We start from the raw sequence: 55,538 nt of genomic DNA on the forward strand, positions 1-55,538 counted from the left end.
TCCATCAGGTTTGGTGGCGATAGCGAAGAGGTCACACCCGTTCCCATACCGAACACGGAAGTTAAGCTCTTCAGCGCCGATGGTAGTTGGGGGTTTCCCCCTGTGAGAGTAGGACGCCGCCAAGCTTCTATAAGGATCAGTTCCAGTCGGAACTGGTCTTTTTTGTTTTTTAAGAAAAGGAACAAACACTCGATCTGACATGGATACATATACTAAACTACCATCTAAAACATTCTTAATTTTGTATACAATTGAAAGCGCTAGGGCATACTGAAGCTATAAGTGGAGGTGTCACAATGAGCAAAAAAGAGCGAGAAGCGATTTGTTTGATTTGTGAAGAGAAAAAAACAAAGGGAATTTATTTATATCATCAGTTTTTGTGCCGAGAATGTGAGAGAAAGTTAATTTCTACATCGACCTCGGATCCTAGCTATGCCGATTATGTTAGAAAGCTAAAAAATCTTCATACGCCGCCTTTGTATTCATAGACCATTAGATGGTCTTTTTTTATGAGGTATGAAGGATTGGGCCTGTTTTTTGGAACTTAGTTTGGACATCATCCGTAATTAATAATAAGATAAACAGAGAGCCTGATTATTCATAGGAGTCGATGAACATGAAATCAATCTTTTATACATTTATATGGGCCATCCTCTCTACTTTTTTTTCGCTTATGATTTTAACCGTCAGTATTGGGGTTTTCCATTATCATGTTGGATTATCGATACTGTATGCGATGATGGGGTGGGGCGTGATGTTTGCAGGGAGCAGATGGGTTGCTTTCCAGTTGTTTTTAAAGAAACACGGACTTTCTCGTAGTGATTATGTATATATCAAACAGCATTTAAAAGAAGCAGGACAAAAGCTCGTACGTTTAAAGAAGGCTTTATTTGCTGTGAAGAACGTACAGACGATCAAACATAATTATGAAATTCTCCGACTTGCACGACGAATCTATACGATTACAAAAAAAGAGCCGACCCGATTTTATGATGCACAGCGTTTTTATTTTGAAAGCTTGGATTCTGTCGTTGAACTAACTGAAAAATATGCACTATTGTATAATCAGCCTGATCGCAGTCATGAGCTGGAAATGACACTAAGCCAAACTCGAGTGACGCTGACAGAGCTGCAAAAGCAATTGACGAATGATTTGCAGCAAGTATTAGGAAGAGACATAGAAGCCCTTCATATTGAGCTTGAAGTGGCAGATAAAATGATAAAGAAATAATGAAAGGAGTCAAACGTAATGAAACCAGAAGATCACATCCCAACATCACCTGCTTCCACTACAGATCTTCAGTTTCAGGTGTTTGATACCTTATCTGATGAGGAGAAACAAGAAGCCTTGCAGCGTGCTGAGCAGATCCCTGACAATCCGCAAAAGCTGCTTTTCTATGGTACACGTGTTCAGGAACGATTATTGGAACAATCACAACAAATGATGAAATATGTTGAGAAAAAAGATATCGATCAAATAGGAGACGTGCTTGAGGCCTTTTTGCACCAGCTGCATGTAGTAGAACCGGACGACTTATTGCCAAAGAAGCAGGGCTTTTTTTCGACGTTATTTCGGCGGGAGAAGCGTTCTACTCAGGAAATCATCTCGCGTTTTCAACATGCAAAATCACAGATCGAGAGATTATCAGCAAGGCTTCGTTACGCAAAAGGCGGATTAATTTCGGATCATATGTTATTAGAGCGTTTATTTGAAGAAAATCAAACTTTTTTCCAAGAGATGACACTGCAGGTTGCAGCAGTTGAAGCGAAAATGACAACTTTAGAGAAGCAGATCATATCAGAACCGGAGCAGGTTGGTAATCGGACTATAGAGGAGCAATTGATGAGTCAGGAAGTCAATGCAGAAGAATATATGGAGAGGTTGAAAGAACGGAAATATGATTTGCTGCTAAGCCGGCAAATTGCGTTGCAATGTAATGCCCAAATTCGAATTATCCAGCATACGAATCATACATTGGCCAATCACATTCAATCAACAGTTTCTGCATCTATTCCTCTATGGATCAACCAAATGTCGATTGCATTAACGCATATTCAACAGCGTGCCAATTCAGCTCTTGAGAATCGAATCCAAAAAACATATGAAAAGGTATCAAAGCAGCAGGGGGAGCTTCTTGAAGAGGCAGCTTTTGCACCTATAGATACGTTGAAAAAGGTTCAACGCCAATTAGCTGAAACCTTACAGGAAACGTTACAGGTGAAGGAGCATGGAAGCCAAGAGCGAGCCCAATTGAAAAACAGCATGTATGAGGCAGAACAGCAGCTGGCGAATCACCAGCCAATAAAGGAATGAGAATCCATCTTTCGGTTCCCTTGTATGAACGTTATAATAGACATAAGATATCGTTAAAGTGAAAAGGGTCGATTTGTTTGAAAACACCTTTATATACAGCATTAGCACAACATGCGGAAAAGAAACCTTATTCTTTCCACGTTCCAGGACATCACAATGGAGATGTCTTTTTTGATGAGGCACGGACTTATTATGACTCAATTCTTCAGCTGGATGTAACAGAGCTTGAAGGGTTAGATGATCTCCATCATCCAACTGGTGTGATTCAAGAGGCTGAACATTTATTGGCAAAGCTATATGGATCAGATCAAAGCTTTTTCCTTGTGAATGGGACAACTGTCGGAAATTTAGCGATGGTGATGGCAGCCTGTCGTGCGGGAGATGAGATTTTCGTCCAGCGAAATTGTCATAAGTCTGTTTATCATGGGATTGAGCTTGCAGGAGCCACGCCTATTATGGTAGAAGCTGAGGTAGATCCACACCTGCATGTTCCAACACATGTGACGAATGAAACAGTCAAAAAAGCCATATCCAAACATCCTAATTGCCGAGCGATCGTTTTGACTTATCCGAACTACTACGGACATGCAGCTGATTTATCAAAGCTGATTGACATGTGTCACGAAGAAGGGATGATCGTTTTAGTTGATGAGGCACATGGTGCACATTTTGTATTAGGCGGCGCTTTTCCTCCATCTGCTCTTTCCTATGGAGCTGACGTGGTGGTACAATCAGCACATAAAACCCTTCCGGCCATGACGATGGGATCCTACCTTCATCTTCAGGGGGGGCGAATGGATGCAAAACGTTTGAAAACATTCCTCACGATGCTTCAAAGCAGTTCTCCATCCTATCCAATTATGGCCTCATTAGATGTGGCAAGAGCTTATGTCGAGGAGATCAAGAAAAAAGAGATCTTGGATGGAATGATGAAAGAGCTGGCAGAGCTGAAAAATGAGTTCAATCGTATACCTCAGCTTGAAGTGGTAGAGTCTGAATTGCTTTCTAACGATCCATTAAAATGTGTGATTCGATCAACAAAAGGGCTGACTGGTTATGAACTAAAACGAGTACTTGAATCAGTGGAGGTTCACCCAGAGCTTGCGGACGAACATCAGGTTTTACTTGTCTTTGGTTTAGAACAGAAGAAGGATATACCTTTTAAACGGATAGAGCAGGCCCTTAATCAAAGCAATTCATTGCTCAAAGGAAAAGATCATTTGCAAAGAGAGGCGCTGGCTGATGACAACGAGGAGCATAGACAGGATATAGAAGCCGTCTCATTTGAACATGCAGCAGGACGGGTTAGTGCAGAATCGGTTATTCCATATCCACCGGGTATTCCTTTGATCGTTAAGGGAGAGCGTATTGAAATCGATCAAATTGCGGCTTTAAGCCGTTTGCTTGGACATCAGGTTCATGTTCAAGCCAGTCAGGTGATTCATCAGAGAAAATTATATGTTTATATAGAAGAGGAGACACTATGAGCGGTATGTTTATTACGTTTGAAGGGCCAGAGGGTGCTGGAAAAACGACAGTGATTCGAAAAGTGTATGAAGAAATGGAACGCCAAGGATATGCAGTGATGGCGACACGTGAGCCTGGCGGCATTGACATTGCAGAGCAGATTCGTGAAGTCATTTTAAATGAAAAAAACACAAAAATGGATGCGAAAACAGAAGCTTTGCTGTATGCAGCCGCAAGAAGGCAGCATTTGGCTGAGAAGGTAGAACCGGCATTACAGCGCGGGCAGACGGTTTTATGTGATCGTTTTGTCGATAGCTCCCTTGCTTATCAAGGCTATGCGAGAGGGCTTGGGATTGAAGAAGTAAAGTCAATTAACGACTTTGCTATCAATGGCACGATGCCGCAAATGACCATTTATTTTTCTATTACACCTGAGGAAGGGCTAAAGCGAATTGATGCCAACCAGGGAAGAGAAAAGAATCGATTAGACATGGAGACGCTGAATTTCCACCAGCTTGTCAGAGAAGGCTATGAACTGCTTATTGCACAATCGCCAGAACGATTCCGTGTAGTGGATGCGTCTCAGCCGATGCAGGCTGTCTATGAAGAAGTCCTTCAATTGATTCAGGACACATTAAAGCAAAATCAAATATGACCTAATTCCCAATCGTTGTTATAATATAGAGGAAGACATCGGCATGTCATCTGTGCCTAAAATAAAGGAGGCCAATCAAATGAAATTAATTGTTGCCGTTGTACAGGACCAAGATAGCAGCAAGTTGTTGAAAATATTGACTGAACATCATTTCGGCGTGACAAAATTAGCTTCAACTGGTGGGTTTTTAAAGTCTGGGAATACGACTTTTATTATTGGTTGTGATGATGTCCGGGTGGATAAAGCATTACAGCTTATAAAAGAAAATTGCCGTAAACGTGATCAAATGATCGCGCCTGTCTCCCCAATGGGTGGAAATGCAGATTCATACGTACCATACCCTGTTGAGGTTGAAGTTGGCGGAGCTACTGTCTTTATTCTGCCAGTTGAACAATTTCATCAATTTTAAGGATGGGTTGCTGTGAAAATTAATCAAGATATGCGGCTGCGTTTAGAAAAGCGTGAACTTCAAGCGATGAAAGGAAGCCAGACATCTGCCTCCTTTAAGGCTTCGATGGAGACGCAAAGCGGCAAACTGCGCTTAGAACAGCTGACGGTCATGCTGAGTGATATCGAAGTGTTCGGAAAAAAGCTTGCAAAGTCACGAAACCTAAAGGATTTGGCTAGGTTTAAAGGTCTGGTGAAGCGCTTTGTGAAAGAGACAGTCGATAATGGATTAAATATAGAAACATCAAGGAGCTTTGACATTTATGGAAACACACGTACACTTGCTTTGGTCAAAGCCTTAGATGAAAAGCTGATTGAATTAACCGAGGAAATGATGGATCAAGAGAAACCATCTATTGATTTGCTTGAACGTATTGGAGAAATAAAAGGTTTATTGATTAACCTTTACACATAGAGAGTGATAACATGGCAATTAGCTGGGATGACATGAATGATTTGCAGCCGCGCGTCATGCGGCTGATTTTTAATAGTATTGATAAAGACCGACTTGCGCACGCCTACTTATTTGAAGGAAAAAAAGGAACCGGAAAACTGGATGCAGCGATGCTTTTGGCTAAGAGCTTTTTTTGTTTGGAATCAGGAGTGAAACCATGTGAATCCTGTCAAAACTGCAAAAGGATTGCATCAGGAAACCATCCCGATTTACATCTTGTGCAGCCCGATGGCCAATCAATTAAGAAGGCGCAAGTGCAGGCACTGCAAGAGGAATTTACAAAAGCAGGTGTAGAATCTCACCGGAAAATGTATATTATTCTTCATGCGGACAAAATGACGGTCAATGCCGCGAACAGTTTATTGAAGTTCCTAGAGGAGCCTAATCGGGAAACGATGGCGGTTTTAATCACTGAGCAATCTCATAAAATGCTGGATACGATTATTTCAAGATGTCAGATGCTCAGCTTTCAGCCGCTGCAGCCACAATCCTTGGAGCAGCAGCTTTTACAAGAAGGCGTATCTCAGCATCTCGCAAGGCTTTTGTCGAATTTAACCAATAATTTAGCAGAAGCACTCGAATTAAGTCGAAATGATCAGTTTGCAGAGTCTAGAGCGAAAGTGATAAAATTGTATGAAGTCTTACACCAGCGAAAAGAACATGCATTTTTTTATATACAGGATCAATGGATGCCTTTTTTCAAAGAAAAAGACCTTCAAGAAACAGGTCTGGATATGCTTTTATTTATATATCGTGATGTATTGTCGATTCAAATAGGAAATGAAGATAAAGTCATTTATCAAGACTTATTCCAGACAATGAAGCAGCATGCGCTGCATTCCACACAGCAGATGGTGACCAGCCAGATCCTTGCTGTATTAGAAGCGAAAAAGAGACTTCAATCCAACGTGAATGCCCAAGGGCTGATGGAGCAATTGGTGTTGATGTTGCAGGAGGGATAAGCTTGTACAACGTAATTGGTGTTCGCTTTAAAAAAGCGGGCAAAATCTATTATTTCGATCCTAATGGATTTCATATAGAAAATGATAGTTGTGTCATTGTAGAAACGGTCAGAGGGGTTGAGTACGGACAAGTGGTCATCGCCAACAAAAAAGTAGATGAACACGATGTGGTTCTCCCTCTGCGTAAAGTCATTCGTGTAGCAGACGAACGAGACCGGCTCATCGTTGAGGAAAACAAAGAAGCAGCGATGACAGCCTTTGATACATGTCTTCAGAAGGTAAGTGAACATGGGCTAGAAATGAAATTGGTTGATGTTGAATTTACATTTGACCGAAACAAGGTCATCTTCTACTTCACAGCAGATGGCAGAGTTGATTTCCGTGAGCTAGTGAAGGATCTTGCATCAATCTTCAAAACGAGAATTGAACTTCGCCAGATTGGCGTAAGAGACGAGGCAAAAATGCTTGGCGGTATTGGTCCTTGCGGTCGAATGCTTTGCTGTTCGACATTCTTAGGAGACTTTGAACCAGTGTCTATTAAGATGGCAAAGGATCAAAACCTGTCGTTAAATCCGACAAAAATTTCAGGACTATGCGGCCGTTTGATGTGCTGCTTGAAATATGAGAATGATGAGTATGAAACAGCGAAGGAACAATTACCGGATATCGGTGAAACGATTCAGACGTCTAATGGCTCTGCAAAGGTAGTAGGGCTCAATATTTTAGAACGAATTTTGCAAGTTGAATTAACCGGGCAAGAAAAAGTGATAGAATATACATGGGAAGAATTATTACAAGAAGGCGTTGTATCTGCACAAACAACTGAGTAACGAGGTGTGCCACCTTGGATAAAAAGGAACTATTTGATACGGTGATTAATTTAGAAGAACAAATCGGTTCTCTTTATCGCCAGTTAGGTGATTTGAAAAATCATATCGGTGAAGTGATTGAAGAAAATCATCAGCTGCAGATGGAGAATCAGCACTTGCGTGAACGTCTGGATCAGTCCGATCGAGACAAATCGTCTGAGGCAGAGAATGATTCTGCCCAGAAGCCAAGTCATTCTGATATAGGAGAAGGTCATGATAACCTGGCCCGGTTATATCAGGAGGGCTTCCATATTTGTAATGTACATTATGGGAGCATTCGTAAAGAGGGAGACTGTTTGTTCTGTCTGTCATTTTTAAATAAAAAATGAGAAAAGGCTTCCGCTGAATCGGGAGCCTTTTTCACAGGAAAAGAAAGGATACATCATGGTTTCGTTAAGAGAAGATGAACGTTTAGATTACCTGCTCGCCGAAGATATGAAGATTATTCAAAGTAAAACGGTGTTTGCCTTTTCATTGGACGCGGTGTTATTAGCTAAATTTGCGTATGTGCCAATCCAAAAAGGAGAGATCATTGATCTTTGTACCGGAAATGGCATCGTGCCATTACTGCTTTCAACTCGATCTAAGGCCTCGATTACGGGGGTTGAAATTCAAGAACGGCTGTTTGATATGGCAAAAAGAAGTGTGGAGTATAATCAACTTGCGCACCAGATTGAATTGATTCATGGTGATTTGAATGATATGCCGGAACGCTACGGCAACCATAAAGTTGATGTGATTACATGTAACCCGCCATATTTTAAGACACCCTCTAAGGATGAAATCAATGAAAATGAATATTTGGCGATTGCACGGCATGAAATTCATTGTACATTAGAAGATGTTATTCGTGTTTCTTCCACGCTGCTAAAGCAAGGGGGGAAACTGGCGATGGTTCATCGACCAGGAAGGCTGCTTGAGATTGTGGAATTAATGAAAAAATACCGAATTGAGCCGAAACGAATTCAATTTGTTTATCCCAAACAAGGGAAAGAAGCCAATACCATCTTGGTAGAGGGCATAAAAGATGGAAAACCAGATCTGAAAATTCTCCCGCCTCTTTTTGTTTATGGGGAAGATCAGGAGTATACAGATGAAATCAGGACGATACTGTATGGAGAAGCATAATCATTACTTCTATGTATTAAAATGTGCAGATGGCAGCCTGTATGCGGGTTATACAAATGATTTACAAAAGAGATTGATGACCCACAATAGTGGAAAGGGAGCAAAGTATACAAGAGCGAGACGGCCGGTTGAGCTTTTTTATCATGAATGTTTTGCAACCAAAAGAGAAGCCATGCAGCAAGAATATCGTTTCAAAACGTGGACGCGGAAAAAGAAAGACATTTATATAGAAGAAATGCGAATGGAAAAGGAGGCGGCACATGAAAAAGACACAGAAAAGCTTTGATGGTCAATCTGGCATGGGTATTCTTTATCTTGTCCCAACCCCGATCGGAAATCTAGAAGATATGACGTTCCGAGCGATACAAACATTAAAAGATGTAGACTATATTGCCGCAGAAGATACAAGGCAAACGAAAAAGCTTTGTCATGTATACGAAATTGATACACCCTTAACCAGCTATCATGAGCATAACAAAGACAGCAGCGGCCACAAGTTAATCGAATGGCTAAAAGAAGGGAAAAGTATCGCACTCGTGAGTGATGCCGGTTTACCGACGATTTCAGATCCAGGGGCTGAAGTGGTTCGAGATTTTACTAGCATCGGAGGCTATGTCATTCCGTTACCTGGCGCAAATGCTGCACTAACGGCACTCATTGCATCAGGAATCGGACCTCAGCCATTTTTCTTTTATGGTTTTCTCGACCGTCAAAAAAAAGAAAAGAAAAAGCAGCTTGAAGCCTTGAAAAAACGTCAAGAAACGATCATTTTCTATGAAGCGCCCCATCGGTTAAAAGAAACGCTGACTTTAATGAAGGAAGTGTGGGGGAATCGGAACATCGCGATTACGAGAGAACTGACGAAAAAATTCGAAGAGTTTATTCGTGGGGATTTAGAATCTGTGCTGACATGGGCTGCGGAGAATCAAATTCGAGGTGAGTTCTGTCTTGTGGTACAAGGAAATGATCAAGCTGAAGAAGAGCTGAATGAAGAAGCTTGGTGGACGTCCTTATCTGAAAAAGAACATGTGATCCATTACATAGAGGAAGGATTAACGTCGAAGGAAGCCATTAAACGTACAGCTGTCGAACGTGGTGTGCCAAAGCGCACGATATACGATGCCTATCATATTGAACAATAAAGAAAGGTTCTTGCAAACGGTGCAAGAACCTTTTTATATGAACCTTATTTTTGTGATTGAAGTTGGTTTTGGATTTCGTTAATGATTTGCTCTGCACCTTCACGGCTAAGAACTAATTTACCATTAGCAAGCTTAAGGTTATCGTCTGATACTTCACCTGTTACTTGGCAAGTCATGTTTGGTTTATATTTTTTTAAGATAATTTTTTCATCATCAACATAAATTTCCAAAGCGTCTTTTTCAGCGATTCCTAGCGTACGGCGAAGTTCGATTGGAATCACCACGCGTCCTAATTCGTCAACTTTACGTACAATACCTGTAGATTTCATCTTCATTCTCCTCCCAAAAAGTTCTTATTCTTAAAATAATATTATCTTCGTCATTATTCGACAAATTCCTTACATTCCTAGCATAACAAGGTTTCCATAAATCGTCAATCATTTTGTTTACTATTGTTTGTAAAATATGACTCTTAAAGTCAAAAGACCTTGAAACTACTGGTGTATAAGGATTTTGTAGGCTTTTCCTATGAAAATATAAGAAATGCCGAGATCAGATTAACAAGACTTTTGCCCTAATTTAGCCAATTGTAAATCTGGAAATAGATTTCATACGACAATATTCGACAAAATGTCGACGGGTTTGTCGTTTTTTTCGAAAAACTCATCTTTTTCGATCATTTCATCTTGTTCTATGTATATATGCTTGATCTTAAAGGCTAAGATGGTATCATAGAGAAAGCACAAGTGCAAAATTGAATGAATTGATCTGACACATTTTCATGTAATGATGATAACCGCTCTCGTCCATTGGGCGGGAGTTTTTGACATTTACACACACGCAGGAGGTTCCGACATGCCGGAAAAGAAAAAAACGTTTTATCTGACAACACCTATTTACTATCCGAGCGGAAAATTACATATTGGACATGCTTATACGACAGTAGCAGGAGATGCTATGGCTCGTTATAAACGTCTACAAGGCTATGATGTGATGTATTTAACAGGTACAGATGAGCACGGACAAAAAATACAGCAAAAAGCTGAAGAACAAAATATCACACCGATCGAGTATTTAGATCCAGTCGTTGAAGACATTAAATCATTATGGAAGAAACTCGACATTTCGAATGATGACTTCATCCGTACAACAGAAAAAAGACATACGAAAATCATTGAGCAGGTCTTCCAAAAGTTGCTTGATCAAGGCGATATTTATTTAGATCAATATGAGGGCTGGTACAGTATTCCTGATGAGACATTCTATACGGAAACACAGCTTGTTGATGTTGAGCGTAATGAGAAAGGGGAAGTCATTGGCGGGAAAAGCCCTGACAGCGGCCACCCTGTTGAATTAATTAAAGAGGAATCATATTTCTTCCGTATGAGTAAGTATGCGGACCGTTTGCTCGATTATTACGAAAAAAATCCATCGTTTATTCAGCCTGAATCAAGAAAGAATGAAATGATTAATAACTTCATTAAACCAGGTTTAGAGGATTTAGCAGTATCAAGAACAACCTTTGATTGGGGAATTAAAGTTCCTAACAATCCAAAGCACGTCATTTATGTATGGATTGATGCGTTATTTAACTATTTAACTGCGATTGGCTATGGAACAGATCAAGATGAAAAATATAAAAAATATTGGCCTGCCAACGTACATCTCGTAGGAAAAGAAATTGTACGCTTCCATACGATTTATTGGCCGATTATGTTAATGGCATTAGATCTGCCTCTGCCGAAACAAATTTTCGCACACGGCTGGCTGCTCATGAAAGATGGCAAAATGTCTAAATCAAAAGGGAATGTGGTAGATCCGGTCACATTAATTGATCGCTATGGCCTCGATGCCCTTCGTTATTATCTGCTTCGCGAAGTACCATTTGGTGCAGATGGTGTGTTTACACCAGAAGGATTCGTGGAACGTGTAAACTATGACCTTGCCAATGATTTAGGTAACTTGCTTAATCGTACAGTTGCGATGGTTCAAAAATATTTTGACGGCACATTAAGCAGCTATAAGGGTCCTGTTAATGAGTTTGATGAAGAGCTGAAAGCAGTCGCTGAGCAGACAGTCAAAGCCTATGAAGAAGCGATGGAAAATCTTGAATTCTCTGTGGCTCTTTCAAATGTTTGGACATTAATCAGCAGAACCAATAAATATATTGATCAAACAGCTCCATGGGTGCTGGCAAAGGATGAAACAAAACGAAAAGAACTGCATTCTGTTATGTATCATTTAGCAGAATCACTTCGAATCACAGCAGTACTCTTAACGCCATTCCTAACGAAAACACCTGAGAAAATCTTCTTCCAGCTTGGAATTGAAGAAGAGAAGCTCAAAAGCTGGGATAGTATCCTATCATTTGGTGCGATTCAACAAGCGACGGTACAAAAAGGAGAGCCTTTGTTCCCGCGTTTAGAGGTTGAAGAAGAAGTAGCCTACATTAAAGAAAAAATGCAGGGAAGTGCACCTAAGGTAGAAGAAGAGAAAGTGGAAATCGAAGAAACGGAATTACCTGAGCTGGGAGCAGAAATTGCATTTGATGATTTCTCAAAAGTTGATCTTCGAGTTGCACAGGTATTGGAAGCAGCCCCAGTGAAAAAAGCGGATCGTCTTTTAAAGCTTCAGCTTGATTTTGGATTTGAAAAAAGACAAATAGTCTCTGGGATTGCCAAGCACTATCAACCAGAAGAATTAGTAGGGAAAAAGCTCGTTTGCGTAGCGAATCTTACCCCAGTTAAACTCAGAGGGGAAATTTCCCAGGGAATGATTTTAACTGGAGAAACAGGCGGGAAATTGCAGGTTCTTGAAGTAGATCAATCTCTAGCAAATGGAACAAAAATTTTATAACTCAACAAAGGTGTTCCACGTGTAACATTTCGTCGAACACCTTTTGTTTTTTAGCAGAATTGTCGAAAGGAGCAAACAACTATGTTATTTGATACACATGCCCACTTGAATGCAGAACAATACAATGAAGACTTAGAACAGGTGATCGAAAGAGCGAAAAGCGAAAAAGTTGAGAAAATCGTGGTGGTAGGGTTTGACCGCCCAACAATTACGAGAGCGATGGAATTAATTGAAGAGTATGATTTCATATATGCAGCTATCGGCTGGCATCCAGTCGATGCTATTGATATGACAGATGAGGATTTGGCTTGGATCAAAGATTTATCTCAACACGAAAAAGTGGTTGCGATTGGAGAAATGGGTCTGGATTACTATTGGGACAAGTCGCCAAAAGATGTGCAAAAGGAAGTCTTTAGACGCCAAATTGCTCTTGCGAAGGAAGTGAAGCTTCCAATCGTTATTCATAATCGTGACGCAACGGAAGATGTCGTGACGATTTTAAAGGAAGAGGGAGCAGCTGAAGTTGGAGGTATTATGCACTGCTTTACTGGCAGTCTGGAAACTGCAAAAGCGTGTATGGAGATGAACTTTTATATTTCATTCGGTGGACCCGTGACATTTAAAAATGCCAAAAAGCCAAAGGAAGTTGTAAAGGAGATACCAAGTGACAAGCTTTTGATTGAAACAGACTGCCCATACTTAACGCCAGTGCCATTTAGAGGGAAACGTAATGAGCCAAGTTATGTCAAATATATCGCAGAACAGATTGCGGAGCTGAGAGAAATTAGCTTTGAAGAGCTTGCTGAATTGACAACAAAAAATGCAAAAAAAGTTTTCCGTATAAACTGACAGTATATGATGTCAATCCTTGTTTAAGCTTGTCCAATTGTGAAACATAACGAAAAAGTTCTACACGTTTGCGCCTCCTCATAGGATAAGTTGTCGATAAGTCTTTCTTCCCTTCCTTCCATAAATCTCCCATAATAGGTTTACAATCGAGCATTTTTGTACAGTGGGTGGAAGGGTTGACAGGTTTTGAGATACTCTATATAATCTCTCCGAGGAGAAGGAGGCGTTTTTCATCGTACAAAAAATGAAAAATCTGTTTTCTGTGAAGCTAGGAAAAGGCAAGGTTTTATTACTAGTTGTTTGCTTGCTTTTAGCTGGAACTGGAACGGCTTACGGTGCGCATGAGCTCACTAAGCAGTCTATTACCATTTCAATCAATGGTAAAGAGAAGACAATTCGTACACATGAAGAGACAGTAGCTCAGCTGCTTTCAGACCTTGGCATAAGGACCAAGGCGGAGGATCATATCTCTCCAAGTCTAAATACAAAGATTCAAGACAACATGAACATTGTGTATGATGCGGCTATACCGGTTCATCTGACCCTAGATGGGAAAGAGAAAACGATATGGACAACAGATCAGACGGTTGGAGCATTATTGAAGAATGAGAAGATAGATATTGGGAAGCACGATCAAGTAACTCCAGGAAAGAATGACAAGTTAAAAAAGGATATGAATCTTGTGGTTCAGCAGGCCTTCCAGGTCAGCTTAAATGATGGAGGAAAAGATAAAAAAGTGTGGACCACTTCGACTACGGTCGCTGACTTTTTAAAGCAACAAGAGCTGAAGCTCAAGAAGCACGATAAGATCAAGCCTGCGTTACATAGTAACCTTTCTAAAAAGAGCGCAGATATAAAGATCACTCGGGTGGAAAAAGTCACCGATGTAGTGGAAGAGAAAATTGCTTTTGATACCAAACATAAAAAGGATCATTCTCTTGAAAAAGGGAAAGAGAAGGTACTTAAAAAAGGTGAAGAAGGTAAATTGAAGAAGCACTATGCCATTGTGAAAGAAAACGGCAAAGTGGTGTCTAAAGAATTGATTAAAGAAGTGACCGAAAAAGATAGTAAGGACCGATTAGTGGCTATTGGTACACAAGTGGCCAAAAAGGAGCCTACAGCGTCCCCTGCGGTTTCACGAAGCAATGAATCGTCAGGAAAAGAATTTTATGTGGCGTCAACAGCCTATACAGCAAGCTGTGCTGGATGTACGGGCAGAACGTCTACAGGCTTTAATTTAAAAGCAAATCCGGGTGCAAAGGTCATAGCAGTTGATCCGAGTGTCATTCCGCTGGGCTCAAAAGTGTATGTGGAAGGCTATGGATATGCCGTTGCATCAGACACTGGATCTGCTATAAAAGGGAATAAAATTGATGTGTTCGTCCCAAGTAAGTCGGCAGCTTATCAATGGGGAAATAAACGAGTGAAGATTAGAGTACTCAAATAAACACATCAAATCATTTATATGAACAGAGGGCTTTGCGCACCCTCTGTTTTTTTGGTTATAATAGAAGCACTGTTTTCTAATTAATTAGACGCAAAAGCAGCATGAAAGGTTTCGTTTTTTTAACCAAAAAATGTAGATTGTTTTTGCAAGCGGAGGAATACATGAAAATCAAAGAAATCATTGTGGTGGAGGGTCGTGATGACACTGCCAGAGTGAAGATGGCGGTTGATGCAGATACGATCGAAACAAACGGATCCGCCATTGGCGATACAGTCATTCAACAAGTGCGTCTTGCGCAGGAGACGAGAGGGGTCATTATTTTAACAGATCCTGATTTTCCTGGTGAGAAGATCCGTAAAACCATCGCAGAGGCAGTTCCTGGCTGTAAGCACGCTTTTTTGCCAAAACATCTTGCGAAGGCGAAGCGGGATAAAGGAATTGGTGTCGAGCATGCTTCCTTGGACAGTATTCGGGAATGTCTTGCCCATGTCCATGAAGAAATGGAAGAATCGGAAAGTGACATTACATTAGACGACTTATTTGACGCAGGCCTTATCGGTGGCGAAGCATCGAAACGCCGCCGCGAACGACTAGGAGTGCTTTTAAATATAGGATATACCAATGCGAAGCAGCTGCAAAAGCGCCTTCACATGTTCCAAATAACCAAACATGATTTTATTGCGGCCTTAAAGACCGTCATGCAGGAGGAAGCCGATGAATAAAGATATTGCGACACCCGTCAGAACGAAGGAAATACTGAAGAAGTACGGTTTCTCTTTTAAAAAGAGCTTAGGGCAGAACTTCTTAATTGATACAAATATTTTAGATCGCATTGTCGATCATGCGGAGGTTACAGATGAGACCGGCGTCATTGAAATTGGACCTGGTATCGGCGCATTGACAGAGCAGCTCGCTAAACGTGCAAAGAAAGTCACCGCTTTTGAAATCGATCAGCGTTTATTGCCTATTTTAAACGATACACTTTCTCCATATGATAATGTCACGATCATTCATCAAGATGTATTAAAGGCGGATGTGAGAAAGGTCATCGAGGAAAATTTTGCTGACTGTAAGGAAGTGATGGTCGTAGCCAACCTTCCATATTACGTGACAACACCGATTATTATGAAATTGCTTGAAGAAAACCTTCCATTGAAAGGGATTGTGGTCATGCTGCAAAAAGAAGTAGCAGATCGTATGGCAGCTGCCCCATCATCAAAGGAATATAATTCACTGTCTATCGCAGTTCAATTTTATACGGAAGCAAAAACGGTGATGGTTGTGCCTAAAACGGTTTTTGTTCCTCAGCCAAATGTCGATTCGGCTGTGATTAAGCTGACTGTTCGTGAAACGCCTGCTGTCTCAGTAGAAAATGATGCGTTTTTCTTTCAATTGATCCGAGCGAGCTTTGGCCAACGACGGAAAACATTGATGAATAATTTGATGAACAATCTACCTGATGGAAAAAAACATAAAGCCATCATCGAAGAAGCACTTCAAACAGCAGATATTGATGGAAAGCGACGCGGAGAATCATTATCCATTGAGGAATTTGCCCGTTTGTCGAATGTTTTACAAAAAGCCCTATCGTAAGGGCTTTTTTCTTTTGTTTTTCACCACTTCAACTGTTCGGGCATAGGCTAGAAAGAACAGCACATATGAAAGACGATACCAACAGGATATGAGCCTGATTGTGGAGTGAACAGCATGCAATTTCAAATAGGAGATATGGTGACGAGGGCATCCTATCAAATGGATATTATGTTTCGAATCATTCGAATTGATGAGACAGATCAGCACGAAGCCACTGCCATATTGCATGGGAATGAAGTGAGGCTGATTGCTGATGCTAAGATGTCAGATCTCGTCTTAATTCAAAAAGAGGAGCAGCTGACAAGGGAGAAGGACGACGAACGGAAAATTAACGAATCGCTCGACTTACTAAGACAGGATTATCAGCTGCTGCGTGAAAAACAAGAGTATTATACTTCTGGACAATATCAGCATCAGGAGCAGTATTTTCACATGCCTGGAAAGGTCCTTCATTTAGATGGAGATGCTTCATACTTAAAGAAATGCTTAGATGTATATGAACGAATTGGTGTGCCTGTATATGGAGTGCATTGTCATGAGAAGAAAATGCCAAGCGTGATCGATTCGTTACTTGATCAATATCGGCCTGATATTTTGGTCATTACAGGGCATGATGCGTATTCCAAGCAAAAGGGCGGCGTAAATGATATCGGTGCCTATCGCCATTCTCGTCATTTCGTTGAGACGGTTCAAAAAGCAAGAAAGAAAATTCCTCATTTAGATCAGCTTGTGATCTTTGCAGGCGCCTGTCAATCTCATTTCGAATCATTGATCCAAGCAGGTGCCAATTTTGCAAGCTCACCTTCACGTGTGAACATCCATGCGCTCGATCCCGTCTATATCGTTGCGAAGATCAGCTTCACTCCATTTGTAGATCGAATCAATGTGTGGGATGTGCTTCGTAATACATTAACAAGAGAAAAAGGTCTAGGAGGCATCGAGACGAAGGGTGTTTTAAGGGTAGGTATGCCATATAAAAAAGACCATGAATCGACATAACCCGACTGATTTCAGTCTGGTTTTTTTTATGTGTAAAAAGAAATTTCAAACGGATACATAATTCACCGGAATTTGAGAAAAATAGGGAGGAGAAAAGGTAGAAGTTTGTCAAAATTATTTTGTTGACAATGGCTCGTGTTGGTTGATATAATTTATTTTTATTTGACAAAAATGGGCCGTTGTTGTATAATTATCTCAGTGAGGTGGATGCAATGGCGAAGACTTTGTCCGACATCAAAAGATCGCTTGATGGTAACTTAGGTAAACGTTTGACGTTAAAGGCTAACGGAGGCCGCCGTAAAACAATTGAGCGTTCGGGCATTTTAGCTGAAACGTACCCTTCTGTATTTGTGATTCAATTAGATCAAGATGAGAATTCGTTTGAAAGAGTTTCTTACAGTTATGCAGATATACTGACTGAGACGGTCGAATTAACGTTCGATGATGCCGCTAGCTCAGTCGCCTATTAATGGGCAGTGAACTTCTTGTTTACTGCTTTTTGTTTTGCCTTTTTTTCTGAATGGGAGTCTGTCCATTTTTTGAAAGGGGTAAAAGAAAGGATTCGATATAAAATAAGAAAGCCACAAAAGCAGTGGCACTGATTCGAATTCTCGACTAAAGGGGCTGTTTCGTTTGGGTAGACGCCGAGGCATTATGTCAGATGAGTTCAAATACGAGCTGGCGAAGGATCTTGGATTTTATGATACCGTCAAAAATGGAGGCTGGGGAGAAATTCGTGCGCGTGACGCAGGTAATATGGTCAAACGTGCCATCGAATTAGCTCAGCAGCACATGGCTCAGGATGAGAATCAACGATAGAAAAATGGTCAGGGATACCTCAGGTGTCTCTGGCTTTTTTTGTTGAAAAAGTCAGTGTGCTGGGCGTAAAAGCCAATATTCATCAGATCCATCAAATGTGATACAATATTGATACTTATGTTTAGATGGAGAAGTAGGTGAAATGTTTGCGTATTTTAGAAAAAGCACCGGCAAAAATTAATCTCTCACTTGATGTCCATGGAAAAAGACCGGATGGATATCACGAAGTAGAGATGGTGATGACAACAATAGACCTTGCAGATCGACTTGAGCTGACTGAGCTGGACAAAGACGAAATCCGTGTATCATCTCATAATCGATTTGTGCCAGATGATCAGCGTAACTTGGCTTATCAGGCGGCTAAATTACTCAAAACAAGGTTCGGTATTCAAAAAGGGGTATCGATTGTCATCACAAAAGCAATACCTGTTGCAGCAGGTTTAGCTGGAGGCAGCAGTGATGCTGCAGCAGCGCTTCGCGGTTTAAACCGTTTGTGGAAGTTAAATCTCACGTTAGATGAACTGGCTGAGCTTGGAGCGGAGATCGGCTCAGATGTGTCTTTTTGTGTACACGGAGGCACAGCACTAGCGACAGGACGTGGAGAAAAACTGAAGCATATCGCGACACCGCCGCATTGCTGGGTGATTTTAGCGAAGCCGGTGATTGGGGTATCTACAGCTGAAGTTTATAGACAATATGACGCAAGCAAAGTAGAACACCCAAATGTACAGCGTATGATTGAAGCCATAGAAGCGAAAGATTATAAAGAGATGTGCGGCTCACTCGGTAACGTTCTGGAGTCTGTGACATTAAAGATGTATCCGGAAGTAGATATGATCAAAAGACAGATGAAGCGTTTCGGTGCTGATGCTGTATTAATGAGTGGAAGCGGCCCAACGGTATTTGGCTTGATTCAATATGAATCGAAGGTACAAAGAATATATAACGGACTGAGAGGATTTTGTGATCAAGTATACGCTGTCCGCATGATCGGCGAACAAAATGCCCTTGATTAAATCCGTATATTAAGTTATATTATTCATAAATTATTCGGGTTCTGGGGGTAAGTTCATGAAGTTTCGTCGAAGCGGCAGATTGGTGGACTTAACAAATTATTTGTTAGCCCACCCGCACGTACTAGTACCGTTAACTTTTTTTGCAGAACGTTATCAATCTGCAAAGTCCTCCATTAGTGAAGACTTAACGATTATCAAACAGACCTTCGAACAGCAAGGAATAGGCACATTGCTTACTGTACCTGGCGCTGCTGGCGGAGTGAAATATATTCCAAAAATTCACCTAAAAGAAGCAGATGACGTAGTAAACGATATCGGAGAGGCATTATCAACTCCTGAACGTGTACTTCCTGGCGGTTATTTATATTTAACCGATGTTTTAGGCAATCCATCGATACTTTCGAAAATCGGTAAGCTGTTTGCGACCATCTTTGCGGACCGTGCGATTGATGTCGTCATGACCGTTGCGACAAAAGGGATTCCGATTGCCTATTCTGTTGCGGGTTATTTAAATGTGCCTGTTGTGATCGTTAGAAAAGATAATAAGGTAACCGAAGGATCAACTGTCAGTATTAATTATGCGTCAGGTTCTTCTAACCGAATTCAAACCATGTCCCTTGCAAAGCGCAGCTTAGATAAAGGCTCCAATGTGTTGATCATTGATGACTTTATGAAAGCGGGCGGAACCATTAACGGCATGATGAATTTGCTTGAGGAATTTAATGCAAATGTTGCAGGGATCGGTGTTCTTTTAGAAGATGAAGGCGTAGATGAACGTCTTGTCGATGAATATGTCTCGTTGTTAAAGCTTTCTACCATTGATATGAAGCAAAAAATCATTGAGATCAATGAAGGCAATTTCCACGAGTTTTTTCATTCGAAAGCGTAAGCTTTGATTAAACATGTATTTGAATGGGAGAGATTGATATGACAAAAGTTGTTCAAACCAAACATGCACCAGCAGCCATTGGACCTTACTCTCAAGGAATTATTGTCAATAACATGTTTTACAGCTCAGGGCAAATTCCATTAACCCCAGCTGGAGATTTTGTCAATGGAGATATTAAAGAACAAACACATCAAGTATTCCGTAATCTTGAGGCTGTACTTGAAGCAGCAGGTGCTTCCTTTGAAACAGTCGTGAAAGCAACTGTTTTCATCAAAGATATGGAACAATTCGCTGAAGTGAATGAAGTGTACGGTGAGTATTTCCATACACATAAGCCAGCTCGTTCATGCGTGGAAGTGGCAAGACTTCCAAAGGATGCGCTTGTAGAAATAGAAGTAGTTGCATTAGTTAAATAAACAGGCACTCTCAATGAAAGCCGTTTGGTTTCATCATATGCAGGGAAAGACATCATCATGATGTCTTTTTTTATGCTGAGAATGTAAGCGTCGTCACGAATATGACAAATAATGTATAAATATCCCGATATTTCAAAAAAAGTTTAAAAAAAGAGCAGGAGAATCACCACGATCGTTGAATACCTAAGTAATGCTTTTATATTGGGAAAAGGTGGTGAACTACTGTGGAAGTTACTGACGTAAGATTACGCCGCGTGAATACCGATGGTCGCATGAGGGCGATTGCATCCATCACGCTGGACCACGAATTTGTTGTTCATGATATTCGTGTGATTGATGGAAACAATGGGTTGTTTGTTGCAATGCCTAGCAAACGCACGCCTGATGGAGAGTTTCGCGATATTGCACATCCAATTAATTCAAGCACTCGGGGTAAAATCCAAGATGCTGTATTAAATGAATATCATCGCTTAGGCGAAGAGGAAGAAACAATTGAATATGAAGAAGCTGGAGCTTCTTAATCATATGTGAACCTAAAAAGACGGCTTTAAGAGAAAATGAATGTTTTCTTTTAAATGCTGTCTTTTTTGCGTTTTTTCTCTTGTTTCTTAAGTCTTTCATCTGTTAGAAAATTATTGTACTTCCTTATGTATCCTTGAAATCAGTCTTTATTTAGGATATATTTTTCTATGGATAATAGGGATATTGGAGGCCAATCAATGGATAAGCGGTTCGCAGTGATTTTAGCAGCGGGAAAAGGAACGAGAATGAAGTCAAAGTTATATAAAGTACTTCATCCAGTTTGCGGAAAGCCAATGGTCGAGCATGTGGCAGATGAAGCGTTAAAGCTTTCTTTAGCCAAGCTAGTGACGATTGTCGGTCATGGTGCAGAGGACGTGAAAGAGCAGCTTGGAGACAGAAGTGAGTATGCACTTCAAGAAGAACAGCTGGGAACAGCCCATGCCGTCAAACAAGCAAATTCGTTCCTCGCGCAGGAAAAGGGAACAACCATTGTCATTTGTGGTGATACGCCATTATTGACAGCGGAAACAATGGAAGCCATGTTAAGCGAGCATCAAAAACATCAAGCGAAAGTTACTATTTTAACAGCACATGCGGATGATCCAACAGGCTATGGCCGTATTATTCGTGACGAAACAGGTGCTGTCGTGAAAATTGTGGAGCATAAAGATGCGAACGATGCAGAGCGTCAAGTGAATGAAATTAATACAGGGACTTATTGTTTTTCAAATGAAGATCTCTTCCGTGTGATTGAGCAAGTGTCGAATGAAAATGCACAGGGTGAATACTACTTGCCAGACGTTATTGAAATTTTAAAAAATGAAGGGCAAACAGTTGCAGCTTATCAAACACCGCATTTTGAAGAAACACTTGGAGTTAACGATCGTATCGCTCTATCACAAGCAGAGCAATTCATGAAGCGACGTATTAATCATCAGCATATGAAGAATGGTGTGACCTTGATTGATCCTGAGAACACGTATATTTCGCCAGATGCTGTCATCGGTGAAGATACAGTTATTTATCCTGGGACGGTCATCAAAGGGAATGTAAAAATCGGTGCAGACGCCACTATTGGGCCAAACACTGAAATTGTTGACAGCATCATCGGAGATCGAACAGTTATTAAGCAATCTGTCGTCTGCGATAGTGAGGTTGGAGTTGATGTGACAATTGGACCGTTTGCTCATATTCGCCCGTTGTCGAAAATTGGCGATGAAGTAAAAATTGGGAATTTTGTCGAAATCAAGAAAACAGTTTTCGGAGACCGCAGCAAAGCATCTCATCTAAGCTACATTGGAGACGCAGAGGTCGGAACTGATGTAAATCTTGGCTGTGGTTCCATTACAGTCAACTATGATGGGAAAAACAAATTCTTAACGAAGATTGAAGACGGCGCATTTATCGGCTGTAATTCAAATCTCGTTGCACCAGTCACTGTCGGAAAAGGGGCATATGTTGCAGCCGGTTCAACGGTTACAGAAGATGTACCGCAGGATGCATTGTCTATTGCTAGAGCAAGACAAGTCAATAAAGAAGATTATGTGAAAAATATTCATAAAAAATAATCCAAATACCCGGAGGTTTACCATGTCTAATCGTTATGCTGATGCGAATTTAAAGATATTCTCTTTGAATTCAAACCCTGAACTTGCCAAAGAAATTGCCGATCGTATCGGAGTTGATGTAGGAAAGAGCTCTGTTAAACGCTTTAGTGACGGTGAAGTCCAAATCAATATTGAAGAAAGTATCCGCGGCTGTGATTGTTATGTCATTCAATCAACAAGTGCGCCAGTCAATGAGCATATCATGGAACTGCTCATTATGGTGGATGCGCTAAAACGCGCTTCTGCGAAAACTGTCAATATTGTGATCCCTTATTACGGATATGCACGTCAAGATCGTAAGGCAAAACCTCGTGAGCCAATCACTGCGAAGCTTTTTGCAAACTTGCTTGAAACAGCAGGTGCTACACGTGTGATTGCACTTGATCTTCATGCGCCGCAAATCCAAGGTTTCTTCGATATTCCAATCGATAATTTAATGGCTGTGCCAATCTTAACAAACTATTTCGAACAGAAGAACTTGAATGATATCGTTGTTGTGTCTCCTGACCACGGTGGTGTGACACGTGCGCGTAAAATGGCAGACCGCCTGAAAGCGCCAATCGCAATTATCGACAAACGCCGTCCAAAGCCAAACGTTGCTGAAGTCATGAACATTATTGGTAACATTGAAGGCAAAACGGCGATTCTAATCGATGATATCATTGATACAGCTGGTACTATTACACTTGCTGCTAATGCGCTAGTCGAAAATGGAGCAGCTGAAGTATATGCTTGCTGTACGCACCCAGTCTTGTCTGGACCAGCAGTAGAACGTATCACAAACTCTAAAATTAAAGAATTAGTTGTGACAAACAGTATTCAATTAACTGATGACAAGAAAGTTGGAAAATTCATTCCGCTTTCGGTTGGGCCTTTGCTTGCAGAAGCCATCATCCGTGTACATGAAGAAGAATCTGTGAGCTACCTTTTCAGCTAATTTTCTGATTAAAAAAGGCCCTAGGCATCAAGCTTGGGGTCTTTTTGCTATCATCATTCACGGCAAATAGGTTTAAAATGATTCGGTTATGGGTAATTATGAGAGTAGTGACAAAAAAGAAATAGGATGGTGCTGAATATGGCAACTTTAAAAGCAAATAAAAGAACTGATTTCAAACGTTCCACACTGCAAAAAATCCGTCATTCAGGACACGTTCCTGGTGTCATATACGGAAAAAATACAGATAGCCTGGCTGTTTCATTAGACAGCATCGATTTATTAAAAACCTTACGTGATGAAGGGAAGAATACAATTATCACCTTAGACGTGGGTGGTGAAACGAAATCTGTGATGGTGACAGAATTACAAACAGATCCGCTGAAAAACGAACTTGTCCATGCTGATTTCCAAGTCGTTGACTTACAGCGTGAAATTGAGGCGGATGTACCAATACAGCTGATTGGCGAGTCTAAAGGGGTAAAAGATGGCGGTGTGCTTCAGCAGCCACTATTTGAACTATCTGTTACAGCGAAACCAAAAGATATCCCGCAGAATATTGAAGCTGATATTACAAACTTAGAAGTCAATGATGTCTTAACAGTTGCTGATCTGTCTGTTCAGTCATCTTATCAAATCAATAACGATCCAGAAGAAGTCGTTGCCTCCATTCTGCCGCCTCAGCAATCAAAGGTTCCTGAGCCAGATAGCGAAGAGGAGCCGCAAGAGCCTGAGGCCATTAAAGAAAAGGATGACGATGGAGAATAACTGGTCATTTAAAGACGTAACCCTCCCGCGGTTGCGTCTTTTGTGCTAGAATGAAAAGAATTCATACGTTTTTACATGAGGCAATCTGATTGGCTCATTTTTTAGGCGTGTGCTGTGTGACAAAGGAGGTTATTGGTTTCATGATTGCATTTGTTGGATTAGGCAATCCAGGAAAAGAATATGAAAAAACAAGACATAATGTCGGGTTTATGACAATAGATGAATTATCGAAAAAATGGGACATTCCTTTAAATCAATCAAAATTCCATGGACAATTTGGAACCGGGTTTGTTTCGGGGCAAAAGGTTCTACTTGTAAAGCCGCTTACATATATGAACTTATCAGGAGAATGCGTGCGTCCGCTGATGGACTATTACGATATTCCCCTTGAACATTTGAAAGTGATCTATGATGATCTTGATTTGCCAACTGGCCGGATTCGCTTACGTACAAAAGGAAGTGCAGGCGGGCATAATGGAATCAAATCATTGATTCAGCATTTAGGTTCACCTGAATTTGACCGATTCCGTATCGGCATTGGACGTCCTCAAAACGGCATGAAGGTCGTTGATTACGTACTAGGACGTTTCTCAGAAGAAGAACAGCCTGACATTGCATCAGCCATTCAATCGTCTGTCGAGGCTTGTGAAGCAGCTTTAAAAAAGCCATTTTTAGAAGTGATGAATGATTTTAACAAGAAGGTATAAGAATGATAAGCGAAGCACATACTGATCATAAAATCTCAGCATGGGAGGATCACGTATGGCTTTGCATTATTACTGCCGCCACTGTGGTGTAAAGGTTGGCAGTCTAGATGAATCTGCTGTCCAAAGTGAAGCACTTGGATTTCATCACTTAACAAATGAGGAAAGAAACGATATGATTTCTTATAGGGAAAATGGTGATTTACATGTACAAACCATTTGTGAGGATTGCCAAGAGGCGCTCGAAAGAAATCCTGATTACCATCAGTATCATACTTTTATTCAATAAAAAAGCTTTGGTGTAGATATTAGACCAAAGCGTTTTTCTGTTTTAAACAAACAGGGAGGAGGAGCCAAATGAAAAACATACAATCATTTATCAAACAAAGTGATGATTTTCAGTCCATTTTTAATGGGCTAAAGGAAGGGTTAAAAGAACAGCTGCTTGCCGGACTATCAGGCTCCGTCAGATCTTTATTTACAGCCGCGATATCAGACGAACTGAAGCGGCCAATGTTTATTGTGACTCACAATTTATATCAGGCGCAGAAGGTAACAGATGATCTAGCAAGTGTGATGCCGGATCGCTCGGTTCTTCTTTATCCTGTCAATGAACTCATCGCTTCAGAAATTGCAGTGGCCAGTCCTGAGCTGAGAGCACAGCGTTTGGATGTCCTGAATCGACTTGCGAATGGAGAAAACCCCATTATCGTCACTCCCGCAGCTGCGGTGCGCAGGATGCTTCCGCCAGTTGAGCTCTGGAAGGAGAGTCAGATCCATTTAAAGATCGGTGAAGAAATTGATTTGGAGGCGTTTTCAAAACAACTCGTACAAATTGGTTATGACCGGACGTCGATGGTTGCAGCGCCCGGGGATTTTAGTGTGCGCGGAGGAATTATCGACATCTATGCGTTAACGGAAGATCATCCAATCCGTATTGAACTGTTTGATACAGAAGTAGACTCGATTCGAACGTTTCATTCGGATACACAGCGTTCATTAGAAACCCTTCAAGAAATCAAAATAGGTCCTGCAAAAGAGTTAATTGTGAGAGGTCCTGAACGAGTGAGAGCTATTGAACAGCTTGATCAAGGGCTGGCGAAGAGCTTAAAGAAATTCAACTCAGATCAGCAAAAAGAACTGCTTCATCAAAATATTTCTGCTGATCGCGAGAAGCTGCTAGAAGGCATCGTGACACAGGAAATGACGAAGTACCTGTCCTATTTCTATGAAAAGCCTGCTAGTTTGCTAGATTATACATCGCAGGATACGATTATTATTTTAGATGAAATCAGCAGAATTCAGGAGATGGAAGAACAGCTTGAACAGGAAGAAGCCGATTGGACAATTAGTCTGCTTGAAGAAGGCAATATTCTTCATGATTTATCTCTATCTTTCCCGTTCCAAGAACTGATCAATCAGCAATCGAGATCCATTCTGTACTACTCTTTGTTCCTGAGACATGTCCAGCAGACAAATCCGCAAAATATCGTCAATGTATCTAGTAAGCAAATGCAGAATTTCCACGGACAGATGAATGTGCTGGCGAGTGAAATTGAACGCTATAAAAAACAGCAATACACGGTTGTCTTCTTAGGTGCTGATGAAGAGCGGACAGAAAAGCTGTCGTCTGTTCTGCATGATTATGACATTGAAGCCGCTCTTGCTAAACCGGACGCTGAGCTTGTGAGCGGACAGGTGTATATTTTACAAGGTGAGCTGCAAACAGGCTTTGAACTGCCGTTATCAAAAATTGCTGTAATCACAGAAGGTGAACTCTTCAAGAAACGTGTGAAAAAACAGGCGCGTAAGCAAAAGCTGACCAATGCAGAGCGGATCAAGAGCTATTCAGAGCTTCAAGTCGGCGATTATGTGGTGCACATTAACCACGGGATCGGTAAATATTTAGGAATTGAAACGCTTGAAATCGGCGGCATTCATAAAGATTATTTAAATATTCATTATCAAGGAAGCGACAAGCTTTATGTACCGGTTGAACAAATTGATCAGGTGCAGAAATATGTAGGATCTGAAGGTAAAGAACCAAAGCTGTACAAACTTGGCGGCAGTGATTGGAAACGTGTGAAGAAAAAAGTTGAAACATCTGTACAGGACATCGCAGATGATCTGATTAAACTGTACGCAGAACGCGAGGCAAGCAAAGGATATGCTTTCTCGCCTGATCATGAGATGCAGCGCCAGTTTGAATCTGCGTTCCCTTACCAGGAAACAGATGATCAAATCCGTTCGATTCACGAAATTAAACAGGATATGGAGCGGGAACGTCCAATGGACCGTCTGCTTTGTGGAGATGTGGGTTACGGAAAAACGGAGGTGGCTATTCGTGCGGCCTTCAAAGCGATTGCTGACGGGAAGCAGGTAGCCTTGCTTGTTCCGACAACCATCTTAGCGCAGCAGCATTTTGACACAATCATGGACCGATTCCAAGACTACCCTGTCAAAATAGCGCAGCTGAGCCGTTTCCGTACAAGAAAAGAAACAACTGAAACGTTAAAAGGGCTGAAAAACGGAACGATCGATATGGTTATTGGCACACACCGCCTACTTTCAAAAGACATCGTCTACAAGGATTTAGGACTGTTGATCATTGATGAGGAACAGCGTTTTGGTGTGACGCATAAAGAGAAAATTAAGCAGATGAAAGCCAATATCGACGTACTGACATTAACGGCTACGCCAATTCCGCGTACGCTTCATATGTCCATGCTTGGCGTGCGGGATTTATCAGTGATTGAAACACCGCCTGAAAACCGTTTCCCTGTTCAAACCTATGTGGTTGAGTACAATGGCGCTCTAGTCAGAGAAGCGATAGAGCGAGAATTAGCACGCGGCGGTCAAGTGTACTTCCTTTACAACCGTGTTGAGGATATTGAACGAAAAGCAGACGAAATCTCCATGCTAGTCCCAGACGCAAAAGTCAGTTATGCGCACGGGAAAATGAGTGAGAACGAGCTTGAATCAGTGATGATCAATTTCCTTGAAGGTGAATCAGATGTATTGGTCAGTACCACCATCATTGAAACGGGAGTCGATATTCCAAATGTGAACACGCTCATCGTCCACGATGCCGATAAAATGGGGCTCTCTCAGCTGTACCAGCTAAGAGGACGAGTCGGGCGTTCGAACCGTGTCGCTTATGCTTATTTTACGTATCGAAAAGATAAAGTTCTTTCTGAAGTTGCGGAGAAAAGACTTCAAGCCATTAAAGAATTCACAGAGCTCGGATCTGGGTTTAAAATTGCGATGCGTGATTTAACAATTCGAGGAGCAGGGAACTTACTTGGTGCTCAGCAGCATGGCTTCATTGATTCGGTTGGATTCGATCTCTATTCTCAAATGCTGAAAGAAGCCATTGAGGAAAGAAGAGGCGATACAACGGCCCAAGATAAATTCGAGCCAGAAATTGATCTGCAAATTGATGCTTACATCCCAGACACTTATATTTCGGATGGCAAGCAAAAGATTGAAATGTATAAACAGTTTAGAGCAATTGGATCGATTGAAGAGAGAAAAGAGCTTCAGGATGAAATGATCGACCGATTTGGTGAATATCCGCAAGAAGTGGCTGACTTGTTTACGATTGCGACAATGAAGGTTTACGCTGTCCAGGAACGTGTCGAGCTGATTAAGATGGAGAAAGGCATTGTCAGAATGACCCTTGATGAGAAAGCCAGCAGTGAAATCGACGGTCAAAAATTATTTGAGCTCGGCAGTAAATATGGACGTGAAATCGGATTAGGAATGGAAGGCAGCAAGCTGATTATTTCTGTCCAAACGAAAGGCAAGAAGACTGAGGAATGGCTTGAGGTTGTTCTTAACATGCTTCGAGGCCTTCAAGATGTGAAAAAAGAAACCATTCCATCTTCATAAAATTTTGTTTGTCTCTCGTGTATATTACGTTTGATGTGACGGATACTAAACTCAGGGTCAAGTGGTGAATGTTGCATAAAGTGGACGCTTTTGTTCCATTCACCCAACACATCATCAAACGAAAGAGAGGCAGCAGTGAATGAAAGCAACTGGAATTGTACGCCGCATCGATGATTTAGGTAGAGTGGTTATTCCGAAGGAGATTCGCAGAACATTGCGCATCCGGGAAGGAGATCCGCTTGAGATTTTCGTCGACCGCGATGGAGAAGTAATTTTGAAGAAGTATTCGCCGATTAGTGAGCTAGGAGACTTTGCGAAGGAATATGCTGATGCATTATTCGACAGTCTGGGTCATTCCATCCTGATCTGTGATCGAGATACGTATATTGCTGTATCCGGCAGTTCGAAAAAAGAGTACTTGAACAAATCCATCAGTGATTTACTTGAACGAACAATGGATCAGCGTAATTCTGTGTTAGAAGAAAATAAAAAAGAAATTCAACTTGTCGATGGTATTGATGATGACGTATCTGCTTATACCATTGCACCTATTGTTGCGAACGGAGATCCAATTGGCGCCGTCGTCTTATTTTCTAAAGAGCGTTCAATGGGAGAAGTGGAGCATAAAGCGGCAGAAACGGCAGCTGGCTTCTTAGCCCGTCAAATGGAACATTAGGTCTAATAACTCTATATCATCTTGATAAAATGAAAGAATGCCGATGAAATCATTTGATTTTGTCGGTTTTTTATATGGGATGAAACAAAACGAGACATGTGCCGTCTACTCCTTAGAAAGAAACGCCTTTTCATTCACGTATGATATAATGAGTGCGTTTAACTGTAGATCTATTTTAAAGGAGTCATCCATGAAAAATGCTGTGAATCAGCCGCACTGGCTTTTCCAGGGTGCGGTGATTTTGACCATCGCAGGCCTGTTATCAAAGATATTAAGTGCCATTTACCGTGTCCCGTTTCAAAACATCGTAGGGGACACAGGGTTTTATATTTATCAGCAGGTATATCCTTTCCTTGGCATTGCCATCATGCTTGGTACAACAGGATTTCCTGTCATGGTGTCCAAGCTTTTGAGTGAGCATGGGGAAGAGAATCGACGGATCATTACAAGGGTATCCTTGGTCTATATCACTTTACTGAGCCTAGTCTTATTTCTTTGTCTTTACATAGGAGCAGGCACAATTGCAAGCCTTATGGCAGACAGTCAATTAATTCTGCTCATCCAGATGAGTGCTTTTGTGTTTCTATTTCTGCCGCTCACCGTGATGCTGAGGGGAATTTTTCAGAGTGACGGTCTGATGCTTCCAACGGCTGTTTCTCAGTTGGTTGAGCAGCTCATCAGGGTAGGTGTCCTGCTTGTTTTATCCTTCTATTTCGTGAGGCACGGCTATTCGCTTTATGAAACAGGGGCGGGTGCGGTGTTCTCTTCTATCGCAGGAAGTGCGGCCTCGCTCATTTTGCTTCTTTTCCTTTGGCTGACCTATCGAAAGCAGTCTGCTGCAAGTATGTCAGGCAAACAGGCGACACTTCGAAAAAAAGATGTTATGAAGAGTTTGGTGCTGTATACATTGACGATTTGTGTCAGTGGTTTGCTCATATTATGGATGCAAATGATTGATGCTTTTCATCTGTATGCGTTGCTGCGTAGCGAGGGTCTCAGTGAAGCGGCGGCAAAGGCGGCGAAAGGTGTATATGACCGAGGCCAGCCATTCTTACAGCTCGGAACGGTGTTTGCTATCAGCATCGGAACCTCACTTGTGCCATTTTTATCGGCAGCCATGAGGAATGGAGAGCATGAAACGATACGGCAAAAAGTTCGGTCATCGGTTAAGACCACGTCGGTATTAGGGATAGGGTCAGCGGTTGGACTGATTTGTATTTTAGCACCAGTCAATACAATGCTTTTTCGTAATGACTTAGGCACCGATGCCTTGCAAATATTCTGTATATCGATCGCCTTTACGTCGATTGCCATTACGCAGGCGGCTTTACTGCAAGGGCTCGGGCATACTGTGTACCCTGCTGTTGTGGTGGTCCTCAGCGTGCTGGTGAAATGGATTCTAACGATTGCGCTTGTACCGTTATTTGGCATCCACGGTGCCGCGTGGTCAACTGTATGTGGTTTTCTCACAGCAGCCGTGCTCAATGCCGTTTATTTAAAGCATAAAGGATGGATTTCATTGAGAGAGCTGTTCCCGGTGAAAATTCTTTTATCAGCCGCCTTCATGGCTGTTGTCTTAATAGGATATCAGGCTCTGTTTTCATGGGTCATCCCCTTTGAAAAACGTCCGTTTTCCGTTTTAGAGAGCCTGACATCAGTTTTTATTGGTGGTTTCGCCTTTTTATATAGTATTCTTAAGCTAGAAGTATTTACGGACGAGGAATGGAGACTCATTCCATTAGGAAAAAAGATTTTATATTTTAAACAGATGAGAGGGAATCAAAATGGCAGGTAAGATTACCGTCGTCGGTCTCGGGGCAGGCGACATGGATCAGCTGACGCTCGGTGTATATAAGCAGCTGAAGCAGGCGAAAGAAGTATTTATGAGAACGCAGGATCATCCGCTTACCGCAGAGTTAATGCAGGAGGTCCCATCTCTCACCTTTTTTGATGAAATTTATGAAAAGCATGATCAGTTTGATCAGGTGTATCAGGAAATTACCGAAATATTATTTGCAGAGGCAGCGGAAAAAGACATTGTGTACGCTGTACCTGGTCATCCATTTGTGGCAGAAAAGACCGTACAGCTGCTCGTCGCCGGGCAGAAAGAGCGCGGGATTGAGGTGTCTGTCGCTGGTGGACAAAGCTTTCTAGATGCGACATTCAACTCCTTGCAGATTGACCCCATCGAGGGATTACAATTCGTTGATGCAGGGGATATGAGAGCGGATGATCTGAAATTAACCCAGCACGTTCTGATTTGTCAGGTATATGATCAGATGACAGCTTCGAATGTGAAACTCACGCTGATGGAAAAGCTCCCTGACGATTATGAAGTTTATATTGTGACTGCAGCTGGAAGCAGTCAGGAACAGATTACTGCCGTTCCTTTATTTGAACTTGATCGAGATGTGTCGATAAATAACTTAACGAGTGTTTATGTTCCTCCGATTCAAGATGAACAGCTGCTTTATCAACAATTTGACACCTTCCGTGACGTCATACGTACATTAAGAGGTCCGGGCGGCTGTCCATGGGATCAAAAACAAACAAATGAATCACTCAAACCATATTTAATTGAAGAATGCTATGAACTGCTTGAAGCGATAGATGAAGATGACCCAGATCATATGGTGGAAGAGCTCGGCGATGTGCTGCTACAGGTGCTGCTTCACGCTCAAATTGGCGAAGATGACGGTTATTTCTCAATCGATGACGTCATTCAGCATGTCACAGAAAAAATGATTCGGCGCCACCCCCATGTGTTTGGTGACACGAATGTTTCTGAGGCAGCAGATGTGGTGGCCAACTGGGAAAAAATCAAACAGCAGGAGAAGCCAGAGCGGGCCGGTTCTATTTTGCAATCGATTCCGGCGACACTTCCAGCACTAACAAAGGCATATAAGCTCCAAAAGAAAGCTGCCAAAGTAGGCTTTGATTGGACAGATGTTCAAGACATTTGGAACAAATACGAAGAAGAAAAGCAGGAATTTCTCGTTGAAGTGGCAGAGAAGACGGACGAAGGTGCAACGAAGCAGATGAAAGATGAATTTGGAGATCTTTTGTTTGTTCTCGTCAATATTGGCAGGTTCTATCACCTAGAGCCTGAAACGGCACTCGCTTCTGCCAACACAAAATTCATACGGCGCTTTCAGCATATCGAACAAAAAGCAAAGGACATGGGCCGTTCATTAGATGACTTAACGCTAGAGGAAATGGACGATCTATGGAACGATGCGAAACGCATAGAAAGAGGTGAACACACATGAGACTAGATAAATTTTTAAAAGTGTCCCGTTTAATTAAAAGAAGAACATTGGCAAAAGAAGTAGCTGATCAAGGCAGGATATCTATTAACGGAACACAGGCGAAAGCAAGCTCTGACGTGAAAGAAGGAGATGAGCTGCAAATCCGCTTTGGTCAAAAACTAGTGACTGTTCAAGTCAACGAGTTAAAGGACACGACGAAAAAAGAAGAAGCGGCTGGCATGTATACTGTGCTAAAAGAAGAAAAAACAGCAGAATAGGGCTTGTTCTAAATGACCCTCTTATCACATACAATGCAGTAACATGCAAGTATGAGATATGGGGGATGTATAGATGAATCAATATTATAATCAACCTCAAGGCACGAAGCTGTCATCAGACGCGGAGCACAATGTCACAATGCGAAACAGAAAGCATTTAGATATTACTGGTGTCAAACAAGTGGAAAGCTTTGATAGTGAGGAATTTCTGCTGGAGACGGTCATGGGGATTCTCGCCATCCGCGGAGAAAATCTGCAAATGAAAAACCTAGACGTCGAAAAGGGCGTTGTGTCGATCAAAGGGCGTGTTTTTGATTTAATCTATGTTGATGAGCAGCACGGGGAGAAAGCTAAAGGATTTTTTAGCAAGCTGTTTAAATGACGCTGACAGTCCAGTTTTATACGATGCTTTCCATGGCGGCGATGGGCATCTGGCTGGGCGCATCGCTTGATACGTACAAGCTGTTTGTGAACCGGGAAAAAACAGCAAAATGGCTTTTGGTTATCCACGATCTCCTTTTTTGGATGGTACAGGGTCTCTTATTCTTTTACGTCCTGCTGCTGACAAATGAGGGAGAATTCAGGCTTTATATTTTTCTAGCTGTTGCTCTAGGTTTCTCGATGTATCAGGCATTGATGAAACATTTGTATCTCAAGATTCTCAAGTTTATCATGATGTGTGTATATCAGACTGTTCTCTTCCTAAAAAGGCTGGTCATGTCGGTTGTCTTCCAGCCGATCCGCTGGATGATCACATTGATTATAAGTGCTATTCTGTTCTTGCTCCACTCGCTCTTACGTCTTGTTCGTTTTACGTTTCGGCTCGTGTGGAAGGTGCTGTCGATTGTTTGTTATCCGCTCATCTGGTTACTCAATGTGACCATTATTCATCGGATTCCCGAAAAATGGCGAACATCAATGAGATTGTTTTTCTCAAAAGGAGCAGGAATTTTACAAGGGGCCAAGAAATTATCTGGTACCATCAAAACGAAATGGAAACAATTCTGGACAAAGTAAGAGAGGAGGCCTTCAATTTTGAACAAGAGAAAAAGAAATATCGCACAAATTCAAAATGATTACCAAAAACAAATGGAACAGCAAGCGCAGCGCTTAAAACGCAAACGTCGCGGACTCCTTAGAAGGCTTACCGTGTTTGGTGTAATCGTGCTCATGTTTGCTGTCTTGGTGACAAGTGCCCTCTGGTCGCAATCGTCTTCACTAAAGGAAAAAGAAGAGAAGAAGGTTGCGCTCGAAAAAGAGTTGAAGCAATTACAAACAAAGCAGGAAGATATTTCTGATGAAATTAAGAAGCTGAAAAGCAAGGAATACGTACTCGAACTGGCACGACGGGACTATTATATGTCCAAAAAAGGCGAAAAAATCTTTGATGTGGGCAATAAGAGCGATTAGCCTTGTTGACACTTAAAATTCAGTTTATGTATAATTGAACAAATGAGATTTTTTTATAAGTCTAAGGAGGAGCACTTTTTTTATGTCGATTGAAGTTGGCAGCAAGTTACAAGGGAAAGTTACGGGCATTACAAATTTTGGAGCTTTTGTGGAGTTGCCAGGCGGTTCAACTGGTCTCGTTCATATCAGTGAGGTAGCCGATAACTATGTAAAAGATATTAATGAGCATTTAAAAGTCGGTGAACAAGTTGAAGTGAAAGTGATTAACGTTGAAAAAGACGGTAAAATCGGCTTGTCCATTAAAAAAGCAAAAGATCGTCCTCAACAACAATCAAGACCAAGCAGAAATGATTTCCGTCCGAAGGAATCGTTTGAACAAAAAATGAACAAATTCTTAAAAGATAGCGAAGATCGCTTAACATCTTTAAAACGTAACACGGAATCAAAACGTGGGGGGCGCGGAGCAAGAAGAGGTTAACTTGTTGCTGCTTTCTATATATTTTCACAACAAAGCATCTGCTGTTCAGCAGGTGCTTTTTTTCATGATCCATCCGACATTTTTTGAGATTTCGTCATTTAATTTAAAACTTTCTATTGACGGACAAGCGAATCCTTTGTATTATAGTTCTTGTGCTTCTTAGCGCATTTTCATTATGGCGGTGTAGCTCAGCTGGCTAGAGCGTACGGTTCATACCCGTGAGGTCGGGGGTTCGATCCCCTCCGCCGCTATCCTTTTAACTAGAACATAAAGCAAGGCCCGTTGGTCAAGCGGTTAAGACACCGCCCTTTCACGGCGGTAACACGGGTTCGAATCCCGTACGGGTCATCTTCGAAACAGCTTTCTATAGGAAAGCTGTTTTTTTGTGCCTTCGTAAAATTGTGATGAAAGACATCGACTTTCATGAAAGTATGCCTCTTTGACGAATAAAGCGTCGAACGTTTTATGGAAACGACAACTTCTTTTGACAAAATTTCTTTTTCACCTTCGCTATAATGACAAGCAACGAATATCAGGTGGGGGATGAGAAGATGGAAAAACTAGAAAGAAGAACTGATTTAACAGGAGCGGGGTTTGAAAGAATCAGTGCGGGATTAAAAAAGATGAAAAACCTGTTTCTTCATCACACGCATTCTCTTTTTTTCTATAAAGGGTTTATTTATGTTGTTCTAGGCTTTTTATTAGGACGAGCCTTTATATTATCTGAAATTATGCCGTTTGCTCTGCCTTTCTTTGGCTCCATGCTGCTTATTAAAAGAGATAAGGCGATGCTTGCTTGTCTAGCATTACTCGCTGGGGCGATGACAATATCACCTCAAAATGCATTGTTTGTGTTTGCGTCGCTGCTCATGTTTCTCCTTATGTCAAAGGTGGTTTCTTTCATCATCAAAGACCCAGTGAAAACATTACCGGTTGTCATTGTTCTCTCAATGCTGATCACCCGAGGAGCGTTTGTTTACCTAGAGCAAGGTGCTGTGCAAAGTTATGATTACGTCATGGCGGGTGTCGAAGCAGGACTTGCCTTCATTTTGACTCTGATTTTTCTTCAAAGCCTGCCGATTTTTACAGTCAGGAAAATTAAACACTCTTTAAAGGTCGAAGAAATTATTTGTTTTATGATTTTAATTGCCTCAGTTTTAACTGGTCTTGCTGGGATCACATTTCAAGGAATGCAGGCAGAGCATATTTTGTCACGTTATGTAGTGCTGACATTTGCCTTTATTGGCGGAGCCAGTATTGGTTGTACGGTCGGTGTTGTGACAGGATTAATTCTCGGTCTTGCTAACATCGGAAACCTTTATCAGATGAGTCTTCTTGCCTTTTCAGGCTTATTAGGCGGATTGCTGAAAGAAGGGAAGAAAGCAGGGGCAGCCATCGGCTTAATTGTGGGTTCCTTACTCATTTCACTGTACGGGGAAGGGTCAGCAGGTCTCATGACCACACTGTATGAATCACTTATAGCGGTTGCGCTCTTTTTGCTCACGCCGCAATCAGTTACTTCCAAGGTAGCGAAATACATTCCTGGTACGGTAGAGCATGTACAAGAGCAGCAGCAATATGCTCGGAAGGTACGAGACGTGACAGCAAAAAAGGTAGATCAGTTCTCTCATGTATTTCATGCGCTGTCTGAGAGTTTTGCGACATTTTACGAATCCGTTCCTGAAGAGAAGAAGCAGGAAGAGGATGTAGATCTTTTTTTAAGTACGATCACAGAACGATCCTGTCAAACGTGCTATAAGAAAAATAAATGCTGGGTGCAGAACTTTGATACAACCTATGAACTAATGAAACAAGTTATGCATGAATCTGATGAAAAAACGTATGAGCATAACCGAAAATTGAAAAAGAAATTTAGTCAGCACTGCTCAAAATCAAAACATGTTGAGGAATTGATCGAAGAGGAGATCGCTTACTATAAAGCCAACCAGACACTGAAGAAAAAAGTCCAAGACAGCAGGCGTCTTGTCGCTGAACAGCTGATGGGGGTCTCGCAAGTAATGGAGGATTTTTCCCGGGAAATAAAACGAGAAAGAGAGCAGCATTTTATTCAGGAAGAGCAGATGATAGAAGCGCTTCAGCACTTTGGTATTGAAATTCAGCAAGTAGAAATCTATAGCTTGGAGCAGGGAAATGTGGATATTGAAATGAGAATACCATATTGCCAAGGGCATGGGGAATGTGAAAAAATCATTGCTCCAATGCTTTCGGATATTTTAGAAGAACAGATTTTAGTCAAAGCAGAACAGTGTGCAGAGCATCCAACAGGCTATTGCCACGTTGTATTTGGCTCTGCTAAATCATACCGAGTGGCTACAGGCGTGGCACATGCAGCAAAAGGCGGAGGACTGGTATCTGGAGACAGCTACAGCATGATGGAGCTTGGAGCAGGCAAGTATGCCGCAGCTATTAGTGATGGAATGGGCAACGGAGCACGTGCTCATTTTGAAAGCAATGAAACGATTAAGCTGTTAGAAAAAATATTGGCGTCAGGTATCAATGAAAAAGTGGCGATTAAAACCATTAATAGTATTTTATCTTTACGAACGACGGACGAGATCTATTCCACATTGGATTTATCGATCATTGATTTACAGGATGCGAGCTGTAAGTTCCTCAAGATTGGTTCAACACCCAGCTTTATTAAACGGGGTGATCAGGTGATGAAGGTACAAGCAAGCAACTTGCCAATCGGTATTATTGATGAATTCGAAGTCGAGGTTGTGAGTGAACAGATGAAGGCAGGAGACCTATTGATTATGATGAGTGACGGTATTTTTGAGGGGCCAAAGCATATTGAAAATCATGATCTGTGGGTGAAACGGAAAATGAAAAGCTTTAAAACAGAAGATCCCCAAGAAATTGCTGATTTATTAATGGAAGAGGTTATTCGAACAAGAGCAGGCCAAATTGACGACGATATGACAGTTGTTGTCATCAGGCTCGACCACAACACACCAAAATGGGCTTCCATTCCGACCGGTACATTCTATCTTGAGAAACAAGAGATTTCTTAATATATCGTATAATATGAATTTCTTCTGGCGATGATGGGGATATAAGCATTCAGTTACAATCCCAGGAGGAATGAAGATGCGAAAAGGTCACGTCAACCAAATCTTATTGATTACAGATGGCTGCTCAAATCACGGGGAAGATCCGCTTGCGATTGCCTCATTGGCAAAGGAACAAGGGATTACAGTCAATGTCATTGGCATTATGGAAGAAAACAGACACGATCATGAAGCGATGAAGGAAGTGGAGGGGATTGCTCTCGCAGGCGGAGGCATCCATCAAGTTGTCTATGTCCAGCAGTTATCTCAAACAGTACAAATGGTCACAAAAAAAGCGATGACACAAACGCTACAAGGTGTTGTGAATAAAGAATTGCAGCAAATTCTCGGCAAAGATGCTGAAATTGAAGAACTTCCACCTGATAAGCGCGGGGAAGTAATGGAGGTTGTCGATGAGTTAGGAGAGACGGTTCACCTTCAAGTACTCGTGCTTGTTGATACAAGTGCAAGTATGAAACCGAAGCTGCCAACCGTCAAAGAAGCACTTATCGACCTTTCTATCAGTTTAAATTCAAGAATTGGAGAAAATCAGTTTGGGATGTGTGTATTTCCCGGGAAAAACTCAGATGCTGAAATTGTGTTGAATTGGACGCCTCGATTCGATTCATTATCATCTATTTTCCCAAAACTGACCACTGGAGGCATCACCCCAACGGGACCAGCGCTTCGGGAAGCACTTCAGCATTTCAAATCAGTTCGTTCACGCAAAGGGCTGCTTGAAGCAAAGGAAGAGCATGATGATGAATTCGGATTCTAACATCCCGTTAGGCACGGTGATTCAAGGGAAATGGCACCACCATCATTACCGTATTGTAAAAGAGCTTGGAAAAGGGGCGAACGGTGTTGTCTATCTGGCCGAATCGCCACATGGGCAAGCGGCCCTTAAAGTGAGTGATGACAGTATGCTCATTGCATCTGAAGTCAATGTATTAAAATCCTTTTCAAAGGCTCCTGTGAAAACCATGGGGCCTTCTTTTTATGATATGGATGATGCGATTTATCCAGGTATGCCTCAAAAACGCTCCTTTTATGTGATGGAATATGTCAGAGGTCCATTATTGCTTGAATTTGTGAAACATAAGGGTGATGAGTGGATCGTTGTTTTGATGATTCAGCTTTTATCCAGTCTGGCTCATTTACATCAGGAAGGATGGATTTTTGGTGACTTAAAGCCGGATAATCTCATTGTTTCTGGTCCCCCGGCAACGATTCGGTGCATTGATGTGGGAGGAACGACGAAAGCAGGCAGGGCAATTAAGGAGTATACCGAGTTTTTTGATCGAGGCTATTGGGGGTTTGGCACAAGAAAAGCTGAACCATCGTATGATTTATTTGCCCTGACCATGGTGATGGTCAACTGTGCGTATAAGAAAGAATTCAAAAAAGGAGCAGAACCAGAAAAGCAGCTTTATCGAGCCATTGAAGGACATCCTTTATTAAAGCGATATGAAAGGGTGTTAAAGGCTGCTCTACAAGGTAAATATCAATCAGCAGCAGACATGAAAAGCGCGATGCTGAAAGAAGGACAGCTGATTGCAACAAGAAAAACGCGCCAAAAGAAGCAGCAGCAAAAAAACGCGCCAAAACCCGCTATTAATCAAAATCAACAAGTGGCTACACGATCGCGGGCTGCAGCAGCAAAAAGAACGTCAGCACGCAAAAAATCAGGCGGTCTTTTTGAAACCATTCTTATCGTGTGCAGTGTACTCGCTCTTTACTGTGCATATGTGGTTTTGTTCCTGTTGTAGAGCTGTAAAAAAGCAGGCTTCTTCTTTGCTTGGAGCTACTGAAAGTGATAGGATATGTATATCTTTAAATTACCTGCTCTTTGTGAGGAGGAAGTTGTGAATAGAATTGAATCTTTTTTGAAAAAGCATGATGTTTACCTTGAAAATACGACAGTCATTGTCGGGGTTTCCGGCGGACCGGATTCCATGCTCTTACTGCATGAACTTAACAAGCGCCGCAAAGGTTCCTATCAGCTGATTGCAGCCCATGTAGATCACATGTTCAGAGGAGAAGAGTCCTTTGCTGATTTGGCATTTGTTGAGGCTTACTGTAAGGAGCACGAGATCCCTTTTGAATCGTCCCGCATACAGGTCACCCAATATGCAAAAGAAAACCGCTTAAACAAACAGGCAGCTGCAAGGGAGTGCAGATATGCTTTCTTTCGTCAATTGATGGAGCAATACAACGCTCAATTTATAGCGCTTGCACATCATGGAGACGACCAAGTAGAAACAATGTTGATGAGACTTGCGAGAGGGACTGTTGGTATAGGACTCGCGGGTATCCAAGCAAAACGTCCTTTTCAAAATGGGTGGCTGATTCGACCGCTCATTGGATACTCTAAGGACGACGTACTAAAAGCTTGTGAAAAAGAACATGTCCCCTATGTCATTGATCAAAGCAATCATACGGATGACTACTTGAGAAACCGGGTAAGAAGACACATTCTTCCCGTGTTAAAAGAAGAGGCACCTCATGTACATGAAAGCTTTCAGTTTGTAAGTGACATGCTGACTGAGGATGAGCAATACTTGCAGGCTTTAACAAAGGAACAAATGAACCAAGTGATAACGAGTCAATCGCCTAAGCAAATTGAGATCAAAACGAAGCCTTTGCTTGACCTGCCTTTGCCTTTACAAAGAAGAGGCATTCAACTAATATTAAACTATCTTTATGAAAACACTCAATCAGCGTTTTCAAACCAGCATATTCTAGGGACTTTAGACTGGTTATCTCATACCGATCAACCGTCTGGATCATTAGATTTGCCAAAAGGTTTACAAGCTGTCAAGTCTTATGATCACTGTATGTTTACCTTTGAACGATCGCATGTATTAGACCAGTCTTATGCTCTTCACTTAAAGGTTGAGCTCGGAGAAGAGCTTTTTCTCCCAAATGGACAGTCTATCGCCGTATCAAATCATGTTCCGAAGGATGCACGGAACGGAAACCATTTTTTCTTGCTTCAAAAAGATCATGTTCGTCTCCCTTTGATCATTCGCTCACGAAAAAATGGTGATCGAATCAAACTTAAAGGGATGAATGGATCAAAAAAGGTGAAGGATATATTTATTGATAAAAAAGTGCCTCTTGCAGAAAGAGACAGCTGGCCGATCGTCACTGACTCGGATCATCAAATCATCTGGATCCCAGGTCTGAAAAAATCCGTTTTTGAAGAAATTGATATGACAAACAGCGATCTCATTGTATTACAATATAGACAGCACGAAAATTTGTAGGGGGCAAGCAAAAGCATGAAACAAGATATTGAAAAGATTTTGATCTCAGAAGAAGAGATCCAGCAAAAAGTGAAGGAACTGGGTGCAACATTAACCAGTGATTATGATGGTAAATTTCCCCTGGCTATTGGTGTTTTGAAAGGGGCTCTTCCATTCATGGCAGACCTGATCAAACACATTGATACATATTTAGAACTTGATTTTATGGATGTATCTAGCTACGGAAAGTCTACCGTATCTTCTGGAGAAGTAAAGATCATTAAGGATCTAGATACTTCTGTTGAAGGAAGAGATATTTTGATTATGGAAGATATCATCGACAGTGGGTTAACTTTGAGCTATCTGGTAGAGCTTTTCCGATACCGTAAAGCAAATTCCATTAAAATTGTGACATTGCTTGATAAACCAAGCGGCCGCAAAGCAGACATCAAAGCAGATTATGTTGGATTTGAAGTGCCAGATGCATTTGTTGTCGGCTATGGATTGGATTTTGCTGAACGTTACCGAAACCTCCCGTATATTGGAGTGTTAAAACCATCTGTTTACGAAGGCTAATCAGCATACGTATACATGAGGTTATTGGTTGTGTTGGAATGATTTTCTATGATACTATTGAACATAGTTGTGCTTACTGTGGGAGGAGGTAAGGAATGAATCGGGTTTTTCGTAATACGATTTTTTATATACTTATTTTATTACTTGTGATAGGGGTCGTCAGTTGGTTAGGATCCCCAAATCAAAAGCCTGAGAACATGTCTTACAGCAAATTTTCGCAAAATCTAAGTGCGGGAAAAGTGGAGAGTATCTCCATTCAGCCTGTAAGAGGGGTTTATGAAATTCGTGGTCAATTAGATGGCGCGAAGAAAGATCAATACTTCATTACCCATGTTCCAGATGGTCAAGGTGTTGACCAAATTTACAGTGCACTGAAGAATACAGATGTAAAAGTAGAACCAGCACCTGAAACAAATGGATGGCTGCAAGTTCTGACAACCATCATTCCGTTTATCATCATCTTTATCCTGTTCTTCTTCTTATTGAACCAAGCTCAGGGCGGCGGAAGCCGAGTCATGAACTTTGGTAAGAGTAAGGCGAAGCTTTACACAGAAGAGAAGAAACGTGTGAAATTTAAAGATGTTGCCGGTGCAGATGAAGAAAAGCAAGAGCTTGTAGAAGTGGTTGAATTCCTGAAGGACCCACGTAAATTTGCGGAGCTTGGCGCAAGAATCCCTAAAGGGGTTTTACTAGTAGGACCTCCAGGTACAGGTAAAACATTGCTTGCGAGAGCATCTGCAGGAGAAGCAGGCGTTCCTTTCTTCAGCATCAGTGGTTCTGACTTCGTCGAGATGTTCGTCGGTGTCGGTGCATCACGTGTACGTGATTTATTCGAAAATGCGAAAAAGAATGCACCTTGCTTAATCTTTATTGATGAGATTGATGCAGTGGGTCGTCAGCGTGGAGCCGGTCTTGGCGGTGGTCATGACGAGCGTGAACAAACGCTTAACCAGCTTCTTGTTGAAATGGATGGTTTTAGTGCCAACGAAGGTATTATTATCATTGCTGCGACAAACCGTGCAGATATTCTAGACCCTGCATTGCTGCGTCCGGGACGTTTTGACCGTCAAATTACGGTTGACCGCCCAGATGTTATTGGCCGTGAAGAAGTACTGAAAGTTCATGCGAAAAACAAACCGCTTGACGAGTCAGTTAACTTAAAAGCCATTGCAAGCAGAACACCAGGGTTCTCTGGAGCAGATCTTGAGAACTTACTAAACGAAGCAGCACTTGTTGCTGCCCGTCATAACAAAAAGAAAATCGATATGCGTGATATTGACGAAGCGACTGACCGTGTCATCGCTGGGCCGGCGAAGAAAAGCCGTGTCATTTCGAAGAAAGAACGTAATATTGTGGCTTACCATGAAGCAGGTCATACCGTCATTGGTCTTATCCTAGACGAAGCGGACATGGTGCATAAAGTAACGATCGTTCCTCGTGGTCAGGCAGGCGGATATGCGGTCATGCTTCCAAGAGAAGACCGTTATTTCCAAACGAAGCCAGAGCTTCTTGATAAGATTGTCGGCTTGCTCGGCGGTCGTGTTGCAGAGGAAATTACGTTTGGTGAAGTAAGTACAGGCGCTCACAACGACTTCCAGCGTGCAACAGGCATTGCAAGAAGAATGGTCACAGAGTTCGGTATGTCTGATAAACTTGGTCCGCTTCAATTCGGTCAATCACAAGGAGGTCAAGTCTTCCTTGGCCGTGATTTTAACAATGAGCCGAATTACAGTGAAGCGATCGCTTACGAAATTGACCAAGAAGTTCAGCGTTTCATTAAGGAGAGCTACGAACGTGCGAAACAAATTCTCACTGAGAATAAAGATAAGTTAGAAATCATCGCACAAGCCCTTCTAGAAGTTGAAACATTAGATGCTGAACAAATTAAATCTCTTTACGAAACTGGAAAGCTTCCAGAGCGTGTATATGCAGATGACGAAGAGAAAAACGATGATGTGAAAGTAAACATCAAGAAAAAAGAAGATGAGGAGATCTAATCTCCTTCTGTGAAAGCTGCCGGGATCACCGGCAGCTTTTTTTATTTCGATTCATGAATGGATCGGTTTCGAATTGTTTACAAATGGAACTCAATTCGTGTATGGTATGATAGAAAGTCGAAAAATGCTCTTTTTGAGAAACTATTCAAAGTGGTGATGAAGTTGTTACTCGTGATAGATGTAGGAAACACAAATACCGTTTTAGGTGTTTATCATAATGGCGATCTAAACTACCATTGGCGAATTGAAACAAGCCGTCATAAAACAGAAGATGAATTTGGTATGTCCATCAGGGCTTTATTCGATTATGTCGGGCTGATGTTTGACCAAATAGAAGGGATTATCATCTCGTCTGTTGTCCCGCCAATGATGTTCGCACTTGAAAGAATGTGCGAAAAGTATTTTCACATAACACCCCAAATTGTAGGGCCTGGAATGAAGACTGGATTAAACATTATGTGTGACAATCCAAAGGAAGTCGGGGCAGATCGAATTGTCAATGCAGTAGCAGCAATTCACCTATATGGGGCACCTCTTATTGTGGTAGACTTTGGAACAGCAACAACCTACTGTTATATCAATGAACAAAAACAATACATGGGTGGAGCGATTGCACCGGGTATTACCATCTCAACTGAGGCTTTATATACAAGAGCGGCGAAGCTGCCGAGAATTGAAATTGTCCGTCCAGATCACATTGTTGGAAAAAACACCATCAGTGCGATGCAATCCGGCATCCTTTATGGATATGTTGGCCAAGTCGAGGGAATAGTGAAACGGATGAAGCAGCAAGCCAAACAAACACCGAAAGTCATTGCAACAGGCGGTTTGTCTACATTGATTGGAAATGAATCAGACTGTATTGATATTGTCGATCCGTTCCTCACATTAAAAGGACTGCAGCTCATTTATGAACGTAATCGTGTCGGTGTATTATAGGAGGTTTAAATCAAATGGATTACTTAGTTAAAGCGTTAGCATATGATGGAAAAGTCCGCGCATATGCTGCAAACACAACAGATACAATCAACGAAGCACAAAGAAGACATCATACGTGGCCGACTGCATCAGCAGCCATCGGCAGAACGATGACAGCAACAGTCATGATGGGTGCTATGCTGAAAGGTGAGAATAAGCTAACTGTCAAAATAGAAGGCGGTGGACCAATCGGCGCCATTATCGCTGATGGAAATGCAAAAGGCCAGGTGCGAGGATATGTCTCAAACCCACAAGTTCACTTTGACTTAAATGAACATGGCAAGCTGGATGTTAGACGTGCAGTCGGAACATCTGGAACGTTAAGTGTTGTCAAAGATATCGGGCTGAAGGACCACTTTACAGGACAAACAGAAATTGTCTCAGGTGAAATTGGAGATGACTTCACTTATTATCTTGTTTCTTCTGAGCAAGTGCCTTCTTCTGTAGGCGTAGGCGTCCTTGTCAATCCAGATAATTCGATTCTCGCAGCAGGCGGTTTCATCATTCAATTGCTGCCTGGTACAGAAGATGCTGTCATTGAAAGACTAGAAAAGCGCCTGTCAACCATTGAACCCATCTCTAAACTCATTGAAAAAGGGATGACACCAGAACAAATATTAGAAGAAGTACTCGGTGAAAAGCCTCAAATTTTAGAAACTGTACCTGTCGAATTTTCTTGTAACTGCTCAAAAGAACGGTTTGCAAATGGCATTATCAGCCTAGGGAAAGCCGAAATTGATGATATGATTGAACAAGACGGACAAGCAGAAGCTCAATGCCATTTTTGTAACGAAACGTATGTATTTACAAAAGAAGAGCTAGAAGAGCTACGTGAAGAATTAACCCGCTAAGCTCTAAGCAGCGGGTTTTCTTTTTAGAATGGAAAGGAGACGAAAGATGAGACTAAAAGCAAGAGTGGTATGGACATTTATCCTCGTGTTGCTCATGATTAATGCCGTTGTCATTGCATATGTATTAACAAAGTCACAAATGTCACAGGCTTCTTCTAACGGGAAGAGCGGTGAAGAAATTGCGTCAATTGGAAAAGAGAAGGTGACGCGTCAAGAATGGCTAAAGAAAATGGAAGACCGCTACGGAAAGGCGACTCTTGAGCAAATGATCAATCAAAAGGTGGTCAATCAGCTTGCCAAGCAAAACAAGCTGGAAGTGTCTTCAAAAGAGATCAATCGTGAATTGCTTATGCTCAAAGCGGTGTCTAATAATTTCTATGAAGATGGACATACAAGTGAGAAGGAATGGAAAGAACAGATTCGTTATCAAATTTTATTAGAGCAGCTTTTAACAAGAGATGCCGTCGTTTCTGAAAAAGAAGCGAAATCGTTTTATGAAAAAAACAAGGACTTATATCAATATGATGATTCATACCGCATTCGCCATATCGTCGTGAAGACAAAGAGCGAGGCTGAAAATGTATTGAAAGATTTAAAAGGTGGATCTAGTTTCGAAGCCGTGGCAGCTGAACGTTCAATCGACCGTTACACCTCACCATACGGCGGAGATCTTGGATTTGTGACAGAAGAGCAGGAAAGTATCCCAGCCCTATACATACAAGAAGCTCAAAAGCTTCAGCCAGATGAATGGACGAAAGAGCCGATTCAGACCAAAAACGGGTATGCCATTATTCAGTTAAAAGAAAAATTAAATGGCCGCTCTTTCTCCTATGACGAAGTCAAAGACCAGATTAAAAGGCAGATCGCCATGGAAGATCTAGGTGAAAAGGCGAATGTCAAAACCCTGTGGAAAGAAGCAAAAGTCACATGGTTTTACGATGGCGAGCAGGACTAAAAGCATTGACAAAATTTTTTGAAATTGATAATTTAATATTAATACAATAAAATTACTCGGAGATAGAGGTGTTAGTGATGGCTCGTATTGCAAATTCAGTTTTTGAACTAATAGGAAATACACCAGTCGTTAAATTAAACCGTTTAGTAGATGAAGACAGTGCGGATGTCTACTTGAAACTTGAATATATGAACCCGGGCAGCAGTGTCAAAGATCGTATTGCTTTAGCGATGATCGAAGATGCTGAAGCAAAAGGTACATTAAAAGCCGGCGATACGCTTATTGAACCAACAAGCGGAAATACAGGAATCGGCCTTGCAATGGTAGCGGCTGCTAAAGGAATCAATGCGATTTTGGTTATGCCGGACACAATGAGTCAGGAGCGCCGCAACCTTTTACGCGCTTATGGTGCGGAACTTGTCTTAACACCAGGTGCAGAAGGAATGAAAGGTGCCATCAAAAAAGCGGAAGAATTAGCAGAAGAGCATGGTTATTTCATGCCTCAGCAATTTAGCAACGAAGCCAATGCAGAGATTCACCGTCGTACAACTGGGAAAGAAATCCTTGAACAGTTTGACGGCGAGCTTGATGCATTTATTGCAGGTGTTGGTACGGGCGGTACGATTACAGGTGCTGGTGAAGTCCTAAAAGAAGCCATCCCATCCATCCAGCTTTATGCAGTAGAGCCGACAGATTCTCCTGTATTGTCAGGCGGTAAGCCGGGTCCGCATAAAATTCAAGGAATTGGAGCAGGTTTTGTTCCTTCAATCTTGAACACAGAAATATATGACGGCATCATCCAAGTGAAAAACGAAGATGCATTTGAGCTTGCAAGAAAAGCAGCGAAAGAAGAAGGAATCCTTGGCGGTATTTCTTCCGGAGCAGCTATTTACGCAGCACTTCAAACAGCGAAAAAGCTTGGTAAAGGGAAAAAGGTTCTGGCCATCATCCCAAGTAATGGTGAGCGTTACCTCAGTACACCACTTTATCAATTCGATTAAACCAATCACCCCAGCATTTGCTGGGGTTTTTTCATGAATTCTGAAGATGGAAAGCAAATACTATTTTCTAAATAAATTGGATTGCATTACAATAAGATTAATGAAAATGAAAAAGGATGATAACATGACACAACGCAGGCCGATGGGCATCAAAATTCCTTTTACGAAAGATGCATTCTTGAAAAGATACGAACAATTAACTGCTCGCGAAACACATCATGTGCTTCTTGAAAGTGCGCGCGGCGGTTCTTATAGCATCGCTGGTATTCACCCGATCGCTAAAGCGAAGGGGAAAGATGGAATGACGACCATCCATTATCAAGATGAGGTGCTGTTCAAAGAAGGTGATCCATTCAGAGCGTTTACGGATTGGTTTCAAACCCTTCAAACCGAAACGAACGACGAATACCCAGACTTCCAAGGCGGAGCAATTGGGTTTTTAAGCTACGATTATGCTAGATACATCGAGCATTTTAAGATGCTGTCAATTGATGATCTTCAAACACCAGACCTTTATTTCCTCGTATTTAACGATGTTGCAGTTTTTGATCATAAAGAGCACGCGCTGTGGCTGATTACGCACATAGAGGAAACGGAATCAGTGAGTAAAGCGAACCAAAGGCTTGAAGAATGGAGGCAAAAATGGACAAGCTCTTCAGAAGAATCAGCACAATCACCTGTCAGTGAACCTTCCACAGAATTTGTACCAGCAGCACCATTCACTGAAGAAACCTTTGGGGAAGCAGTAGAGAAAATTAAGCAATATATCGCAAACGGTGATGTGTTCCAAGTGAACTTATCCATCAGACAAGATGAACAGCTTCACACTCATCCGTATGATTTATACAAAACGTTACGTCAAGTCAATCCATCTCCTTATATGTCTTACCTGCATACGCCTGACTTCCAGATTGTTTGTGGATCTCCAGAGCTGCTTATTAAGAAAAAAGGAACTCAGCTAGAAACAAGACCAATTGCCGGAACAAGATCACGAGGCAAAGACGACGCTGAGGATCAAGCGCTGGCAAAAGAGCTCATTGAAAATGAAAAAGAACGTGCAGAGCATGTGATGCTTGTTGACCTTGAGCGGAATGACCTTGGACGCGTATCCACTTATGGATCCGTAAAAGTGAACGAATTTATGGCGATTGAGAAATATTCACACGTGATGCATATTGTATCCAATGTACAAGGAGAGCTGCGTGATGAATGTGACGCGGTAGATGTCATGAGAGCTGTATTCCCAGGTGGAACGATTACAGGTGCTCCAAAAGTGCGGACGATGGAAATCATAGAAGAACTTGAGCCAACAAGACGTGGGCTTTATACTGGATCTATAGGCTGGTTTGGATTCAATCAAGATATGCACTTTAATATCGTCATTCGTACTGCGTATTGTACAGAAGGAAAAGCCTTTATGCAGTCAGGTGCGGGGATCGTCATAGATTCTGTCCCAAAACACGAATATAAAGAATCGATTAAAAAAGCCTATGCAGTGAAAAAAGCATTACAGCTGAGCAAAGAAGAGACTATTTTGAGTTAGAGGTGAGCAGAGTATGATTTTAATGATTGATAATTATGATTCATTTACGTACAACCTGGTCCAGTATTTAGGTGAGCTTGGAGAAGAATTGATCGTGAAACGGAATGATCAAGTAACCATTCAAGAAATTGAAGAGCTCAAGCCGGATTTCCTCATGATTTCTCCAGGGCCATGCAGTCCTGATGAAGCGGGGATTAGTATGGAGGCGATCAAGCACTTTGCAGGAAGTATTCCGATCTTCGGTGTGTGTCTAGGTCACCAATCCATCGCACAAGTCTTTGGCGGGGATGTCGTTCGAGCAGAGCGCTTAATGCACGGGAAAACGTCAGAGATTAAACATGACGGAAAAGGTGTCTTCACAGGACTACAAAATCCGCTCGTCGCAACGAGATATCATTCGTTAATTGTCAAAAACGAGACACTGCCAGAGTGCTTTGACGCAACAGCCAGCACAAAAGAAGGCGAGCTCATGGCGATTCGCCATAAAGAACTGCCGATTGAAAGTGTACAATTCCATCCTGAATCGATTATGACGTCCTTCGGAAAAGAAATGCTGAAAAATTTCATTGAAACCTATCGTAAAAAGGGGCATGAAGTAAACGCATGATCATTTATCTGAACGGTCAGTATATAGAGGAGAAAGACGCGACTCTTTCTCCTTTTGATCATGGTTTTCTATATGGCATCGGTGTATTCGAAACATTTACCAGCCTGGCAGGACAAGTCTTCCTGTTAGATTGGCATCTTGAAAGGCTCAATCAATCATTACGTGACCTTTGCATCGAATCCACAATAGAGAAACCATTTGTACTCGACATCATTCATACTTTACTAAATAAAAATCAAATAGCTGGCGGCCATGCGAGAATTCGCTTGAATGTTTCTGCGGGCAGAGGCAATGGGTTTTCTGCAGATCCTTATGAAGAGCCTGTCGTTTTTGTCATGATCTCTCCATTCCGTCCAGAATCTATTTTGGATGAGAAAAAGGGAGTCATTCTTCAAACAAGAAGAAATACACCAGAAGGGCCAAAACGCCTCAAGTCTCATCACTATATGAACAACCTGCTCGGGAAAAGAGAAGTGGGGAACGACCCGGCGTTAGAAGGCATCTTTTTAACGAAAGAAGATGATGTGGCAGAAGGTATTACCTCGAATGTATTTTGGCGGAAAGATGATGAGGTCTATACACCGTCACTTGATACAGGCATTTTAAATGGGGTCACACGTCGATACTGTATGGAAACACTCCACGCGATGGGGGTCTCGCTAAAGGAAGGACGATACCCAGTCTCACATTTGCTCTCAGCTGATGAGGCATGGATGACCAATTCTGTTCAGGGAGTTGTACCTTTCGGGAGTATAGGAGACATCCACTTGCCCAAAAACAGCCGGACCATCTCAACAAAGTTAAGAATGCAATACACAAAAGAACGTCAAGACCATAAAGAGTAGGTGGACACAATGACACAACAATTGATAAAACAGCCTAAAATCATACAGGCCAAGCATCACACCCTTAGCTATGAAGAAAAGACATTGGTCATGGGCATTTTAAATGTCACTCCTGACTCTTTTTCAGATGGAGGAAAGTTTAATCAAGTAGATAAAGCGCTGGCTCATGCAGCGCAGCTGATAGAAGACGGGGCGCATATTATTGATATTGGCGGAGAATCGACTCGCCCGGGAGCGGCACTTGTCTCGGAAGAAGAGGAGCTTTCAAGGGTCATTCCTGTCATTGAGAAGATCACAAAAGAATTAGATGTACCTATCTCTATTGATACGTATAAAGCCCGTGTCGCAGATGAAGCGGTGAGAGCTGGAGCCTCCATCATTAATGATGTATGGGGAGCGAAGGCAGATCCCCAAATGGCACATGTGGCAGCGAAGCACAATGTCCCAATTATTTTAATGCACAATCGGCCAGAACGAAACTACACACATCTGATTTCAGATATGATCGCCGATTTGAAAGAAAGTGTCCAAATTGCCCAGCAAGCGGGTGTCCGTGATGACATGATCATATTAGATCCAGGGGTAGGATTTGCGAAAAATAAAGAGGACAACCTGAAGGTCATGAATGAACTTGAACATTTTTGTCACCTTGGGTATCCACTGCTGCTAGCTACATCTCGAAAACGATTCATTGGTGCTGTCTTAGACCTGCCGCCTGAAGAACGTACTGAAGGAACAGGTGCGACGGTCTGCCTTGGGATTCAAAAGGGCAGTGCGATGGTCCGTGTACATGATGTAAAAGAAATAGCAAGAATGGCAAAAATGATGGATGCCATGCTGAATAAGGGAGGCGCTTATCATCGATAAAGTATATGTAAATGGAATGGAATTTTACGGGTACCATGGTGTATTTGCAGAAGAAAATAAATTAGGGCAGCGATTCCGCGTGGACTTAACAGCTTCACTTGATTTAAGTAAAGCCGGACAAACTGATGACCTCAATGAGACCATCAACTATGCAGAGCTTTACCAAATCTGCAAAAGCATTGTAGAAGGCGAGCCGGTCAATCTCGTTGAAACACTGACAGAAAGAATTGCAAACCAAGTGTTAAAGGACTTTCCGACAGTTCAGGAATGTACAGTGAAGGTAATCAAGCCAGACCCGCCAATTCCAGGACACTATCAGTCCGTTGCAATTGAAATGACGAGATCGCGCACATGAACAATACAGCATACATCGCATTAGGCTCAAACATAGGTAAAAAAGAAACCTATTTAAAAGAAGCCGTCAAAAAACTGCATGAACATCCAGAGGTTCAAGTGGAATTAATCTCATCGATATATGAAACAGCACCTGTAGGCTATGAAAACCAAGATGACTTTTTAAATATGGCTGTGAAAATTACCACTTCACTTCGTCCAGAGGAGCTACTTTCTCTTACTCAGAAAATCGAGCAAGAGTTAGGCAGAACAAGAGAAGTGAGATGGGGACCGCGAACGGCTGACCTTGACATTTTACTTTATAATCGTGAAAATATTGAAACAGAACAACTTGTAGTGCCGCATCCTAGAATGTACGAACGTTTATTCGTTCTTGTCCCGATGAGTGAGATTTGCCCAGAAATCGGCGAAGTACAAATAAATGCCGTAACAGACCAAGAAGGTGTAAGCATATGGAAAAAGACATGTGGGGTAGAAGAATTCGTGCATACCGAAAGCTAAAAGGGTATACTCAGGAAGGGTTCGCGAAAAGACTGGGCATCTCTGTCTCTGTCTTAGGAGAAATTGAGCGAGGCAATCGATTACCAACAAACCAATTGGTTGGTCAAATAGCAGATGCTTTAAATATAACGGTGGAAGAACTTTCGCCAATTCTTGAAGAAGAAAGGAGGGGGAAAAATGTTTAAAATCGGAGATATCGAGATTAAAAACAAAGTAGTGCTCGCACCAATGGCTGGTGTGTGCAACTCTGCCTTCAGACTGACAGTGAAAGAGTTTGGAGCGGGCTTAGTCTGCGCTGAAATGGTCAGTGACAAAGCGATCCTGATCAACAATGCGAGAACAATGGGTATGCTATACATTGATGAACGGGAAAAGCCTTTGAGCCTTCAGATATTTGGAGGGGAAAAAGACACACTCGTCGAAGCGGCAAAGTTTGTAGACCAGAATACCACAGCTGATATTATTGATATCAACATGGGCTGTCCTGTACCAAAGATTACGAAATGTGATGCAGGCGCGAAATGGCTCCTTGATCCAAACAAGATTTATGAAATGGTCTCTGCTGTCGTAGAAGCTGTAGACAAACCAGTTACAGTGAAAATGAGAATGGGCTGGGACGAAGACCATATCTTTGCTATCGACAATGCCCGTGCTGTAGAACGAGCAGGTGGACAAGCGGTTGCGCTTCACGGACGGACACGCGTGCAAATGTACGAAGGAACAGCGAATTGGGATATTATGAAAGAGGTTAAACAATCTGTTTCAATTCCTGTCATTGGCAATGGCGATGTCAAAACCCCTCAAGATGCAAAACGTATGCTTGATGAAACAGGAGTGGACGCTGTCATGATCGGAAGAGCCGCACTTGGAAACCCGTGGATGATTTATCGAACGGTTCATTATTTAGAAACGGGTGAACTGAAAGAAGAGCCAAACGTGCGTGAGAAAATGTCAGTGTGCAAGCTTCACTTAGACAGACTCATTGATCTAAAAGGTGAGCATGTGGCTGTTAGAGAAATGAGAAAGCACGCAGCATGGTACTTAAAAGGTGTCCGAGGTAATGCGGACGTGAGAAATCAAATCAATCAAAGTGAAACGAGAGCGGAGCTTGTACAAGTTCTTGATGACTTTACGATCGAAGCCGAGGCAAAAGAGCTTCAAAGTATAAAAGTAGGATAAGATTATCTTTCTTTTTGTAGCTCACTGCTAGTGCATGTACTGGCAGTTTTTCTGCTTTTCTCTGCAAAATACATTATTGGAGTGATATAAATGAGTAATGAAGGGCTTAATAACGAAGAATTAAATGACCAATTCCAAGTCAGACGTGACAAAATGAATAAAATGAGAGAAGAGGGTATCGATCCATTCGGTGAACGATATGACCGTTCTCATCAATCTGCGCAAATTATCGCTGAATATGACGAGTTTTCTAAAGAAGACTTAGAAGGAAAAGCGGCTCAAGTAACAATCGCTGGACGTATGATGACAAAGCGCGGAAAAGGTAAAGCTGGCTTTGCGCATATTCAAGACTTAGAAGGACAAATTCAAATCTATGTTCGTAAAGATAGTGTAGGGGAAGAAGCCTACGAATTATTTAAAAGCTCGGACCTAGGCGATATCATCGGTGTAACAGGAACGGTATTTAAAACAAATGTAGGAGAACTTTCTATTAAAGCGACTAGCTTTGAGGTTCTGACAAAAGCACTTCGCCCGCTTCCTGATAAATATCATGGATTAAAAGATGTTGAACAACGCTATCGTCAGCGCTACCTTGACCTCATTGTAAATCCAGAAAGTAAGCAGACATTCATTATGCGAAGCAAAATCATTCAATCCATGAGAAGATACTTGGATTCTAAAGGATACTTAGAAGTTGAAACACCAACAATGCACAGCATTCCTGGTGGTGCATCAGCGCGTCCTTTCATTACTCATCACAATGCACTTGATATGCCGCTTTATATGCGTATTGCGATCGAGCTGCACTTAAAACGCCTAATTGTCGGTGGTCTAGAGAAAGTATACGAGATTGGCCGCGTATTCCGTAATGAAGGTGTATCGACTCGTCATAACCCAGAATTCACTATGATTGAGCTGTATGAAGCATACGCAGACTACAAAGACATCATGAATCTGACTGAAAACTTGATTGCTCATATTGCCCAAGAGGTGCTGGGAACAACAACCATTCAATATGGAGAAGATGAAATTGATCTCAAACCTGAATGGAAGAGACTGCATATGGTTGAAGCGGTCAAAGAAGCAACAGGCGTAGACTTCTGGCAGGAGATGTCTATAGAAGAAGCAAAGCAGCATGCTGCTGATCATGGTGTTGAAATCACGAAAAATATGACAGTAGGTCATATTATCAATGAGTTCTTCGAGCAAAAAGTAGAAGAAACATTGGTTCAGCCTACATTCATTTACGGACATCCAGTGGAGATTTCTCCATTAGCTAAGAAAAATCCTGAAGATCCTCGCTTCACAGATCGCTTTGAGCTGTTTATCGTGCGCCGTGAGCATGCAAATGCATTCACAGAGCTAAACGATCCAATTGATCAAAGAGAACGCTTTGAAGCTCAATTAAAAGAACGTGAAGAAGGAAATGACGAAGCACATCTAATGGATGACGATTTTGTTGAAGCGTTAGAATACGGCATGCCTCCAACAGGTGGGTTAGGAATCGGGATCGACCGATTAATCATGCTTTTAACAAATTCTCCATCAATCAGAGATGTACTGCTTTTCCCGCAAATGAGAAACCGCTAATACATCAATCAAAGCGCCATTTTATCTATGGCGCTTTTTATTTTTCATAAAATGAAACTTTTTTTAAAAAAACTATTGCAAGGAAAGATTCCAGGTGGTATATTATTATTCGTTGCCGCAAAATAGCAACGAGGTTAAAAAAAGAAATTGAAAAAAATTCTTGACTTTAACCGATACAAAATGGTAAGATATTAAAGTCGCTTACGAGCGATAACGAACATGATCTTTGAAAACTAAACAAGACAAAACGTACCTGTTAATTCGAGTTTTTATAAAAAATCCTATGATACATCATAGGTAGTCAGTCAAACTGGCGAAAAGCAAAACTTCGGTTTTGTACTTTTTCGGAGAGTTTGATCCTGGCTCAGGACGAACGCTGGCGGCGTGCCTAATACATGCAAGTCGAGCGGACAGAAGGGAGCTTGCTCCCGGATGTTAGCGGCGGACGGGTGAGTAACACGTGGGTAACCTGCCTGTAAGACTGGGATAACTCCGGGAAACCGGAGCTAATACCGGATAGTTCCTTGAACCGCATGG

Annotated in this window: 58 protein-coding genes, 2 tRNA genes, 2 rRNA genes and 1 pseudogene; 62 read left to right on the forward strand and 1 reads right to left on the reverse strand. The window is 41.8% G+C overall.

Features of this window, described 5'->3' with window-relative positions; genetic code table 11:
• Positions 1–9 precede the first annotated feature (9 nt).
• From rrf to rsmI, 14 genes are all read left to right on the forward strand, one after another.
• Positions 10–125, forward strand: a 5S ribosomal RNA gene (rrf, locus tag BAE31_RS02795).
• 171 nt (positions 126–296) lie between these two features.
• Entirely contained in the window at positions 297–488 is a 192-nt protein-coding gene (locus tag BAE31_RS02800; protein WP_024425620.1) for a sigma factor G inhibitor Gin, read from the forward strand.
• A gap of 128 nt (positions 489–616) precedes the next feature.
• A complete protein-coding gene (locus tag BAE31_RS02805) occupies positions 617–1,231 on the forward strand; it encodes a 5-bromo-4-chloroindolyl phosphate hydrolysis family protein (protein WP_041105699.1) in 615 nt (204 codons plus the stop codon).
• Between the two features lie 18 nt (positions 1,232–1,249).
• Positions 1,250–2,314, forward strand: coding sequence for a toxic anion resistance protein (locus BAE31_RS02810; protein WP_076839427.1), 1,065 nt, complete (start codon positions 1,250–1,252; stop codon positions 2,312–2,314).
• Positions 2,315–2,391: 77 nt separating this feature from the next.
• Complete coding sequence (locus BAE31_RS02815) at positions 2,392–3,801, forward strand: aminotransferase class I/II-fold pyridoxal phosphate-dependent enzyme (protein WP_076839429.1); 1,410 nt, start codon at positions 2,392–2,394, stop codon at positions 3,799–3,801.
• Positions 3,798–4,436: a dTMP kinase gene (gene tmk, locus BAE31_RS02820; protein ID WP_024427207.1), complete on the forward strand. Its 639-nt coding sequence runs from the start codon at positions 3,798–3,800 to the stop codon at positions 4,434–4,436. Before BAE31_RS02815 ends, tmk begins: the two co-directional genes overlap by 4 nt.
• A 79-nt stretch (positions 4,437–4,515) precedes the next feature.
• Complete coding sequence (locus BAE31_RS02825) at positions 4,516–4,845, forward strand: cyclic-di-AMP receptor (RefSeq protein WP_024425625.1); 330 nt, start codon at positions 4,516–4,518, stop codon at positions 4,843–4,845.
• 12 nt (positions 4,846–4,857) lie between these two features.
• Positions 4,858–5,298, forward strand: coding sequence for a YaaR family protein (locus tag BAE31_RS02830; protein ID WP_024425626.1), 441 nt, complete (start codon positions 4,858–4,860; stop codon positions 5,296–5,298).
• An 11-nt stretch (positions 5,299–5,309) separates the two neighbouring features.
• Entirely contained in the window at positions 5,310–6,299 is a 990-nt protein-coding gene (holB, locus tag BAE31_RS02835; protein WP_024425627.1) for a DNA polymerase III subunit delta', read from the forward strand.
• A 2-nt stretch (positions 6,300–6,301) separates the two neighbouring features.
• On the forward strand, positions 6,302–7,129 hold the full coding sequence (ricT, locus tag BAE31_RS02840) for a competence/sporulation regulator complex protein RicT (RefSeq protein ID WP_024425628.1): 828 nt from the start codon (positions 6,302–6,304) through the stop codon (positions 7,127–7,129).
• A 14-nt stretch (positions 7,130–7,143) separates the two neighbouring features.
• Entirely contained in the window at positions 7,144–7,497 is a 354-nt protein-coding gene (gene yabA, locus BAE31_RS02845; protein ID WP_024425629.1) for a DNA replication initiation control protein YabA, read from the forward strand.
• Between the two features lie 55 nt (positions 7,498–7,552).
• Positions 7,553–8,296 (forward strand): tRNA1(Val) (adenine(37)-N6)-methyltransferase, encoded by a 744-nt coding sequence (locus tag BAE31_RS02850; protein ID WP_024427205.1) that lies wholly within the window; start codon positions 7,553–7,555, stop codon positions 8,294–8,296.
• Positions 8,283–8,582: a GIY-YIG nuclease family protein gene (locus BAE31_RS02855; protein WP_041105706.1), complete on the forward strand. Its 300-nt coding sequence runs from the start codon at positions 8,283–8,285 to the stop codon at positions 8,580–8,582. The genes BAE31_RS02850 and BAE31_RS02855 overlap by 14 nt, the downstream gene beginning before the upstream one ends.
• Complete coding sequence (gene rsmI / locus BAE31_RS02860) at positions 8,557–9,438, forward strand: 16S rRNA (cytidine(1402)-2'-O)-methyltransferase (RefSeq protein ID WP_041105708.1); 882 nt, start codon at positions 8,557–8,559, stop codon at positions 9,436–9,438. The genes BAE31_RS02855 and rsmI overlap by 26 nt, the downstream gene beginning before the upstream one ends.
• A 44-nt stretch (positions 9,439–9,482) precedes the next feature.
• Here rsmI and BAE31_RS02865 read toward each other — a convergent pair whose 3' ends face one another.
• Positions 9,483–9,773, reverse strand: coding sequence for an AbrB/MazE/SpoVT family DNA-binding domain-containing protein (locus tag BAE31_RS02865; RefSeq protein ID WP_087975202.1), 291 nt, complete (start codon positions 9,771–9,773; stop codon positions 9,483–9,485).
• Positions 9,774–10,293: 520 nt separating this feature from the next.
• On the opposite strand from BAE31_RS02865, the gene metG reads away from it, so the two are divergent.
• The 48 genes and pseudogenes from metG to BAE31_RS03105 all read left to right on the forward strand — a co-directional run.
• Positions 10,294–12,294, forward strand: coding sequence for a methionine--tRNA ligase (metG, locus tag BAE31_RS02870; protein ID WP_041105709.1), 2,001 nt, complete (start codon positions 10,294–10,296; stop codon positions 12,292–12,294).
• Between the two features lie 81 nt (positions 12,295–12,375).
• On the forward strand, positions 12,376–13,143 hold the full coding sequence (locus tag BAE31_RS02875; protein WP_024425634.1) for a TatD family hydrolase: 768 nt from the start codon (positions 12,376–12,378) through the stop codon (positions 13,141–13,143).
• Positions 13,144–13,387: 244 nt separating this feature from the next.
• Positions 13,388–14,590 carry a G5 and 3D domain-containing protein gene (locus tag BAE31_RS02880; protein ID WP_041105711.1) on the forward strand — a complete coding sequence of 401 codons (1,203 nt, stop codon included), beginning with the start codon at positions 13,388–13,390 and terminating at the stop codon, positions 14,588–14,590.
• Between the two features lie 161 nt (positions 14,591–14,751).
• Positions 14,752–15,312 (forward strand): ribonuclease M5, encoded by a 561-nt coding sequence (rnmV, locus tag BAE31_RS02885; protein WP_017359323.1) that lies wholly within the window; start codon positions 14,752–14,754, stop codon positions 15,310–15,312.
• Entirely contained in the window at positions 15,305–16,183 is an 879-nt protein-coding gene (gene rsmA, locus BAE31_RS02890; RefSeq protein ID WP_034284149.1) for a 16S rRNA (adenine(1518)-N(6)/adenine(1519)-N(6))-dimethyltransferase RsmA, read from the forward strand. Before rnmV ends, rsmA begins: the two co-directional genes overlap by 8 nt.
• A gap of 114 nt (positions 16,184–16,297) precedes the next feature.
• Entirely contained in the window at positions 16,298–17,182 is an 885-nt protein-coding gene (gene yabG / locus BAE31_RS02895) for a sporulation peptidase YabG (protein WP_024427198.1), read from the forward strand.
• A 212-nt stretch (positions 17,183–17,394) separates the two neighbouring features.
• A complete protein-coding gene (gene veg / locus BAE31_RS02900) occupies positions 17,395–17,652 on the forward strand; it encodes a biofilm formation stimulator Veg (RefSeq protein ID WP_024425637.1) in 258 nt (85 codons plus the stop codon).
• 163 nt (positions 17,653–17,815) lie between these two features.
• Positions 17,816–18,001, forward strand: a complete 186-nt coding sequence (locus tag BAE31_RS02905) for a small, acid-soluble spore protein, alpha/beta type (RefSeq protein ID WP_012008653.1) — start codon at positions 17,816–17,818, stop codon at positions 17,999–18,001.
• A gap of 146 nt (positions 18,002–18,147) precedes the next feature.
• Positions 18,148–19,017, forward strand: coding sequence for a 4-(cytidine 5'-diphospho)-2-C-methyl-D-erythritol kinase (gene ispE / locus BAE31_RS02910; protein WP_019743558.1), 870 nt, complete (start codon positions 18,148–18,150; stop codon positions 19,015–19,017).
• A gap of 55 nt (positions 19,018–19,072) precedes the next feature.
• Entirely contained in the window at positions 19,073–19,906 is an 834-nt protein-coding gene (gene purR / locus BAE31_RS02915) for a pur operon repressor (protein WP_076839430.1), read from the forward strand.
• A 38-nt stretch (positions 19,907–19,944) separates the two neighbouring features.
• Positions 19,945–20,322 (forward strand): 2-iminobutanoate/2-iminopropanoate deaminase, encoded by a 378-nt coding sequence (ridA, locus tag BAE31_RS02920; protein WP_024425639.1) that lies wholly within the window; start codon positions 19,945–19,947, stop codon positions 20,320–20,322.
• A 224-nt stretch (positions 20,323–20,546) separates the two neighbouring features.
• Positions 20,547–20,843: a septation regulator SpoVG gene (gene spoVG / locus BAE31_RS02925; protein WP_008357439.1), complete on the forward strand. Its 297-nt coding sequence runs from the start codon at positions 20,547–20,549 to the stop codon at positions 20,841–20,843.
• A gap of 198 nt (positions 20,844–21,041) precedes the next feature.
• Positions 21,042–22,412, forward strand: coding sequence for a bifunctional UDP-N-acetylglucosamine diphosphorylase/glucosamine-1-phosphate N-acetyltransferase GlmU (gene glmU, locus BAE31_RS02930; RefSeq protein WP_041105717.1), 1,371 nt, complete (start codon positions 21,042–21,044; stop codon positions 22,410–22,412).
• A gap of 22 nt (positions 22,413–22,434) precedes the next feature.
• Positions 22,435–23,388: a ribose-phosphate diphosphokinase gene (locus tag BAE31_RS02935; RefSeq protein WP_024425641.1), complete on the forward strand. Its 954-nt coding sequence runs from the start codon at positions 22,435–22,437 to the stop codon at positions 23,386–23,388.
• Between the two features lie 138 nt (positions 23,389–23,526).
• Entirely contained in the window at positions 23,527–24,153 is a 627-nt protein-coding gene (locus BAE31_RS02940) for a 50S ribosomal protein L25/general stress protein Ctc (RefSeq protein WP_041105718.1), read from the forward strand.
• 140 nt (positions 24,154–24,293) lie between these two features.
• A complete protein-coding gene (gene pth / locus BAE31_RS02945; protein ID WP_024425643.1) occupies positions 24,294–24,860 on the forward strand; it encodes an aminoacyl-tRNA hydrolase in 567 nt (188 codons plus the stop codon).
• 55 nt (positions 24,861–24,915) lie between these two features.
• Positions 24,916–25,146, forward strand: coding sequence for an anti-sigma-F factor Fin (gene fin, locus BAE31_RS02950; protein ID WP_003217967.1), 231 nt, complete (start codon positions 24,916–24,918; stop codon positions 25,144–25,146).
• 68 nt (positions 25,147–25,214) lie between these two features.
• Positions 25,215–28,748 carry a transcription-repair coupling factor gene (mfd, locus tag BAE31_RS02955; RefSeq protein ID WP_041105720.1) on the forward strand — a complete coding sequence of 1,178 codons (3,534 nt, stop codon included), beginning with the start codon at positions 25,215–25,217 and terminating at the stop codon, positions 28,746–28,748.
• 139 nt (positions 28,749–28,887) lie between these two features.
• Positions 28,888–29,424, forward strand: coding sequence for a stage V sporulation protein T (gene spoVT, locus BAE31_RS02960; RefSeq protein WP_024427194.1), 537 nt, complete (start codon positions 28,888–28,890; stop codon positions 29,422–29,424).
• Positions 29,425–29,614: 190 nt separating this feature from the next.
• Positions 29,615–31,219, forward strand: coding sequence for a putative polysaccharide biosynthesis protein (locus tag BAE31_RS02965; protein WP_041105722.1), 1,605 nt, complete (start codon positions 29,615–29,617; stop codon positions 31,217–31,219).
• Positions 31,209–32,693, forward strand: coding sequence for a bifunctional methyltransferase/pyrophosphohydrolase YabN (gene yabN, locus BAE31_RS02970; RefSeq protein ID WP_041105725.1), 1,485 nt, complete (start codon positions 31,209–31,211; stop codon positions 32,691–32,693). The genes BAE31_RS02965 and yabN overlap by 11 nt, the downstream gene beginning before the upstream one ends.
• Complete coding sequence (locus BAE31_RS02975; protein ID WP_008341839.1) at positions 32,690–32,950, forward strand: RNA-binding S4 domain-containing protein; 261 nt, start codon at positions 32,690–32,692, stop codon at positions 32,948–32,950. Before yabN ends, BAE31_RS02975 begins: the two co-directional genes overlap by 4 nt.
• 73 nt (positions 32,951–33,023) lie before the next feature.
• On the forward strand, positions 33,024–33,332 hold the full coding sequence (yabP, locus tag BAE31_RS02980) for a sporulation protein YabP (protein WP_024425646.1): 309 nt from the start codon (positions 33,024–33,026) through the stop codon (positions 33,330–33,332).
• The gene (yabQ, locus tag BAE31_RS02985; protein ID WP_041105727.1) at positions 33,329–33,967 is read left to right on the forward strand and encodes a spore cortex biosynthesis protein YabQ; all 639 of its coding nucleotides are present in this window, start codon (positions 33,329–33,331) and stop codon (positions 33,965–33,967) included. The genes yabP and yabQ overlap by 4 nt, the downstream gene beginning before the upstream one ends.
• An 18-nt stretch (positions 33,968–33,985) precedes the next feature.
• Entirely contained in the window at positions 33,986–34,360 is a 375-nt protein-coding gene (locus tag BAE31_RS02990) for an FtsB family cell division protein (RefSeq protein WP_003217952.1), read from the forward strand.
• An 82-nt stretch (positions 34,361–34,442) separates the two neighbouring features.
• The gene (locus BAE31_RS02995; RefSeq protein WP_008357409.1) at positions 34,443–34,838 is read left to right on the forward strand and encodes a S1 domain-containing RNA-binding protein; all 396 of its coding nucleotides are present in this window, start codon (positions 34,443–34,445) and stop codon (positions 34,836–34,838) included.
• Positions 34,839–35,015: 177 nt separating this feature from the next.
• Positions 35,016–35,089, forward strand: a tRNA-Met gene (locus BAE31_RS03000).
• A 25-nt stretch (positions 35,090–35,114) separates the two neighbouring features.
• Positions 35,115–35,186 (forward strand) — tRNA-Glu (locus BAE31_RS03005).
• A 203-nt stretch (positions 35,187–35,389) separates the two neighbouring features.
• Entirely contained in the window at positions 35,390–37,873 is a 2,484-nt protein-coding gene (spoIIE, locus tag BAE31_RS03010) for a stage II sporulation protein E (RefSeq protein WP_041105729.1), read from the forward strand.
• Between the two features lie 76 nt (positions 37,874–37,949).
• Positions 37,950–38,687: a vWA domain-containing protein gene (locus tag BAE31_RS03015; RefSeq protein WP_034284249.1), complete on the forward strand. Its 738-nt coding sequence runs from the start codon at positions 37,950–37,952 to the stop codon at positions 38,685–38,687.
• The gene (locus tag BAE31_RS03020) at positions 38,671–39,678 is read left to right on the forward strand and encodes a protein kinase domain-containing protein (RefSeq protein ID WP_041105745.1); all 1,008 of its coding nucleotides are present in this window, start codon (positions 38,671–38,673) and stop codon (positions 39,676–39,678) included. Before BAE31_RS03015 ends, BAE31_RS03020 begins: the two co-directional genes overlap by 17 nt.
• A gap of 96 nt (positions 39,679–39,774) precedes the next feature.
• Positions 39,775–41,197 (forward strand): annotated as a pseudogene (gene tilS, locus BAE31_RS03025) (tRNA lysidine(34) synthetase TilS).
• Positions 41,194–41,733, forward strand: coding sequence for a hypoxanthine phosphoribosyltransferase (hpt, locus tag BAE31_RS03030; RefSeq protein WP_008357399.1), 540 nt, complete (start codon positions 41,194–41,196; stop codon positions 41,731–41,733). The pseudogene tilS and the gene hpt overlap by 4 nt, the downstream one beginning before the upstream one ends.
• Positions 41,734–41,828: 95 nt before the next feature.
• The gene (gene ftsH, locus BAE31_RS03035; protein ID WP_024427186.1) at positions 41,829–43,730 is read left to right on the forward strand and encodes an ATP-dependent zinc metalloprotease FtsH; all 1,902 of its coding nucleotides are present in this window, start codon (positions 41,829–41,831) and stop codon (positions 43,728–43,730) included.
• Positions 43,731–43,892: 162 nt separating this feature from the next.
• A complete protein-coding gene (locus BAE31_RS03040; protein WP_024427185.1) occupies positions 43,893–44,669 on the forward strand; it encodes a type III pantothenate kinase in 777 nt (258 codons plus the stop codon).
• A 14-nt stretch (positions 44,670–44,683) separates the two neighbouring features.
• On the forward strand, positions 44,684–45,559 hold the full coding sequence (hslO, locus tag BAE31_RS03045; protein ID WP_041105733.1) for an Hsp33 family molecular chaperone HslO: 876 nt from the start codon (positions 44,684–44,686) through the stop codon (positions 45,557–45,559).
• A 46-nt stretch (positions 45,560–45,605) separates the two neighbouring features.
• Positions 45,606–46,514, forward strand: coding sequence for a peptidyl-prolyl cis-trans isomerase (locus BAE31_RS03050; protein WP_024425654.1), 909 nt, complete (start codon positions 45,606–45,608; stop codon positions 46,512–46,514).
• A gap of 77 nt (positions 46,515–46,591) precedes the next feature.
• A complete protein-coding gene (gene cysK / locus BAE31_RS03055) occupies positions 46,592–47,515 on the forward strand; it encodes a cysteine synthase A (protein WP_024425655.1) in 924 nt (307 codons plus the stop codon).
• A 124-nt stretch (positions 47,516–47,639) separates the two neighbouring features.
• Positions 47,640–49,058 (forward strand): anthranilate synthase component I family protein, encoded by a 1,419-nt coding sequence (locus BAE31_RS03060; protein WP_041105735.1) that lies wholly within the window; start codon positions 47,640–47,642, stop codon positions 49,056–49,058.
• Positions 49,059–49,071: 13 nt separating this feature from the next.
• Positions 49,072–49,665: an aminodeoxychorismate/anthranilate synthase component II gene (gene pabA / locus BAE31_RS03065; protein WP_024425656.1), complete on the forward strand. Its 594-nt coding sequence runs from the start codon at positions 49,072–49,074 to the stop codon at positions 49,663–49,665.
• The gene (gene pabC, locus BAE31_RS03070) at positions 49,662–50,510 is read left to right on the forward strand and encodes an aminodeoxychorismate lyase (RefSeq protein WP_076839432.1); all 849 of its coding nucleotides are present in this window, start codon (positions 49,662–49,664) and stop codon (positions 50,508–50,510) included. The genes pabA and pabC overlap by 4 nt, the downstream gene beginning before the upstream one ends.
• A gap of 9 nt (positions 50,511–50,519) precedes the next feature.
• Positions 50,520–51,377, forward strand: coding sequence for a dihydropteroate synthase (gene folP / locus BAE31_RS03075; protein ID WP_076839434.1), 858 nt, complete (start codon positions 50,520–50,522; stop codon positions 51,375–51,377).
• Positions 51,370–51,732, forward strand: coding sequence for a dihydroneopterin aldolase (gene folB, locus BAE31_RS03080; RefSeq protein ID WP_024425659.1), 363 nt, complete (start codon positions 51,370–51,372; stop codon positions 51,730–51,732). Before folP ends, folB begins: the two co-directional genes overlap by 8 nt.
• Positions 51,729–52,232, forward strand: a complete 504-nt coding sequence (folK, locus tag BAE31_RS03085) for a 2-amino-4-hydroxy-6-hydroxymethyldihydropteridine diphosphokinase (protein ID WP_024425660.1) — start codon at positions 51,729–51,731, stop codon at positions 52,230–52,232. Before folB ends, folK begins: the two co-directional genes overlap by 4 nt.
• Entirely contained in the window at positions 52,184–52,417 is a 234-nt protein-coding gene (locus BAE31_RS03090) for a helix-turn-helix domain-containing protein (protein WP_024425661.1), read from the forward strand. The genes folK and BAE31_RS03090 overlap by 49 nt, the downstream gene beginning before the upstream one ends.
• The gene (gene dusB / locus BAE31_RS03095) at positions 52,410–53,411 is read left to right on the forward strand and encodes a tRNA dihydrouridine synthase DusB (protein ID WP_041105742.1); all 1,002 of its coding nucleotides are present in this window, start codon (positions 52,410–52,412) and stop codon (positions 53,409–53,411) included. Before BAE31_RS03090 ends, dusB begins: the two co-directional genes overlap by 8 nt.
• Before the next feature lie 90 nt (positions 53,412–53,501).
• Entirely contained in the window at positions 53,502–55,001 is a 1,500-nt protein-coding gene (lysS, locus tag BAE31_RS03100) for a lysine--tRNA ligase (RefSeq protein WP_024427180.1), read from the forward strand.
• Positions 55,002–55,342: 341 nt separating this feature from the next.
• Positions 55,343–55,538: ribosomal RNA gene (locus tag BAE31_RS03105) — 16S ribosomal RNA — on the forward strand; the annotation flags it as partial.

This window comes from Bacillus sp. I-2 (assembly GCF_001974945.1).
GTDB lineage: Bacteria > Bacillota > Bacilli > Bacillales > Bacillaceae > Bacillus > Bacillus safensis.

Bases quoted from the DNA above. Each gene is read 5' to 3' on its own strand.
- BAE31_RS02800 (WP_024425620.1), top strand. From the start codon at position 297: ATGAGCAAAAAAGAGCGAGAAGCGATTTGTTTGATTTGTGAAGAGAAA.
- BAE31_RS02805 (WP_041105699.1), top strand. From the start codon at position 617: ATGAAATCAATCTTTTATACATTTATATGGGCCATCCTCTCTACTTTT.
- BAE31_RS02810 (WP_076839427.1), top strand. From the start codon at position 1,250: ATGAAACCAGAAGATCACATCCCAACATCACCTGCTTCCACTACAGAT.
- tmk (WP_024427207.1), top strand. From the start codon at position 3,798: ATGAGCGGTATGTTTATTACGTTTGAAGGGCCAGAGGGTGCTGGAAAA.
- BAE31_RS02825 (WP_024425625.1), top strand. From the start codon at position 4,516: ATGAAATTAATTGTTGCCGTTGTACAGGACCAAGATAGCAGCAAGTTG.
- holB (WP_024425627.1), top strand. From the start codon at position 5,310: ATGGCAATTAGCTGGGATGACATGAATGATTTGCAGCCGCGCGTCATG.
- BAE31_RS02850 (WP_024427205.1), top strand. From the start codon at position 7,553: ATGGTTTCGTTAAGAGAAGATGAACGTTTAGATTACCTGCTCGCCGAA.
- BAE31_RS02855 (WP_041105706.1), top strand. From the start codon at position 8,283: ATGGAGAAGCATAATCATTACTTCTATGTATTAAAATGTGCAGATGGC.
- rsmI (WP_041105708.1), top strand. From the start codon at position 8,557: ATGAAAAAGACACAGAAAAGCTTTGATGGTCAATCTGGCATGGGTATT.
- BAE31_RS02865 (WP_087975202.1), bottom strand. From the start codon at position 9,773: ATGAAGATGAAATCTACAGGTATTGTACGTAAAGTTGACGAATTAGGA.
- metG (WP_041105709.1), top strand. From the start codon at position 10,294: ATGCCGGAAAAGAAAAAAACGTTTTATCTGACAACACCTATTTACTAT.
- BAE31_RS02875 (WP_024425634.1), top strand. From the start codon at position 12,376: ATGTTATTTGATACACATGCCCACTTGAATGCAGAACAATACAATGAA.
- BAE31_RS02880 (WP_041105711.1), top strand. From the start codon at position 13,388: ATGAAAAATCTGTTTTCTGTGAAGCTAGGAAAAGGCAAGGTTTTATTA.
- rnmV (WP_017359323.1), top strand. From the start codon at position 14,752: ATGAAAATCAAAGAAATCATTGTGGTGGAGGGTCGTGATGACACTGCC.
- rsmA (WP_034284149.1), top strand. From the start codon at position 15,305: ATGAATAAAGATATTGCGACACCCGTCAGAACGAAGGAAATACTGAAG.
- yabG (WP_024427198.1), top strand. From the start codon at position 16,298: ATGCAATTTCAAATAGGAGATATGGTGACGAGGGCATCCTATCAAATG.
- veg (WP_024425637.1), top strand. From the start codon at position 17,395: ATGGCGAAGACTTTGTCCGACATCAAAAGATCGCTTGATGGTAACTTA.
- purR (WP_076839430.1), top strand. From the start codon at position 19,073: ATGAAGTTTCGTCGAAGCGGCAGATTGGTGGACTTAACAAATTATTTG.
- ridA (WP_024425639.1), top strand. From the start codon at position 19,945: ATGACAAAAGTTGTTCAAACCAAACATGCACCAGCAGCCATTGGACCT.
- glmU (WP_041105717.1), top strand. From the start codon at position 21,042: ATGGATAAGCGGTTCGCAGTGATTTTAGCAGCGGGAAAAGGAACGAGA.
- BAE31_RS02935 (WP_024425641.1), top strand. From the start codon at position 22,435: ATGTCTAATCGTTATGCTGATGCGAATTTAAAGATATTCTCTTTGAAT.
- BAE31_RS02940 (WP_041105718.1), top strand. From the start codon at position 23,527: ATGGCAACTTTAAAAGCAAATAAAAGAACTGATTTCAAACGTTCCACA.
- pth (WP_024425643.1), top strand. From the start codon at position 24,294: ATGATTGCATTTGTTGGATTAGGCAATCCAGGAAAAGAATATGAAAAA.
- fin (WP_003217967.1), top strand. From the start codon at position 24,916: ATGGCTTTGCATTATTACTGCCGCCACTGTGGTGTAAAGGTTGGCAGT.
- mfd (WP_041105720.1), top strand. From the start codon at position 25,215: ATGAAAAACATACAATCATTTATCAAACAAAGTGATGATTTTCAGTCC.
- spoVT (WP_024427194.1), top strand. From the start codon at position 28,888: ATGAAAGCAACTGGAATTGTACGCCGCATCGATGATTTAGGTAGAGTG.
- BAE31_RS02965 (WP_041105722.1), top strand. From the start codon at position 29,615: ATGAAAAATGCTGTGAATCAGCCGCACTGGCTTTTCCAGGGTGCGGTG.
- yabN (WP_041105725.1), top strand. From the start codon at position 31,209: ATGGCAGGTAAGATTACCGTCGTCGGTCTCGGGGCAGGCGACATGGAT.
- BAE31_RS02975 (WP_008341839.1), top strand. From the start codon at position 32,690: ATGAGACTAGATAAATTTTTAAAAGTGTCCCGTTTAATTAAAAGAAGA.
- yabP (WP_024425646.1), top strand. From the start codon at position 33,024: ATGAATCAATATTATAATCAACCTCAAGGCACGAAGCTGTCATCAGAC.
- yabQ (WP_041105727.1), top strand. From the start codon at position 33,329: ATGACGCTGACAGTCCAGTTTTATACGATGCTTTCCATGGCGGCGATG.
- BAE31_RS02995 (WP_008357409.1), top strand. From the start codon at position 34,443: ATGTCGATTGAAGTTGGCAGCAAGTTACAAGGGAAAGTTACGGGCATT.
- spoIIE (WP_041105729.1), top strand. From the start codon at position 35,390: ATGGAAAAACTAGAAAGAAGAACTGATTTAACAGGAGCGGGGTTTGAA.
- BAE31_RS03015 (WP_034284249.1), top strand. From the start codon at position 37,950: ATGCGAAAAGGTCACGTCAACCAAATCTTATTGATTACAGATGGCTGC.
- BAE31_RS03020 (WP_041105745.1), top strand. From the start codon at position 38,671: ATGAATTCGGATTCTAACATCCCGTTAGGCACGGTGATTCAAGGGAAA.
- hpt (WP_008357399.1), top strand. From the start codon at position 41,194: ATGAAACAAGATATTGAAAAGATTTTGATCTCAGAAGAAGAGATCCAG.
- ftsH (WP_024427186.1), top strand. From the start codon at position 41,829: ATGAATCGGGTTTTTCGTAATACGATTTTTTATATACTTATTTTATTA.
- hslO (WP_041105733.1), top strand. From the start codon at position 44,684: ATGGATTACTTAGTTAAAGCGTTAGCATATGATGGAAAAGTCCGCGCA.
- BAE31_RS03050 (WP_024425654.1), top strand. From the start codon at position 45,606: ATGAGACTAAAAGCAAGAGTGGTATGGACATTTATCCTCGTGTTGCTC.
- cysK (WP_024425655.1), top strand. From the start codon at position 46,592: ATGGCTCGTATTGCAAATTCAGTTTTTGAACTAATAGGAAATACACCA.
- BAE31_RS03060 (WP_041105735.1), top strand. From the start codon at position 47,640: ATGACACAACGCAGGCCGATGGGCATCAAAATTCCTTTTACGAAAGAT.
- pabA (WP_024425656.1), top strand. From the start codon at position 49,072: ATGATTTTAATGATTGATAATTATGATTCATTTACGTACAACCTGGTC.
- pabC (WP_076839432.1), top strand. From the start codon at position 49,662: ATGATCATTTATCTGAACGGTCAGTATATAGAGGAGAAAGACGCGACT.
- folP (WP_076839434.1), top strand. From the start codon at position 50,520: ATGACACAACAATTGATAAAACAGCCTAAAATCATACAGGCCAAGCAT.
- folK (WP_024425660.1), top strand. From the start codon at position 51,729: ATGAACAATACAGCATACATCGCATTAGGCTCAAACATAGGTAAAAAA.
- BAE31_RS03090 (WP_024425661.1), top strand. From the start codon at position 52,184: ATGGAAAAAGACATGTGGGGTAGAAGAATTCGTGCATACCGAAAGCTA.
- dusB (WP_041105742.1), top strand. From the start codon at position 52,410: ATGTTTAAAATCGGAGATATCGAGATTAAAAACAAAGTAGTGCTCGCA.
- lysS (WP_024427180.1), top strand. From the start codon at position 53,502: ATGAGTAATGAAGGGCTTAATAACGAAGAATTAAATGACCAATTCCAA.